The sequence below is a fragment of the Kordia sp. E genome (genome assembly GCF_056033805.1).
The window spans coordinates 461,372-519,042 of record NZ_JBRASR010000006.1 but is presented as its reverse complement, the minus strand read 5'-3'; the positions used below and the strand labels follow the sequence as shown (position 1 = coordinate 519,042).

The 57,671-nt window shown below is 31.7% G+C and carries 58 protein-coding genes and 1 tRNA gene (1 of these 59 cut by a window edge); 33 read left to right on the top strand and 26 right to left on the bottom strand.

The window, feature by feature from the left end:
• A protein-coding gene (gene gldI, locus ACUUYC_RS24315) for a gliding motility-associated peptidyl-prolyl isomerase GldI (protein ID WP_474270245.1) crosses the window boundary here: on the bottom strand, nucleotides 1-536 show its 5' portion. It extends 28 nt beyond the left edge of the window; 536 of the gene's 564 nt are visible here — the first part of the coding sequence; its start codon is at nucleotides 534-536; its stop codon lies off the left edge, out of view.
• A gap of 3 nt (nucleotides 537-539) precedes the next feature.
• Complete coding sequence (locus ACUUYC_RS24310) at nucleotides 540-1,553, bottom strand: DHH family phosphoesterase (protein WP_474270242.1); 1,014 nt, start codon at nucleotides 1,551-1,553, stop codon at nucleotides 540-542.
• A gap of 187 nt (nucleotides 1,554-1,740) precedes the next feature.
• On the opposite strand from ACUUYC_RS24310, the gene ACUUYC_RS24305 reads away from it, so the two are divergent.
• Nucleotides 1,741-2,160, top strand: coding sequence for a nucleoside-diphosphate kinase (locus ACUUYC_RS24305; protein WP_430412525.1), 420 nt, complete (start codon nucleotides 1,741-1,743; stop codon nucleotides 2,158-2,160).
• Nucleotides 2,161-2,337: 177 nt separating this feature from the next.
• Here the strand turns inward: ACUUYC_RS24305 and ACUUYC_RS24300 are convergent, their stop codons facing one another.
• Nucleotides 2,338-2,634 (bottom strand): DciA family protein, encoded by a 297-nt coding sequence (locus ACUUYC_RS24300; RefSeq protein ID WP_474270239.1) that lies wholly within the window; start codon nucleotides 2,632-2,634, stop codon nucleotides 2,338-2,340.
• Between the two features lie 6 nt (nucleotides 2,635-2,640).
• Nucleotides 2,641-3,720, bottom strand: a complete 1,080-nt coding sequence (gene recF / locus ACUUYC_RS24295) for a DNA replication/repair protein RecF (protein WP_474270236.1) — start codon at nucleotides 3,718-3,720, stop codon at nucleotides 2,641-2,643.
• Between the two features lie 111 nt (nucleotides 3,721-3,831).
• On the opposite strand from recF, the gene ACUUYC_RS24290 reads away from it, so the two are divergent.
• Both ACUUYC_RS24290 and ribH read left to right on the top strand, forming a co-directional pair.
• Entirely contained in the window at nucleotides 3,832-4,644 is an 813-nt protein-coding gene (locus tag ACUUYC_RS24290; RefSeq protein WP_474270234.1) for a tetratricopeptide repeat protein, read from the top strand.
• Nucleotides 4,645-4,649: 5 nt separating this feature from the next.
• A complete protein-coding gene (gene ribH / locus ACUUYC_RS24285; protein WP_474270232.1) occupies nucleotides 4,650-5,135 on the top strand; it encodes a 6,7-dimethyl-8-ribityllumazine synthase in 486 nt (161 codons plus the stop codon).
• Nucleotides 5,136-5,227: 92 nt separating this feature from the next.
• Here ribH and ACUUYC_RS24280 read toward each other — a convergent pair whose 3' ends face one another.
• Genes ACUUYC_RS24280 through ACUUYC_RS24270 form a run of 3 tightly spaced genes read right to left on the bottom strand, consistent with a single transcriptional unit; the run spans nucleotide 5,228 to nucleotide 7,459 of the window.
• Entirely contained in the window at nucleotides 5,228-5,788 is a 561-nt protein-coding gene (locus ACUUYC_RS24280; RefSeq protein ID WP_474270230.1) for an RsmD family RNA methyltransferase, read from the bottom strand.
• Complete coding sequence (locus ACUUYC_RS24275) at nucleotides 5,788-6,624, bottom strand: DUF3822 family protein (protein WP_474270229.1); 837 nt, start codon at nucleotides 6,622-6,624, stop codon at nucleotides 5,788-5,790. Before ACUUYC_RS24275 ends, ACUUYC_RS24280 begins: the two co-directional genes overlap by 1 nt.
• Nucleotides 6,602-7,459, bottom strand: a complete 858-nt coding sequence (locus ACUUYC_RS24270; RefSeq protein ID WP_474270226.1) for a hypothetical protein — start codon at nucleotides 7,457-7,459, stop codon at nucleotides 6,602-6,604. Before ACUUYC_RS24270 ends, ACUUYC_RS24275 begins: the two co-directional genes overlap by 23 nt.
• A 190-nt stretch (nucleotides 7,460-7,649) precedes the next feature.
• On the opposite strand from ACUUYC_RS24270, the gene ACUUYC_RS24265 reads away from it, so the two are divergent.
• The 6 genes from ACUUYC_RS24265 (at nucleotide 7,650) to ACUUYC_RS24240 (ending at nucleotide 13,250) form a co-directional block, all read left to right on the top strand.
• On the top strand, nucleotides 7,650-9,074 hold the full coding sequence (locus ACUUYC_RS24265) for an ATP-dependent DNA helicase (protein ID WP_474270224.1): 1,425 nt from the start codon (nucleotides 7,650-7,652) through the stop codon (nucleotides 9,072-9,074).
• A 62-nt stretch (nucleotides 9,075-9,136) separates the two neighbouring features.
• Nucleotides 9,137-10,003, top strand: coding sequence for a hypothetical protein (locus ACUUYC_RS24260; protein WP_474270221.1), 867 nt, complete (start codon nucleotides 9,137-9,139; stop codon nucleotides 10,001-10,003).
• A gap of 92 nt (nucleotides 10,004-10,095) precedes the next feature.
• Nucleotides 10,096-10,809: a 3-deoxy-manno-octulosonate cytidylyltransferase gene (gene kdsB, locus ACUUYC_RS24255; RefSeq protein WP_474270570.1), complete on the top strand. Its 714-nt coding sequence runs from the start codon at nucleotides 10,096-10,098 to the stop codon at nucleotides 10,807-10,809.
• On the top strand, nucleotides 10,800-11,498 hold the full coding sequence (locus ACUUYC_RS24250) for an HAD family hydrolase (protein ID WP_474270219.1): 699 nt from the start codon (nucleotides 10,800-10,802) through the stop codon (nucleotides 11,496-11,498). The genes kdsB and ACUUYC_RS24250 overlap by 10 nt, the downstream gene beginning before the upstream one ends.
• Nucleotides 11,498-12,121, top strand: coding sequence for a CatA-like O-acetyltransferase (locus ACUUYC_RS24245; protein ID WP_474270217.1), 624 nt, complete (start codon nucleotides 11,498-11,500; stop codon nucleotides 12,119-12,121). Before ACUUYC_RS24250 ends, ACUUYC_RS24245 begins: the two co-directional genes overlap by 1 nt.
• Nucleotides 12,122-12,167: 46 nt before the next feature.
• The gene (locus ACUUYC_RS24240; protein ID WP_474270214.1) at nucleotides 12,168-13,250 is read left to right on the top strand and encodes an iron-containing alcohol dehydrogenase family protein; all 1,083 of its coding nucleotides are present in this window, start codon (nucleotides 12,168-12,170) and stop codon (nucleotides 13,248-13,250) included.
• A gap of 131 nt (nucleotides 13,251-13,381) precedes the next feature.
• Here the strand turns inward: ACUUYC_RS24240 and ACUUYC_RS24235 are convergent, their stop codons facing one another.
• Nucleotides 13,382-14,605, bottom strand: coding sequence for a porin family protein (locus tag ACUUYC_RS24235; protein ID WP_474270211.1), 1,224 nt, complete (start codon nucleotides 14,603-14,605; stop codon nucleotides 13,382-13,384).
• Nucleotides 14,606-15,026: 421 nt separating this feature from the next.
• On the opposite strand from ACUUYC_RS24235, the gene ACUUYC_RS24230 reads away from it, so the two are divergent.
• The 4 genes from ACUUYC_RS24230 to ACUUYC_RS24215 all read left to right on the top strand — a co-directional run bounded on the left by ACUUYC_RS24230 (nucleotide 15,027) and on the right by ACUUYC_RS24215 (nucleotide 17,762).
• Entirely contained in the window at nucleotides 15,027-15,584 is a 558-nt protein-coding gene (locus ACUUYC_RS24230) for a 1-acyl-sn-glycerol-3-phosphate acyltransferase (RefSeq protein ID WP_474270209.1), read from the top strand.
• A 17-nt stretch (nucleotides 15,585-15,601) separates the two neighbouring features.
• Nucleotides 15,602-16,456, top strand: coding sequence for an AraC family transcriptional regulator (locus ACUUYC_RS24225; protein WP_474270207.1), 855 nt, complete (start codon nucleotides 15,602-15,604; stop codon nucleotides 16,454-16,456).
• A 106-nt stretch (nucleotides 16,457-16,562) separates the two neighbouring features.
• Nucleotides 16,563-16,898, top strand: coding sequence for a nuclear transport factor 2 family protein (locus ACUUYC_RS24220; protein WP_474270204.1), 336 nt, complete (start codon nucleotides 16,563-16,565; stop codon nucleotides 16,896-16,898).
• An 18-nt stretch (nucleotides 16,899-16,916) separates the two neighbouring features.
• Nucleotides 16,917-17,762 carry an enoyl-CoA hydratase/isomerase family protein gene (locus ACUUYC_RS24215; RefSeq protein WP_474270201.1) on the top strand — a complete coding sequence of 282 codons (846 nt, stop codon included), beginning with the start codon at nucleotides 16,917-16,919 and terminating at the stop codon, nucleotides 17,760-17,762.
• A 78-nt stretch (nucleotides 17,763-17,840) separates the two neighbouring features.
• Here the strand turns inward: ACUUYC_RS24215 and gwsS are convergent, their stop codons facing one another.
• The 10 genes from gwsS to udk form a co-directional block, all read right to left on the bottom strand.
• On the bottom strand, nucleotides 17,841-18,959 hold the full coding sequence (gene gwsS, locus ACUUYC_RS24210) for a grasp-with-spasm system SPASM domain peptide maturase (protein WP_474270198.1): 1,119 nt from the start codon (nucleotides 18,957-18,959) through the stop codon (nucleotides 17,841-17,843).
• Nucleotides 18,947-19,162: a hypothetical protein gene (locus tag ACUUYC_RS24205; protein WP_474270195.1), complete on the bottom strand. Its 216-nt coding sequence runs from the start codon at nucleotides 19,160-19,162 to the stop codon at nucleotides 18,947-18,949. Before ACUUYC_RS24205 ends, gwsS begins: the two co-directional genes overlap by 13 nt.
• Entirely contained in the window at nucleotides 19,159-20,118 is a 960-nt protein-coding gene (gene gwsG / locus ACUUYC_RS24200; protein ID WP_474270193.1) for a grasp-with-spasm system ATP-grasp peptide maturase, read from the bottom strand. Before gwsG ends, ACUUYC_RS24205 begins: the two co-directional genes overlap by 4 nt.
• 55 nt (nucleotides 20,119-20,173) lie before the next feature.
• Entirely contained in the window at nucleotides 20,174-20,404 is a 231-nt protein-coding gene (locus tag ACUUYC_RS24195; protein ID WP_474270191.1) for a hypothetical protein, read from the bottom strand.
• 325 nt (nucleotides 20,405-20,729) lie between these two features.
• A complete protein-coding gene (locus tag ACUUYC_RS24190) occupies nucleotides 20,730-21,335 on the bottom strand; it encodes a carboxymuconolactone decarboxylase family protein (RefSeq protein ID WP_474270189.1) in 606 nt (201 codons plus the stop codon).
• Nucleotides 21,336-21,339: 4 nt separating this feature from the next.
• On the bottom strand, nucleotides 21,340-21,843 hold the full coding sequence (locus tag ACUUYC_RS24185) for a hypothetical protein (RefSeq protein ID WP_474270187.1): 504 nt from the start codon (nucleotides 21,841-21,843) through the stop codon (nucleotides 21,340-21,342).
• Nucleotides 21,844-21,903: 60 nt separating this feature from the next.
• Nucleotides 21,904-24,033 (bottom strand): methylmalonyl-CoA mutase, encoded by a 2,130-nt coding sequence (scpA, locus tag ACUUYC_RS24180; RefSeq protein ID WP_474270185.1) that lies wholly within the window; start codon nucleotides 24,031-24,033, stop codon nucleotides 21,904-21,906.
• A gap of 21 nt (nucleotides 24,034-24,054) precedes the next feature.
• Nucleotides 24,055-25,413, bottom strand: coding sequence for a methylmalonyl-CoA mutase subunit beta (locus tag ACUUYC_RS24175; RefSeq protein ID WP_474270183.1), 1,359 nt, complete (start codon nucleotides 25,411-25,413; stop codon nucleotides 24,055-24,057).
• Nucleotides 25,406-25,714, bottom strand: coding sequence for an FtsB family cell division protein (locus tag ACUUYC_RS24170; protein WP_474270180.1), 309 nt, complete (start codon nucleotides 25,712-25,714; stop codon nucleotides 25,406-25,408). The genes ACUUYC_RS24175 and ACUUYC_RS24170 overlap by 8 nt, the downstream gene beginning before the upstream one ends.
• A gap of 49 nt (nucleotides 25,715-25,763) precedes the next feature.
• Nucleotides 25,764-26,372 carry a uridine kinase gene (gene udk, locus ACUUYC_RS24165; protein WP_474270178.1) on the bottom strand — a complete coding sequence of 203 codons (609 nt, stop codon included), beginning with the start codon at nucleotides 26,370-26,372 and terminating at the stop codon, nucleotides 25,764-25,766.
• A 314-nt stretch (nucleotides 26,373-26,686) separates the two neighbouring features.
• Here udk and ACUUYC_RS24160 point away from each other — a divergent pair.
• Nucleotides 26,687-26,761: transfer RNA gene (locus ACUUYC_RS24160), tRNA-Pro, on the top strand.
• A 280-nt stretch (nucleotides 26,762-27,041) separates the two neighbouring features.
• Here the strand turns inward: ACUUYC_RS24160 and ACUUYC_RS24155 are convergent.
• The gene (locus ACUUYC_RS24155) at nucleotides 27,042-29,201 is read right to left on the bottom strand and encodes an RICIN domain-containing protein (protein ID WP_474270175.1); all 2,160 of its coding nucleotides are present in this window, start codon (nucleotides 29,199-29,201) and stop codon (nucleotides 27,042-27,044) included.
• Nucleotides 29,202-29,369: 168 nt separating this feature from the next.
• On the opposite strand from ACUUYC_RS24155, the gene ACUUYC_RS24150 reads away from it, so the two are divergent.
• Genes ACUUYC_RS24150 through ACUUYC_RS24130 form a run of 5 tightly spaced genes read left to right on the top strand, consistent with a single transcriptional unit; the run spans nucleotide 29,370 to nucleotide 33,386 of the window.
• Complete coding sequence (locus ACUUYC_RS24150; protein ID WP_474270172.1) at nucleotides 29,370-30,314, top strand: polymorphic toxin type 23 domain-containing protein; 945 nt, start codon at nucleotides 29,370-29,372, stop codon at nucleotides 30,312-30,314.
• Between the two features lie 4 nt (nucleotides 30,315-30,318).
• Complete coding sequence (locus ACUUYC_RS24145; protein ID WP_474270169.1) at nucleotides 30,319-31,122, top strand: hypothetical protein; 804 nt, start codon at nucleotides 30,319-30,321, stop codon at nucleotides 31,120-31,122.
• A gap of 45 nt (nucleotides 31,123-31,167) precedes the next feature.
• On the top strand, nucleotides 31,168-32,088 hold the full coding sequence (locus ACUUYC_RS24140) for a hypothetical protein (protein ID WP_474270167.1): 921 nt from the start codon (nucleotides 31,168-31,170) through the stop codon (nucleotides 32,086-32,088).
• A gap of 9 nt (nucleotides 32,089-32,097) precedes the next feature.
• Complete coding sequence (locus ACUUYC_RS24135) at nucleotides 32,098-32,571, top strand: DUF1905 domain-containing protein (protein WP_474270165.1); 474 nt, start codon at nucleotides 32,098-32,100, stop codon at nucleotides 32,569-32,571.
• 32 nt (nucleotides 32,572-32,603) lie between these two features.
• Nucleotides 32,604-33,386 carry a hypothetical protein gene (locus ACUUYC_RS24130; protein ID WP_474270162.1) on the top strand — a complete coding sequence of 261 codons (783 nt, stop codon included), beginning with the start codon at nucleotides 32,604-32,606 and terminating at the stop codon, nucleotides 33,384-33,386.
• On the opposite strand, the gene ACUUYC_RS24125 is transcribed toward ACUUYC_RS24130, so the two are convergent.
• Both ACUUYC_RS24125 and ACUUYC_RS24120 read right to left on the bottom strand, forming a co-directional pair.
• A complete protein-coding gene (locus ACUUYC_RS24125; RefSeq protein ID WP_474270159.1) occupies nucleotides 33,383-33,964 on the bottom strand; it encodes a TetR/AcrR family transcriptional regulator in 582 nt (193 codons plus the stop codon). The genes ACUUYC_RS24130 and ACUUYC_RS24125 overlap by 4 nt on opposite strands.
• 219 nt (nucleotides 33,965-34,183) lie before the next feature.
• Entirely contained in the window at nucleotides 34,184-34,939 is a 756-nt protein-coding gene (locus ACUUYC_RS24120) for an SDR family NAD(P)-dependent oxidoreductase (protein WP_474270156.1), read from the bottom strand.
• 165 nt (nucleotides 34,940-35,104) lie between these two features.
• Between ACUUYC_RS24120 and ACUUYC_RS24115 the strand changes: the two genes are divergently transcribed.
• From ACUUYC_RS24115 to ACUUYC_RS24100, 4 genes are all read left to right on the top strand, one after another.
• Nucleotides 35,105-35,611 carry a hypothetical protein gene (locus ACUUYC_RS24115; protein ID WP_474270154.1) on the top strand — a complete coding sequence of 169 codons (507 nt, stop codon included), beginning with the start codon at nucleotides 35,105-35,107 and terminating at the stop codon, nucleotides 35,609-35,611.
• A gap of 25 nt (nucleotides 35,612-35,636) precedes the next feature.
• Nucleotides 35,637-36,134 carry a cation diffusion facilitator family transporter gene (locus tag ACUUYC_RS24110; RefSeq protein WP_474270151.1) on the top strand — a complete coding sequence of 166 codons (498 nt, stop codon included), beginning with the start codon at nucleotides 35,637-35,639 and terminating at the stop codon, nucleotides 36,132-36,134.
• Between the two features lie 6 nt (nucleotides 36,135-36,140).
• Nucleotides 36,141-36,653: a MepB family protein gene (locus ACUUYC_RS24105; RefSeq protein WP_474270149.1), complete on the top strand. Its 513-nt coding sequence runs from the start codon at nucleotides 36,141-36,143 to the stop codon at nucleotides 36,651-36,653.
• A gap of 76 nt (nucleotides 36,654-36,729) precedes the next feature.
• Nucleotides 36,730-37,806: a DUF418 domain-containing protein gene (locus ACUUYC_RS24100; protein ID WP_474270146.1), complete on the top strand. Its 1,077-nt coding sequence runs from the start codon at nucleotides 36,730-36,732 to the stop codon at nucleotides 37,804-37,806.
• 67 nt (nucleotides 37,807-37,873) lie between these two features.
• Here the strand turns inward: ACUUYC_RS24100 and ACUUYC_RS24095 are convergent, their stop codons facing one another.
• The 5 genes from ACUUYC_RS24095 to ACUUYC_RS24075 form a co-directional block, all read right to left on the bottom strand.
• Nucleotides 37,874-40,090, bottom strand: coding sequence for a nitric-oxide reductase large subunit (locus ACUUYC_RS24095; RefSeq protein WP_474270144.1), 2,217 nt, complete (start codon nucleotides 40,088-40,090; stop codon nucleotides 37,874-37,876).
• A gap of 2 nt (nucleotides 40,091-40,092) precedes the next feature.
• The gene (ric, locus tag ACUUYC_RS24090) at nucleotides 40,093-40,818 is read right to left on the bottom strand and encodes an iron-sulfur cluster repair di-iron protein (protein WP_474270143.1); all 726 of its coding nucleotides are present in this window, start codon (nucleotides 40,816-40,818) and stop codon (nucleotides 40,093-40,095) included.
• Nucleotides 40,819-40,893: 75 nt separating this feature from the next.
• Entirely contained in the window at nucleotides 40,894-41,331 is a 438-nt protein-coding gene (locus ACUUYC_RS24085; RefSeq protein ID WP_474270142.1) for an RrF2 family transcriptional regulator, read from the bottom strand.
• 94 nt (nucleotides 41,332-41,425) lie between these two features.
• Nucleotides 41,426-42,763, bottom strand: a complete 1,338-nt coding sequence (locus tag ACUUYC_RS24080; RefSeq protein WP_474270141.1) for a sensor histidine kinase — start codon at nucleotides 42,761-42,763, stop codon at nucleotides 41,426-41,428.
• The gene (locus ACUUYC_RS24075; protein ID WP_474270139.1) at nucleotides 42,764-44,134 is read right to left on the bottom strand and encodes a sigma-54-dependent transcriptional regulator; all 1,371 of its coding nucleotides are present in this window, start codon (nucleotides 44,132-44,134) and stop codon (nucleotides 42,764-42,766) included.
• Between the two features lie 165 nt (nucleotides 44,135-44,299).
• Here ACUUYC_RS24075 and ACUUYC_RS24070 point away from each other — a divergent pair, with 165 nt between their 5' ends.
• From ACUUYC_RS24070 to trxB, 10 genes are all read left to right on the top strand, one after another.
• The gene (locus ACUUYC_RS24070; protein ID WP_474270138.1) at nucleotides 44,300-45,544 is read left to right on the top strand and encodes an efflux RND transporter periplasmic adaptor subunit; all 1,245 of its coding nucleotides are present in this window, start codon (nucleotides 44,300-44,302) and stop codon (nucleotides 45,542-45,544) included.
• A 245-nt stretch (nucleotides 45,545-45,789) separates the two neighbouring features.
• Nucleotides 45,790-46,491 carry an ABC transporter ATP-binding protein gene (locus ACUUYC_RS24065; RefSeq protein WP_474270135.1) on the top strand — a complete coding sequence of 234 codons (702 nt, stop codon included), beginning with the start codon at nucleotides 45,790-45,792 and terminating at the stop codon, nucleotides 46,489-46,491.
• Nucleotides 46,492-46,528: 37 nt separating this feature from the next.
• Entirely contained in the window at nucleotides 46,529-48,943 is a 2,415-nt protein-coding gene (locus ACUUYC_RS24060) for an ABC transporter permease (protein WP_474270133.1), read from the top strand.
• A gap of 1 nt (nucleotide 48,944) precedes the next feature.
• Complete coding sequence (locus ACUUYC_RS24055; RefSeq protein WP_474270130.1) at nucleotides 48,945-51,338, top strand: ABC transporter permease; 2,394 nt, start codon at nucleotides 48,945-48,947, stop codon at nucleotides 51,336-51,338.
• A 1-nt stretch (nucleotide 51,339) separates the two neighbouring features.
• Nucleotides 51,340-53,757, top strand: a complete 2,418-nt coding sequence (locus ACUUYC_RS24050; protein WP_474270127.1) for an ABC transporter permease — start codon at nucleotides 51,340-51,342, stop codon at nucleotides 53,755-53,757.
• 391 nt (nucleotides 53,758-54,148) lie between these two features.
• Nucleotides 54,149-54,958 carry a hypothetical protein gene (locus tag ACUUYC_RS24045; RefSeq protein WP_474270125.1) on the top strand — a complete coding sequence of 270 codons (810 nt, stop codon included), beginning with the start codon at nucleotides 54,149-54,151 and terminating at the stop codon, nucleotides 54,956-54,958.
• 18 nt (nucleotides 54,959-54,976) lie between these two features.
• The gene (locus tag ACUUYC_RS24040; protein WP_474270122.1) at nucleotides 54,977-55,579 is read left to right on the top strand and encodes a hypothetical protein; all 603 of its coding nucleotides are present in this window, start codon (nucleotides 54,977-54,979) and stop codon (nucleotides 55,577-55,579) included.
• Between the two features lie 12 nt (nucleotides 55,580-55,591).
• Nucleotides 55,592-55,861: a hypothetical protein gene (locus tag ACUUYC_RS24035; RefSeq protein ID WP_474270120.1), complete on the top strand. Its 270-nt coding sequence runs from the start codon at nucleotides 55,592-55,594 to the stop codon at nucleotides 55,859-55,861.
• Nucleotides 55,862-56,055: 194 nt separating this feature from the next.
• Nucleotides 56,056-56,442 carry a hypothetical protein gene (locus ACUUYC_RS24030; protein WP_474270118.1) on the top strand — a complete coding sequence of 129 codons (387 nt, stop codon included), beginning with the start codon at nucleotides 56,056-56,058 and terminating at the stop codon, nucleotides 56,440-56,442.
• 208 nt (nucleotides 56,443-56,650) lie between these two features.
• The gene (gene trxB, locus ACUUYC_RS24025) at nucleotides 56,651-57,622 is read left to right on the top strand and encodes a thioredoxin-disulfide reductase (protein ID WP_474270116.1); all 972 of its coding nucleotides are present in this window, start codon (nucleotides 56,651-56,653) and stop codon (nucleotides 57,620-57,622) included.
• The last annotated feature ends 49 nt before the right edge of the window (nucleotides 57,623-57,671 follow it).

The following is a 57,671-nucleotide window of genomic DNA, read 5'->3' as shown; positions in this document are numbered from 1 at the left end:
TCTTTTTTTATGTTAAGTAAGGTAATTGTAGATTGAATAGGAATATTAGTTCCAACTTTTTTATTATCTCCATGATAACCATAAGCCACGTGCGATGGAAATAGAAAGGTAACTGTTTCACCTTTTTTCATCAATTGTAGGCCGTAGCGCAATCCTGAAATAACTTGTTGTTTATTTACGACATATTCTTGTGTGCCTATTTCTTGTTTTGTGTAAATGGTGTCACCTGCAATTTTTGCTACATTATATTCATAAACGAGTGTATCTCCTTTGCGTGGCGTGTATGTTTCTTTTGGAGATGTATTTTCATAGAAATACCAAAATCCGTTTTTGGAAGCTGTGTACGTATGTGTTGTATCTTTTTGAATAAAATCTTGAATCATTGCTTCTTCTTGCGCAATCAATGCTTTGTTTCGTTCAACAGATTCCTTTAAAAATGTACCCGATCTAACATTTACAGGTTTGCGTGCTTCTTGTTGCGCACAGGAAACTATGGTGCTAAAAACAATACTTAAAAGAATGATTTTTTTATACATAGTTTAACTTAATTCGTTTTTGTAAGCGGTTATAATTTCGGTGAAATTTTTAACAGTATTTTCCATAGAATCATCACTTCTTCCACCAGCAGCATTGGTATGTCCGCCACCATTAAAATGTGTTCTAGCAAACTCATTTACTGAAAAATCTCCTTTAGAACGTAATGACATTTTTATATAGGGTTCTTGTAAGTTTTCAATAAAAATTGCAGCAAATTTAATACCTTTTAATGATAAACCATAATTTACAAAACCTTCTGTATCACCTTTTCTAAAATCGTGCTGTAAAAGTTCTAACTTAGATAACGTAATATATACTGTGTTATATGCTTCCAAAACCACTAAGTTTTTCAAAGCGCAACCTAGTAATTGTAATTTACTTGGACTATTTGTATCATAAATTGCATTGTGAATTTCATTGTTCTTAGCGCCTTTATCCATTAAGCTAGCAATAACACGATGTGTAGTACTTGTTGTTGCAGAAAATCGAAAAGAACCTGTGTCTGTCATAATTCCTGAGTATAAACAAGATGCCATTTCAGCTGTAATTTCATTTTCATCTCCAAGGAAATTGATAAAGTTGTAAACCATTTCGCAAGTAGAACTCATGCGTGTGTCAGAATACATATATTTTGCATAATCGGCTGGTTGCTGATGATGATCTATCATAATAAAAGTAGCTTCACTTTTGGCGACAACAGCTTGCATTTCTCCAATTCTGCTCAAATCGTTAAAATCTAACGTAAAGATAACATTCGCATCTTCTATATATTTTTTTGCTTCTTCTTTTTTTGCGTCGAATTTTAAAATTTCTGCTTCGCCAGGCATCCATTTTAAAAAATCAGGATAATCGTTTGGAGCAATGATAATTGCTTCCTGTCCTTTGTTTTTCAGGTAATGCCAGAGTGCTAGAGTAGAACCAATAGCGTCACTATCTGGGTTTTTATGCGGAATTATAACAATATTCTTAGGTGTTTGAAGTACGGTTTTTATGGCTTGTATATCAACTTCGTTCATGCGCTTAGGTTCTCTTATGTATATCTAAAAAACTATAAAAATGGAGCAGAAATACACTCTTCCTTTTTCATAGGTGGCTAATATACTAAAATAGAGTTGCAAATAAATTGTATTTGTGTACTTTTGCACCGAAAATCAGCATTGATTTTTCAAAACATGAACTTATAAATTATTTACACATACTATAATGGCTGGAAAAAGAACTTTTACCATGATTAAGCCTGATGCTGTTGAAAACGGACACATCGGAGCTATTTTAGAAAAAATTACTGCTTCAGGATTCAAAATTGTTGCATTAAAATTAACACAATTAAGCAAGCGTGATGCAGAAGCATTTTATGCAGTTCACAACGAAAGACCTTTCTTTGGTGAATTAGTAGAATTCATGACAAGAGGACCAATTGTTGCTGCAATCTTAGAAAAAGATAATGCAGTGAGTGATTTTAGAACCTTAATCGGAGCTACAAATCCTGCAGAAGCAGCAGAAGGAACAATCAGAAACTTATATGCAACTTCTATTGGAGAAAATGCAGTTCACGGTTCTGATAGTGATGAAAATGCAGCTATTGAAGGTGCTTTTCACTTTTCAGGAAGAGAGATTTTCTAAGGAAAACTTATACTATATAGAGAAGCTTCAATCGTTTGGTTGAGGCTTTTTTGTTTTTCAGCATAATAAGCTCTGTCTTGAGTTTCAAACTCACAACAGTTTTAAAATAGTTTATTTTCTAAATGGATTTTGCCTACGCAGGAATGACTGTCCAACAATCTAAAAGCGTTAGCGTTTCTATCGTAAAACGATATGTTTTATCAATTCTTTTCCTAAATTTTCATTTAGCATTTTAATCATCTTATCTTTTCCATAGCTCAATTCTTCTCGTAATACCGCAGACGATAGAGAAACATAGAGTGTGTCATTTTTAAGAATGACATTCGTAGTATAATTGTTTACACCATTTCCCATTAATTTAGCCCAAGCATCACGTGCATCAATTTTATCCAAACCATCTTCCAATCGGTTTTCACTAACAAAATCTTTCAATACTTCGCTAATAGTTCTATGTTCGGTGTGTCTTTTCTTCAAAATAAATTATAATTTAAAAATCTCATACGATTGATGAATTTCTTTTACAATCGCTTCAGTTCTTGTTGCATGCGTGTCACTAATAAATAATTGACCAAAGTCTTCATGGTTTACCAATGAAATAATTTGTGCAACACGTTGTTCATCTAACTTATCAAAAATATCGTCTAAGAGTAGGATAGGCGTTACATTGGCTAATTGCTTAATAAAATCAAATTGTGCTAATTTTAAGGCTATTAGAAATGATTTTTGCTGTCCTTGACTTCCAAACTTCTTGATCGGATAGGTTGCTATTGAAAATGTCAGGTCATCTTTGTGAATTCCAACACCAGTATATTGCAATACTTTGTCTTTGATCAGGTTCTCTTCTAGCAAAGATCGAAAATCTTTTTCATGTAATTGACTCTTGTATTCAATATTAACAGTTTCTTTTTCGTTTGAAATCGCGTTATAGCGCGACATAAAAATTGGAACAAATGCTTCTAAGAACTTTTTGCGTTCTGCATAAATTTTAATTCCTAAATTGTGCAATTGATCGTTGTAAATGCTAAGTGTGTCGCCATCAAACGTACTATTTAATGCAAAATATTTTAATAAAGAGTTTCGTTGCGAAAGTACTTTGTTATAATTGATAAGGTTTTGTAAATACTGCTTGTTTGATTGCGAAATAACGCTGTCAATGAATTTTCTACGTGTATCGCTTCCTTCTGTAATTAAATCACGATCTGCAGGCGAAATGATCACTAATGGGATAAACCCAATATGTTCTGAAAGTTTATCGTATGGTTTTCCGTTTCGCTTTACAATTTTCTTTTGTCCTTTTTTTAGTGAACAAATAATTTGTTCTTCACGTTCTCCTTTTTCATAGGAACCATCAACGACAAAAAAGTCCTCTCCATGTTTAATATTTTGTGTTGCAACAGGATTAAAATAGCTTTTACCGAACGATAAATGGTAAATAGCATCTAAAACGTTGGTTTTTCCAACGCCGTTATTCCCGACAAGACAATTTATTTTTGGATTAAAATCAAAAGAACTCGTGTCAAAATTCTTATAATTTACAAGTGATAATTTCTTTAGAAACATGAAAAAAGGAGCATCATTACAATAAAAATGCAAATTATTGAAAAATATCAAATAAATAAGCTTTTAATTCTATATAAAAATTTTATTTTTGCGCACATTAATATACAATATATGGCAACTTACAAGAAAAGAGGATATAAAGTAAAGACTAAAGTAGACAAGGAGAAAGATGTTTCTGCTGAAGATTTAGAAAGTACAACAGCAGAAGTTTTTAATACTTTAGACGAAACTGCGTCCAAAACAGAAGAATGGGTAGCAGGAAATCAGAAATATATCTTTATTGGTATTGGTGCAATTGCAGTTGTTCTTTTAGGGTATTTAATTTATAGTAAAGCATTTGCTGCTCCACAAGAGCAAGAAGCTGCAAACGAAGTGTTTCAAGCAAACTCTTATTTTAATGAAGCTTTAAGTGTAAATCTTAATGACCAAGTGGTAAACGGATTGGCACAAAGAGATTCATTATTCAATTTAGCGCTACAAGGTGGAGAAGGAAAGTTTGGATATTTAAACATTATCAAAAATTATCCTGGAACAAATGCAGCGAACTTAGCAAACTATAGTTCAGGTATTGCATATTTGAATTTAAACAATTACGAAAAGGCAATTGAGCACTTATCGGAATTTAAATCTTCAGATATTGTTATTGGAGCTAAAGCAAAAGGAGCTTTAGGAGATGCATTTGCACAATTAGATCAGCAAAAAGAAGCATTAGAGTATTACGAGAAAGCATTTAAGCATAGTGATAACGAAGCAACGACTCCAATTTACTTATTTAAAGCAGGAATTACGGCTTTAGATTTAGGAGAAGCTGGAAAAGCATTGCAATATTTTAACAGAATTGAAAGTGATTATGCTAACTTTAAAAATACACCTGACGGAAAAATGTTAGAAGTATACATAGGAAAAGCAGAAGCCTTGAACTAAAAAATATGGCGACAGTAAATAAAAATTTATCTACATACGATAAAGCTACAATCCCAAATGCGAAAGATTTTCGATTTGGGATTGTTGTTTCTGAGTGGAACGAGAATATTACGGAAGGACTTTGTGAAGGTGCAATAACTACTTTAATAGAGAATAGTGTTGCAGAAGACAATATAATTCGTTGGAATGTACCAGGAAGCTATGAATTGGTGTATGGAGCAAAACACATGCAAAAAACACAAAAAGTAGATGCTATTATAGCAATTGGAAGTGTGATTCAAGGTGAAACAAAGCATTTTGACTTTGTATGTAGTGCCACAGCACAAGGAATTAAGGATTTAAATGTGAATTCGGATATTCCAGTAATCTTCTGTGTATTGACAGATAACACGTTGCAACAAGCAATTGATCGTTCTGGAGGAATTCATGGAAACAAAGGAACTGAAGCTGCAGTAGCCGCTATTAAAATGGCTGCATTACGAAAGTTTTAGACTTAATAAGTTCAATAAAATAAAAAACCGTTGTAGAACATTCTATAACGGTTTTTTGTATTTATAAGGTCACATCGAGCACAGTCGAGATGCTATTCTTCTTCATTTGTAGTTTCAGGAAGTTGAAAAAAGCTAAATACCGAACTTCCATAGCCTTTTGAAAAGCTAAAATAAGGCGCATGATCGAGTTTTGTTTCTTTCGCGTGTTCTACGATTAAAAAACCATCTTTTAAGAGTAAACCTCTTTCAAACACGATTGAAGCAATACGTTCAAACTGTTCTAGTGTAAACGCATATGGAGGATCTGCAAATATAATATCTGATTGTAAGTGTGTACGTTCTAAAAACTTATATACATCACTTTTAATTGCAGTAATATCCATCTCTAATAGGGCAGCAGTCTTTTTTATATAACTTACGCAACCATAATCACCATCAACGGCTGTAACAACTTCTGAGCCACGTGAAGCAAACTCGTAACTTATATTTCCTGTTCCCGAAAACAAATCTAATACGCTTAATTCATGGAAATAAAAATGATTATTCAAGATGTTAAATAATGATTCTTTAGCCATATCTGTAGTAGGTCGTACAGGTAATTTCTTTGGAGCTGTTAATCGTCGTCCTTTATGTTTTCCAGAAATAATTCGCATTAGAAATTTGTTAGTAGTGTGAAATCTTTGTGAGGCTTGGGTTTCTGAACATGTTCGTGAAACGTAAACGGATATTTTTTATTTACAAATGAAACATTACGAACATATGTATATGTAATTGTATATAAAGTATCTTCTTTTGAAACTTCACCTAAGAAATAAAGTTGTAGTTCGTTGGTGTTTAATTCAAGTTGTTCGATGGTGAATAATAAATAATAAATGTAATCTTCAGGAGTTACGTATTCAAAAGAATTGTAGAATAATAACTTCTTATTCTTGATGACAATAATTTCAAATTGATCTTTCTGAATATGGACAAATACCGTAGCTTCTTGACTATTTTCTGATAGTTGAAAAATGTTTTCTAACAAAATAGTTGCAAAATGTTTGTATGTAAACACGCCATACTTGTCAAAAAACAGATTATTGATGTTTACATACGGAATATACACGTTTACCATGTCATTACTTGTCACAACATCAAATGTAATATAGTCGTTTGATAAAATTTTGTTGTTGTATTTCAGATAATCTGATAAGTTTTTGTCTGAAAATAAAGGTTTAGGGACAAATGTAGATAACGTATTTATATGACTTATGATTACTTCTTGAAAAGGCTGATCAAACAAGTCTTTATGTGTATTTAACACATTAATAATCGCAACTTCTAACTGTAAAGGATTTGTAACCGTTTCAAATTGAAAATGTTGTAAAGAGGTAATTTCATTTTCAATTGCATCTAGGATACAAAAAGAAAGTCCATTCAGAGAAATCTGAATGGACAACTTTTGAAAATCTGATTGATTTATATCTTTATCTTTTTGTTTCAATTTCATAACTCGTTGGCCAGTTTCCGCTATCACTAACTTTATCAAGTGATCCTACGAAAATTTGATTTCCATCAACTTCATCCACAGAAATAATTCTATTTTCTTGTTTTAATAAATCTTTATCCTGATCGAATAAAATAACATCTTTTAATACAGAAACTTTAAAAACAGGTGCGTTATAACCACTTATTTCTATAGTTTTAGTTTCCATTTTAAATAATTCCTTATCATTCTGAGCGTACGGTACAAACTTCATTTTCTTGTAACGATCAGTTCCTTGGAATAAAGAATCTAATACAGGCTCAAAGCTTAACGTATCTATAATGACAACTTCTTTCAGTTTGTCAATTTTATAAATTTTATCAAATTCTATATAACTAGAATCTCTTTTTTCAACGATAGCAAATTGAGCAGACTCAACAAACTTTTCTAAAGTAGCAAAGTCTTTTGCATACGTACCAGTAATTGTTTTGTGAGCTAACTGTGAATCTCTAATATCTTTTAAGTTATTAATAACAGCTTTGTATCTCTCTACTTTTTGTTGCTTGAACTCAACTGGAGCCATGATTGAATTGTAAATCTTATACCCAAAGAAAATAGATGCTAACATAAACCCTAAAGCAAATATTGGGCGTAATTTTCTTGGAACTAATTTCTCAATAACGAATAAAAGGCCAATGGCAATAACAATAGCTAAAATAACAATCAAAGGTGTTTTAATCGTGTCGAAAAAACCTCCTCTAACTGCTTCCGCTTCTTGAGCTATTGATAATGCAGGAAGTAGTAAAAAGACAGTTACTAATGATAAGACTAAATTGAATTTTTGTTTTACGTGTTTCATCTCTATTAAGAATAGTTTTGTTATAAGAACATCAATATACGCAAATCTACAATTTTTTTTTAATCGTAAAAGTATTTCACCAAAAAAAGCATATTTATGTTTATAAAAAATGAATTGAAGCGTAATCATTCAATTTACTTTTCTATTTTCGTTCTCTGATCTTGAAAAAAGAGCAGGTAATTTTACAATTATGGATGCAACTACATTTTATAAATTACTGAAAAGTAAATTTCCACATGAAGTAACTTTTAAGCAAGATGTAGTTTTACACAAACTATCTGAGTTTATTTTTGGAACAGACAAAGATGCATTGTTCTTATTAAAAGGATATGCAGGTACAGGAAAAACAACTACAATTGGTACGCTTGTAACACATTTATGGCATACCAAAAAAAAAGCAGTTTTGTTAGCTCCAACAGGTCGTGCAGCAAAAGTAATTAGTAATTACTCTAAGAAGCAAGCACATACAATTCATAGAAAAATATACTTCCCCAAAAAAGATAAAGGTGGTGGTGTAAGCTTTGTATTGCAACCAAACAAGCATCGTGATACACTTTTTATAGTGGATGAAGCTTCAATGATTCCAGATTCTCCAAGTGACTCTAAGCTCTTTGAAAATGGTTCTTTGTTAGATGATTTAATGATGTATGTGTATGCTGGTCATAATTGTAAACTGATTTTAATTGGAGATACAGCGCAGTTGCCACCTGTAAAACTTGATATAAGTCCTGCCTTGGATGAAAGTACGCTGGAGTTAAATTATGATAAAAATGTGACGCTTATTGAATTGGATGAAGTTGTTCGACAAGATGCTGACTCTGGAATACTCGTAAATGCAACTAATATTCGTGAACAATTGAATGAACAGTTTTACGCAGAATTCAAATTTCAACTCTCTAACTTTCCAGATATAGTCCGATTAATCGACGGTTACGAAATTCAAGATGCTATCAGTGATGCATATTCCGATGATGGAAAAGAAGAAATGGCAATCATTGTCCGATCTAACAAAAGAGCTAACATTTACAATCAACAAATTAGAAATCGGATCTTATTTAATGAAAATGAATTGTCAGCTGGCGATTATTTAATGGTTGTTAAAAACAATTATTTTTGGCTGCCTGCAACTTCTGAAGCCGGGTTTATTGCTAATGGCGATATTATAGAAGTTTTAGAAATTTTTGCAATCAAAGAATTATATGGTTTTCGTTTTGCAGAAGTAAACATACGAATGGTCGATTATCCAAATCAAAAACCACTTGAAACGGTATTAATGCTAGATACAATTCATGCAGAAACACCAGCATTACCCTATGAAGATGGAAACAGGCTCTACCAGGAAGTCATGAACGATTACGAAAGTGAAACCTCTAAGTACAAGAAATTTTTAAAAGTAAAAGGGAATAAATATTTCAATGCATTACAAGTAAAATTTAGTTACGCCATTACCTGTCATAAATCACAAGGTGGACAATGGAAAACTGTTTTCATAGAACAGCCATACTTACCCAATGGTGTTGGAAAAGAATATATGCGTTGGTTATATACAGCAATGACAAGAGCGCAAGAAAAACTATATCTCATAGGATTTTCGGATGACTTCTTCATTTCTTAAAAAATGCTAAAAATATTTTTCCTATTTTTAAAAAAATTAACCATAAATAATAATTGTATCGCATGAATAATTTGTACTACAAGCCTTCGGGCAAGTTTAACCCTATTAGTTTTTTATACCTTTTATTAGCTATTTGTATTGCCGCGCCTTTACTCGGATTTATATATTCGTATGCTATCTTGTTTATTCCAATAATCTATCTAAACTTTTTATGTTTGGCAGGAATTGCGCTTGGTCTTGGATTCGTAGCAAGTTTTGTAGTAGACTTGGGTAAAGTTCGAAACAAAATGCTCGCTTTACTATTTGGTATTTTAATTGGAATTGCAGGATATTATTGTAGTTGGATTGTATGGATAGGATATCATTTTGAAATTTCATACATGGAAATAATTCAAAACTTTGATGTTTTACTTCGTGGAATTGAATTTGCTAATGCAGAAGGAACTTGGGGATTTAGAAGTGGAGGAAATGTTAATGGAACCATGTTAACTGTTGTATGGATAATTGAATTAGTAGCAATAATTATTGTGCCAATATATCTTGGATATACCAGAGCAGGTGAGCCTTTTATTGAAAATGATGACAATTGGGCAGAAGCTACAGCAATAGGACCATTTGAATTAGTGCTAGATCAGGCAAAAATGAAACAGCAACTAGAAGCAAAAAAATATGAAGAACTACTAGCAATAACACCAGCAGAAAATGCAGGACAAGGTTCGCATACAATTTTAAGCCTGTATCATGGGCAAAATAGAAATCAATCAAAAGAATTTTATCTAAGCATCAATAATATGATTGAAAAATTGGATAAAGATGGAAACCTTGATTTTGATGAAAAAATAATTATCAACTTTATCAGTATTAGCAAAGAAGCTGGACAGCAATTACTTGCTAAAATTGTTGCTGATAGCGCAGTTGTAGAAAATTAAAATAATATCAGATACGTTATAAATACACTACAAATTGTATTTAAAATTGTATTTTTGAGTTTATAAAACGAGCACATTTGAAAATAATAGCAATGATTCCGGCACGATATGCAGCTTCACGCTTTCCAGCAAAGTTGATGCAAGATTTGCACGGAAAAACCGTAATTACCAGAACATATGAAGCTACTGTAGCTACTGAACTTTTTGAAGAAGTGTATGTAGTAACTGATAGTGATGTTATTCGTGAAGAAATAGCACGAAATGGTGGAAATGTAATTATGAGTAAAAAAGAACACCAATCTGGAAGTGATCGTATAGCTGAAGCCGTGCAAAATGTTGAAGCAGATATTGTAATCAATGTGCAAGGTGATGAACCATTTACGGAAAAAGAAAGTCTTGAAAAAGTGATCAATGTGTTTTATGATGATCCAAACAAAGAAATTGATTTAGCTTCCTTAATGGTGCAAATCAAAGATTGGGACGAAATAAAAAATCCAAATACGGTGAAAGTTATTGTTGATCAGCGCGATTTTGCGTTGTACTTTTCTCGTTCACCAATTCCATATCCAAGAGATGAAAATGCAGGTGCTAAGTACTTTAAGCATAAAGGAATTTATGCGTTTCGTAAGCAAGCATTGCTAGATTTTTATGAATTGCCAATGAAAACATTGGAAGCTACTGAAAAGATAGAATGCATTCGCTATTTGGAATTTGGTAAAAAAATAAAAATGGTTGAAACATCAGTTGAAGGTGTCGAAATTGATACACCAGAAGATTTAGAACGCGCAAAGAAAGAATGGAAATAAGTTACAATAACATAAAAGTGATCGCTTTTGACGCTGATGATACACTTTGGGTGAATGAAACCTATTTTAGAGATGTAGAGCACAAGTTTGCACAATTACTTTCTGCATACGAAACTGAAAATACCATTGATCAAGAATTATTCAAGATGGAAATGAAAAACCTTTCTACATACGGATATGGAATCAAAGGTTTTATGTTATCTATGGTAGAAAGTGCTATTGAACTATCCAACGGAAAAATTTCAAACAAAGTCATTTCTGAAATCATTCAACTTGGAAAAGAAATGATTTCTATGCCTGTAGAATTGTTAGATGGAATAGAAGATGTGTTAGAAGAATTAAGCAAAAAATACAGATTACTAGTCTTAACCAAAGGCGATTTACTTGATCAGGAACGAAAGCTTGAAAAATCTGGCTTGACCAAATATTTTCATCATGTAGAAGTGATGAGTGATAAAAAAGAAAAAAATTACAAAGATTTACTCGATCATTTAGAAATAAATGTCAATGAATTTTTAATGATTGGAAACTCACTAAAATCTGATGTGTTACCAATTGTAAACATAGGAGGAAAGGCGATTCATGTGCCATTTCATACAACTTGGCAACACGAAACGGTTTCTCCAAATGAAGAATCTAATGGATATCATGTCGTAAAAGACATCACTCAGGTGTTAAATTATTTGTAGTGAAGAAGCTAAATGTAGATACATGGAATCGTAAACAACACTTTGAATTTTTTAATACATTCAAAGATCCGTTTTTTGCCGTTGCAGCGCCAATGGACGTTACCCAAGCATATGACTTTGCAAAAGCGACTGATAATAGTTTTTTTGCAGTCTATTTGCACGATTGTATGAAAGCAATTAATGAAATAGAAGCGTTTAAATATCGTATTGAAAATAAAAATGAAGTAGTCATTCATGACAATATTCATGCGTCAGCAACAATTATGCGACCAGACAAAACTTTTGGGTTTTCGTTTATTGAATATGATGCAGACTTTGAATTATTTAAACAAAATATAGAAGCGGAAAAAGATCGAATTATCAATTCAACGGATCTGTTTCCACCAAAAAATACAGAAGATTGTGTGTTTTGCTCGGCATTGCCTTGGACACACTTTACAGGACATAAAGAACCGTTTCATGGAAAACAAGAGTCGGTTCCAAGAATAGCTTTCAGTAAAATGGTCGCTAAAAATGATAAAAAAATAATGACGGTTTCAGTATCGGTAAATCACGCATTGATGGACGGCTATCATGTTGGACAGTTTACCGAAAAATTTCAAGAATATTTATTGAAACACTAAATAACCTAACGTAATATTTATATTTACACTATTAAACCAACTAACTATGGAGTATAAAAACTTTCCAATGGTTCCCAGAGTGATCTTCGGAAGAGGAAGTTTTAACCAGATACAAGAAATTTTGACACCAAAACGCGTCAATACAAAAGCGCCGTTTATCTTTTTGGTGGATGATGTTTTTGAAAACAATCCTTGGCTAATTGATAGAATTCCGCTTCGATTTTTAGATCAAATTGTATTTGTATCAGCAGAAGAAGAACCAAAAACTTCACAAGTTGATGCTTTAGTCGCTGAACTAAAAGGACGTTTTACTGAAAACCCATCAGGAATTATTGGAATTGGAGGAGGAACATTACTTGATATGGCAAAAGCAGTCGCAATAATGTTGACAAATGAAGGAAGTGCAGCCGATTATCAAGGTTGGGATTTAGTCAGTAATGAAGCTGTATATCATGTTGGAATTCCAACGATTTCAGGAACTGGCGCAGAAGTTTCAAGAACAACGGTATTAACTGGTCCAGAAAAGAAATTAGGAATCAATTCAGATTTCACACCTTTTGATCAAGTAGTATTAGATCCAGAATTAACACGTGGCGTTCCACAAAATCAATGGTTTTACACAGGAATGGATTGTTATATTCATTGTATAGAATCGTTAACAGGAACGTACTTAAATGCGTTTAGCCAAAGTTATGGGGAAAAAGCATTGGAGTTGTGTAGAAACGTTTTCTTAGAGAAAAATGTACGTGATGAAGATTCTGAAGATAAGTTAATGATGGCTTCTTGGCATGGCGGAATGAGTATTGCTTATTCACAAGTTGGTGTAGCGCATGCAATGAGTTACGGACTTGCTTATTTACTAGGAACAAAACATGGAATAGGAAATTGTATTGTGTTCAATCATTTAGAAGAATTTTATCCGCAAGGAGTTTCTGAATTCAAAAAAATGGTTCGTAAACATGATATTGAAATTCCAACTGGAGTTTGTAAAGACTTAACAGATAAAGAATTTGACATCATGATTGATATTGCGTTGATGTTAGTTCCACTTTGGGAAAATGCTTTGGGTAAAAACTGGCAAGAAATCATTACACGAGAGAAGTTGAAAAACATGTATATGAAAATGTAATTTCTATAAATGTACCTTCACTAACTTTTTTATAAAGTATAGATTTGAAAAAAATGGTATGTTTTAATATATAAAAAAAGGTTTTAGAAATCGATGCGATTCTAAAACCTTTTTTCATTGAAAATTTTAACTTAGAATAATGTATATCCAAATACTAATGCGACACTATTATAATCGGATAGTTGGAAAAACCCGTTTGGTGGCAACATTTCTCTAGTTGTATTGTATCTAAACTCAACACTATATTTGTTGTTATATTTATAGCCAAATCCAAAGACATAATTACCTCTTGGTTCTAACGTTATGTCAAGAAAATCAGTTCTTTCCGCTTCTAAATCTTTTTTAAATACAATATTGAATTTGTAAGAAGCGCTTATAAATAACTTTGAAGTATCGTTCAAGAAAAAATAATGACGAACTCCTATTGGTATTTCAATAGCACTATAATCTATCATTACATTCGTTGTTCTTGTCTCAGAAGTAGTTTGCGAGTATATGACTTCTTTTTCAGATTTGTATGAAATATAGGTTGGTTCGGCTACAAGTGCCCATTTATTCTTATTAAAATTTAGAACAACTTCTGCTTCAAGTCCAAGTTGTAATCCTGTATTTTGACCAAAATCAATATTATATCGAGAATTAAAAGTGCTCCCAAGTTCAAATGAAGAAAAATTAATTCCTGGTTTTATGGATAAATTGAAATTATTTTTATTGTCTTTAGCAGAAAGGTTTGTAAAAGATTCACCATTGCATGTATTATAAGTAGCAAACAATTTTACTAATTTCCCTTTTGTGTACGTCGTATTTTTTATTTTATTCGTTGTAATTGCATCACATTTTAAATGATCCCATAACTGCTTTTTAAATTCTACATTTTCACCAATCTTATTTTCAGGTGTCATATACTTTTTATGGATAAGTTGTTGAATTTTTCCATTGTTAATACGGAAAAAGTATTTTCTCAAATTACCATTAACATATGAATATAAAGAAGCTTTTCCTTCCATTAGCACTTTTAAAAATAGTTGTTTTTCTTGCCATTTTGGTTCTTTTGATTCTCCTAATTCGTGAAGATTTTGAATCGAAACATCTATAAAAACTGCATGACGTTCATATTTTGATGCATTGTATATTTCAAAAACTTTTACATTATTAATCTTGGTTGATTTCTTTTCTGAAGTCTCTGTTAGTTTATATTGAAATTCACTCGGATTATTTTTCCAGTCGTCATTCTTAATATAACAATCAATTTTTTCACCTGCATTCGTGATAAAATATCCCTTTTCATAGGAAATTTGACCAAAAGAATAGAAGCTCGTAAGTAAAGTTAAAATCAGTAGTAATTGTTTTTTCATGTAGTAAAATGTTAATGTATTAATTAGAGTTGTATATAAATAGAAATGTTTTTCAAATAATTAGTAGTGATGTTTATCGTAACGTAACATGAAATTTAGTTTTTTTAACATGTTAAGTTTGAATGTATAAAACTTACAGCAGATTAATTCATGAAAGAGTTGTTTACATAGAATTCTATGTGCTGATTCAGTGTATATTTTACAGTCCAAAAATACGAATGTATGTGATATGGTGTTACCGAACTATACTATAATTCCGTGAATCATCATTAACTAAACACTTTTTCAATGTAATTGTTATAGCCAAAAAGGCAGTTTACTGATTATGAAAGTTATTATTGTAATTAATAGTTCAATTCTTGAAACTTCACTAAATTAGCTTTGCTATTAAAAAATAGATACAACTAAAATTTTTCCCCAAATGATGCATGCAATTTATAAGTTTATCTACTTCAAGTTAATGAAGTGGAAAATAAAAGGAGCTTTTAATCCCGAAGTGAAAAAATGTATTGTTGCAGTAGTTTCACATACAAGTTGGCACGATTTCTATATCGGTTTAATGATTCGTGGTATCACGAAAATGCAAATCAATTATGTAGGGAAAAAAGAATTGTTCAAATTCCCTTTTGGTTGGTATTTTCGTTGGACAGGTGGCGCACCAGTTGATAGAACTCCTGGACAAAATAAGGTGCAAGCCATAGCTAAAGTGTTTGAGGGAAAAGAAGAATTTCGTTTAGCATTGGCTCCTGAAGGAACGCGAAAACGTGTTGATGAACTTCGTACAGGATTTTATTACATTGCAAAAGAAGCAAATTTGCCAATTACGTTAGTTGCGTTTGATTTTGGTAAAAAAGAAGTCAAAATAGACGAACCGTTTTATCCAACGGACAATATGGAAGCCGATTTTGAATACATTCATGAATTTTTTAAAGGTGTTGTTGGAAAAGTTCCTGAAAAAAGCTTTCGCTACAATCAATAATCAACCATAAAGTAAAAATGCCAAGAACCATTTTTGAAAATATTGTAATCGAAAAGTTTGAAGAAACAATGTTTTTGGCTTTTTGTAAATACATGCCGATACGTTTTTTTGAAATCTTATTTATAGAAAAAGGTGCTGGAACATTAATTATAAATAATCATAAGGTAAATTATAATGAGAATCAGATATTCATATTAGTGCCTAACGACAAATATAATTTTGAAATTGAAAAGCCAACATCGGTTTCTGCTATAAAATTTCTATACAGTTTTTTTAATAATTCTTCACTAGATGAAAATCATATACAACGAAAACAATGGTTCAAGAAAATAGAAACCATATTACATAGTAGTAATCGCACATCACATATAACGCTAGAGTCAAAAACAGATGAAAGTAGTCTTTATGCATTATTTACGGTACTTTGTAATGAATATAATGATGAATGTTTAAAGAATGAAGCTATTTTAAAATCAACATTACATTCCATACTTCATATAATTTCCAGAAATGTAAGTTTTATTTCTTCAAAAATTTCTGATTCAAAAATCCAAGATATTATAAATTATATCCATTATCATATTCATGAACCTAAAAAATTATTAAAGAAAGAAATAGCAAATCAATTCCATATTTCAGAAAACTATATTAGCGAGTTTTTTAAACGCGAAACGGGAATTGGTTTAAAAAAATATATTCTTACTTATAAAATAAAATTAGCTGAAACTCGATTGAAATACACAGATTCTACAGTTACAGAAATAGCGCAAGAACTTGGATTTACAGACAGTAGTCATTTAGATAAAACTTTTTTGAGCTACAAAGGAATTACTGCAGGTGCATATAAAATAAGCCTAAAAGATTCTATCTAAATTCTTAATCCTCTTTTTTTACTAAATCCTCTTTTTTTCTTACAAGGTATGACCCAAACCTCTAGGGTAAATTTGCATTATAATTTTTTACTAAAACAAATTTATAATGAAAAAAGCACAAGAGGTTTTTATCAGTCATATGAAAGCTGTTGATACGCTAAATCCATCTCAAGTAGTCAAAGATTACTCAGATGATGCTTTATTTATTACGCCCGACCATACGTATAAAGGACGAACTGAAATCTTAAATTTTTACAAGGAGTTTCTACCCAACTTTAAAGATTTTGACTTTATAACGATCAAGCAAGAAACGCATGGCAATGTTGTCTATTTCGTTTGGCATGGAAAAAACAAACATTTAGATGTGTTGCTGGCAACAGATACATATATCATCGAAAATGGTAAAATAAAGCAGCACACATTCGCAGCAATTAATAATTAATTTTTTAAATATACGATAATGGATTACAAAAATTTTCAAACATTCAAAGCAGTACAAAAAGATGCAGTTCTAATAGTAACAATTAATTTCGGACCAGTAAATGTTCAAGGACAAGAAATGTTGGCAGACTTGAGCAGTCTTTGCTTACGTTTAGAGCGAGATAGAAGTGTAAAAGTAGTCGTTTTTGAATCATCCAATCCTGGGTATTGGGTATGTCATTATGATACAAATCTGTTAAGAGATATGTCTACAGAAGCTGTACCTAGAAACGAAGTTAAATTACTTGACTTGCAATCTGTATTGGAAAGGTTGAGTAATGTTCCACAGGCTACTATTGCAAAAATAGAAGGTTTTGCACGTGGAGGCGGACATGAAATGGCTTTAGCCTTAGACATGCGTTTTGCGGTCAGAGGAAAAGCTAAATTTATGCAAATGGAAGTCGGTATGGGAATTTTACCTTGTGGAGGTGGAGCTTCTCGTATGGCAAGACAAGTTGGACTAGGTAAAGCTTTAGAGATTATTTTAGGAGCAAAAGATTGGGATGCCGATGAAGCGGAAAAGTTTGGTACAATTAACAAAGCACTTAATGCAGATGAAATAGGACCATATGTAGCAGCTTTAGCTGATCGTATTTCAAAATTCCCAGCCGAATCTATCGAAGCTTGTAAGCGTGCGGTTTATGCTTCTATTGATTTGCCAATAGCAGAAGCTTTGAAGGAAGAAGCGTATCAACTTTTTCAGGCAACAAGTAAAACTCCAGCAATCAAACGATTTACAATCGCTGATGAAAATGGCGCACAATTTGATCATGAAAATCAGAAAAACTGGGAGAATATGTTAATTGATTTACAAGAAATCAACTAAGAGTAACAAATAAATTTAGTGAATAGTAAAAACGGGTGTTCTTTTATAAAAAGAGTATTCGTTTTTTACCTAATATAATTACGAAACAGCTCGTTTTATATTAGAGAATTCATAGTGCACAATTGCTTTCTGTTTTAAAGGGTTTTCTTCCCAATCTGACCATTCATTTGTATACGGATCATATCCACATTTTAAAGGCTTCGCATATAAATTTTCTGGATCTTCTACATATGCGCGACAATCTGTACATACATATCTAAATTCACAATCTTGACAGGTTAGGATAAAGTCTTTTTTTAAATCCCATACAGAAATAAAATCTTCATTAGTAATAATGTCATTCAAATTTGTGTCTGCTGCATTTCCGTAAGAAGCCTGCATTGACGGACAATTTTTTAAGTTTCCATCTCCATCAACAGAAACTTTCCGATTCAGACAGCTATTGTGAAAATGCGCTTCCATGTAATGGCTCTTTACAGCATTGAAATATTGTTTTTGAATCAATCCGCAACATGTTTCATCAGTTAATTTTTGTGTTGTATGATAAATAGAGGAAAGCTTTTTTATCACATCATATTCCTCATTTTTAGTCGCAGTATGTACAATTAAGTTAGAGATTTTTGTATGCTGTTGCAAAAGAGTAATCAATGTGTTTAAAGGAATTTCAGCACTATCTTTTACGTAAATTTCTAAATGTTCAATACAAGTACGTTTCACACAATTTGCTAAGTATTCCAGTTGCTCAAAGTTTAATGGAATATACGAGCGAATTTGTACAGCTTCACATTGTAAATCGTTCAATTGTGAAATAATATGTTCAAAATATGTTTTCGTGAGTTCAAAATCTTTAATATCAATAATACTATTGGTAATTGTTGATGGATTCTTCCAATCGACTTTAATTTCAGGAAAATTATGACGTATTTTTTTATTTGCTAAAAAACCATACTCATTGTCCAAAATATAAGAAACATAACTTTCTACGACTTCCTTATTTTCAGCTCCATATAGCTTAAATAATGTTTTAATAGAATACAGTTTTGCATTCTCTATAAAGTCTAGCATATCATTCGGAATCAAATCAAATTTTCCACGTTGACTATCGGTGAGTAATGTTCTGTTGTGCCCTTTTGTAATTAAGCATGCTGCAAAAACGAGCAAATATTGATCGTTATTCTGTGAATTTAGTGAAAACATCGTGAAATTGGTTTATGGTATTTGGTGTCAACTGGATGTGAATCTGTTTGATAATCGGGTAATTCTATAATCTTTAAATGGCCAGAGTTTTCAGTGAGTTTGCTTTGTCCTTTCAATTCTGATAGAAAAAAAACGGCTTCAAACAATTCGGGTGTTTCTTGCATTTGTTGTTGCAAGGCTTCTATAATTTGTTCGTCTTTCATGATGCTAAATGTTTAGCAATTGCTTCATCTAAAAAGTAATTGCAAGGTTTTGAAGTCATATCATATTGTCCTATTGGGTTGATTTCAAGGAAACTGTATTCGTCTTCGGTAGTATAGATAATATCGAGTGAAGCAGAATTCAATTCATAGGTTTCTAGTAGTTTTCGAAGTTTTGTTTCAAGTGAACTCGGCAGTTGATACGGAACGCATCTGTTGGGCGATTTCATGTTATAATTTCTAAAATCTACTTTCGTTTTATCATCATTCTGTGAAAATATTGCCATCGAATAGAAACGATCAACTAAAAAGTACGTGCGAATTTCAAATACTTTTTCTACCAAGTTTTGAAACAAACTCATATTGAAAGCATCTGGCAATTGTGTTAAAGTCTCTAGCGTAATTTTTTTAGTCATCAAATCGGCAAAAACTTCTCCTTTTACATTCGGATCTAAATTATTGACAGCTTTTGTGATGACTTCTTTATGTTGTAAAACAAAATCTTTCAATACAGTTTTCGAATTGGTAATGAGTGTATCTGGTGTTGTAATAGCTAAGTCCTTGCAAGTAGCTAATACAGCTAATTTGTTGATATTTGATGAAGTTTGATATCGATTCAGAGACTTTTTTGCCAAAGCAGATTCAATAGTATTTACGACATCGCGTTCAGCTTCTTTATTAAAATAATTCAAATAACGATGAAACGTTTTATCAGTTACGCTATGAAGATTTTTTCTTTGGAATGTATCCCATCTTCCTCTACGATACCAATACTTTGATACTTCTGAGAGCGATACTTGGTTTTCATCATGCGTGAATTCAATCGTGTCGTTATATAGTTTTAAATCTTTTAAAAACGTAGTATTATTAAGTCGTAAAAAAGGCGTGTCATAATGTTTCAACCACTTTATAACTTGTGTAGTTGAATAATCTTCTGAGTTAGATTTAATCAAAATCATAGTGAAAAGTTTACAAAAAGGGAGAACTGTGTATTCTCCCTTTATGAATGTTTAGTTATAGCATTGAATGATCGTCATTGATAGGTTCTACTCTGTGATCAAAACGAATATCACTATGATGATCTGCCATCGCTGGATGCGGTGGACAGCTAGTTAGGTATGTTTTACTTGTTCTGTATGAAGAAGAAGCACCATCTGATAAGTCAGTTGCTCCAACAATACTTCCTGCATTTTTTAATTCTTTTGCTTTGAATTTACCATTTTTTAAACTTTCTAGTTTTTTCATTTTAATTGGTTTATAATTATAGCTTACTCTAGTTTTTTAAGGTTTTCAGCATTCCCTTATCCATGCTGCGCAGCATAACATCTTCTACAATTGTAGCAAGATTGTAACTTGTGGAGTGTAAAATACTGAGATTAAGCTATATGATAAATACTACAAATTGTAGTATTTATCATGATTTAACGCTAAAAATAAATCAATAAATGAGTGTCTTTACTTTTGATAAAGTAAAGATATTTCATGCAGTAGAAGGCTGCAAACTAAATGATTGTAGTGTGTTGTTTTGTGCTATTTTGAAAAAAAGTGCTAGTATAAATTTAAAAAATGATTAACGATGATCCCAAGAAGATTCGTCGTTTTTATTACTAGGTGATAGGCCTAAAACTTCTCCTTTGATGTTTACACCTAAACCTAAAACCGTGCGATTAGCGTAATTAAAATAAGCAACCACTTGATTCACTTCTAAAATTTCGCCATCGTCATAACCAAAATCATGAAGTGTATCAATATCATCGCGAGTCAAATCTGCAGCAGCGAACGTTAACTTCTTAGCATACTGAACTAAAGACATTTCTTTTTCAGATAAGATTTTATCTAAAGAATTGTTTTCAATATGTTTTTTGATGTCATCAGCTTTTTCATCATCACAAAGAAAACGTTTCATTCCAGCAAAATGATGTTCGTAACAATAATCACATTTATTGATGAAACTTGTGTAGGTTCCTAACAATTCTAAAAACCAGTTTGGAAATGTATTATTTGTATGATGTAGTGTGTTTTTATATAAACTCATATGTCCCGTAAGTGTATGCGGACGAAGACTATGAATACCTAAAACATTATCAATTTGATTGTTTGGGCCTTTAATTTTGTTGTAAATGGATTTGAGTTTTCCTGTAGCTTTTTCAAACGGAATAATGTGTATCCAACTCATATATTTATATTTTTTGTTTTGGTAGTTTTTGTTCTTTAGGTTTTTCTTTTTCTTGTCCAATAGCGCCTGGAAACGATAAATTTGTACTTGAATAGATAGTGCCAAAGGTATAATTTGCATTATACACTTGCGCAACTGCATCTATAACTTGAGTTTCTGAAAGTTCTTTTAGTGGATGAATAAATACAGACCAAAGTACTTCATCAGAAATTGCATATTTTACATCTAAAGCTGTGTGAAAGTTTGCTGTTAAGCAGTTCTTTAACATTTTTTCATCTACGTTTGAAACTTCTGTAATAGGAGAAATAATACGCATTCTATTATTTTTCTCATCTGTCAAACAAATAAAAAGTTTATCATTCACCGCAAAACGCCAGTTTCCAGCTTGACCTTGAATGGTATCTGATTGCTTAGTTAAAATTTCACCTAACTTAGTATTATTCATGTCTTGCGCAGACAGAATACTAACACTTACCATAAAAATTAGAAGTACAACAATATTTTTCATCCGATTGATTTTTTATATGATGAATCAGTCGAAAAAAACACAGAAAACAAACAAGTTTTTTTATTCGTCAATCAAAATCTCTAACAATTGAATTGCGGCTTCACTAATTTTTGTTCCAGGACCAAATACAGCAACAGCTCCTGCGTCAAACAAAAACTGATAATCTTGATGTGGAATTACACCACCAACAATCACCATAATATCTTCACGCCCATACTTTTTCAATTCAGCAATTACTTGCGGAACTAACGTTTTATGTCCAGCAGCTAAGGAAGAAACACCTAAGATGTGTACATCATTTTCCATAGCTTGTTTTGCAGCTTCCGCTGGTGTTTGAAACAAAGGTCCAATATCTACATCAAAACCAACATCGGCATATCCTGTAGCAACAACTTTTGCGCCACGATCATGTCCGTCTTGTCCCATCTTTGCAATCATAATTCGTGGTTGACGACCTTCTAGTTCGGCAAATTTGACTGCCAATTCTTTTGCTTTTTTGAACGAACTATCGTCTTTTATTTCTTTGCTATACACACCTGAAAACGATTTTATTTGTGCTTTGTATCTTCCGAAAACAGCTTCCATTGCATCTGAGATTTCACCTAATGTTGCTCTTTTTCTTGCTGCATCAACAGCTAAAGCGAGTAGGTTATCATCACTAGATTTTGCGGCTGCTGTCAGTTTTGCTAGCGCTTCCGTAACTTCTGAAGCGTTTCTGTTTTTCTTCAATTCGTCCAAACGTGCTAATTGTGCGTTTCGAACTGTTTGATTGTCTACTTCTAAAATATGTAAAGGATCTTCTTTTTCAAGTCTAAATTTATTGACACCAACAATTACATCTTGTCCAGAATCAATTCGTGCTTGTTTTCTAGCGGCAGCTTCTTCAATACGCATCTTTGGAATTCCGGCTTCAATCGCTTTGGTCATTCCGCCCAATTCTTCTACTTCTTCGATGAGTTTCATCGCTTTGTGCGCAATTTCATGTGTCAGTTTTTCAACATAATAGCTTCCTGCCCACGGATCAACCGTTTTGGTAATTTTAGTTTCTTCTTGTAAATATATTTGTGTGTTTCGAGCAATTCGTGCAGAGAAGTCTGTTGGCAATGCAATGGCTTCATCCAACGCGTTTGTGTGTAAACTTTGTGTGCCACCAAATGCAGCAGCAGCAGCTTCAATACAGGTACGAGCTACATTGTTAAAAGGATCTTGTTCAGTAAGGCTCCAACCACTTGTTTGACAATGTGTACGCAATGATAATGATTTTTGATTTTTAGGGTTGAATTGCTTCACAAGTTTTGCCCACAACATTCTGGCAGCTCTCATTTTTGCAATTTCCATAAAATGATTCATTCCAATTGCCCAGAAAAATGATAGGCGAGGAGCAAAGGTATCAATGTCCATTCCCGCGGCTAATCCTTTTCGGATATACTCTAAACCGTCAGCTAATGTGTATGCAAGTTCAATATCGCAAGTTGCGCCTGCTTCCTGCATGTGATAACCAGAAATACTGATACTATTAAATTTCGGCATGTGTTCCGATGTATATTCAAAAATATCGGAAATGATTTTCATTGATGGCGATGGTGGATAAATGTAAGTATTACGCACCATAAATTCCTTTAGAATATCATTTTGAATCGTTCCACCTAAAAATTTAGGATCTACACCTTGTTCTTCAGCGGCAACAATGTAAAACGCCATTATTGGTAAAACGGCACCATTCATTGTCATGGAAACCGACATTTTATCTAATGGAATTTGATCGAATAGAATTTTCATATCTTCTACTGAATCTATGGCAACTCCTGCTTTTCCAACATCTCCAACTACACGTTCATGATCACTATCATATCCACGATGTGTTGCCAAATCAAACGCAACTGATAATCCTTTTTGTCCTGCAGCTAAGTTTCTTCTGTAAAATGCATTACTTTCTTCTGCTGTAGAAAAACCTGCATATTGACGAATAGTCCAAGGTCTACGAACATACATAGTAGAATATGGTCCACGAAGATTTGGTGCAAGTCCAGCAACAAAATCTAAATGTTCCACAGTTTTCATATCATCTTTTGTATACGATGATTTTACTTCAATATCTTCTGCGGTTGTAAACGAAGATTGCGAAGTTTCGTTTTCAAACGTTTTCGTAGTATTAGTAAGTGTTATATGTTGAAGATTTTTTCTAGTCATGCTCATAATTTGTTTTGAAAATTACTCTTGCTTTAAGCGTTCTTTTTCTAATTTAGTTGCTAAACGTCTTAAGCTAATTGGAATAACTAATACTTTGTGTACTTCATTTTTTGCGAAAGGCTCAATTTCCAAATCATGTTTCATACGATCTTCAGGATTTGGGTATTTGTTTGTACCTAACAATACTTCTTTACCTTCATCGAACAATGTTTGTTCTTTTGCGGCACTTTCTTTTATTTTTCGGAAGATGGTTCCTTCTTTCAATTGCTTTAAGAATCCGCCAGTAGCTTCAATTTCTTTGAATAATGCTAACGCTTTTTCTGCTAATTGATTTGTGATACTTTCTATATAATACGAACCTTCTGTCGGATTGTTAGTTTTGTCAAAATAACTTTCATCTTTTAAGATTCGAAGCTGATTTCGAGAAATACGATCACCAAATTCATTTGCTTCATGATATAAAGCATCATATGGTAAATTGTATATGAAATCGGCGCCACCTAAAACTGCACTCATACATTCTGTCGTAGTTCGTAACATGTTTACATTGTAATCATACAACGTTTTGTTACGTTTTGAAGGAGAAGCAATAATGACACATTCCTGATTAAGGTTATATTCTTTTGCTAATACACTCCATAATTGACGCAATGCTCTTAGTTTGGAAATTTCAAAGAAATAGTGTGATCCAACAGTAACATTGAATGTTATTTTGTTTGTAATTTTTGAACCAAAATGGTTTAAGTATTCATTTACATGAGAAAGCGCATACGCGAGTTGTTGCACCATTGTTGCGCCTGCATTTTGATATGTATCTAGATGAACCGTCAACGTACTTTGGAATGCTTCAAGCTGTATGATTGTTTCTAGTTGTTCATGATCTTTTTCAAGATTTTCGAACCAATTTCCTGTTGAAGTTAATTGTCCTATGATATCAGCTCCAATGGTAATATTGGCAGTATGTTCTTTCGCGAAAGCGGAAATAGTAGCTATATAATCTGAAGACAAAAATTCCATTTCTATATGAATAGGAATATTTTGAACGTTCACATCAGCTAGAAGAGTTTCTATAGAAATTTCTTGGTTAGAAATGATTAACACTAAACTTTCTGCGCCACGTGATAAGATATCTTTTATATTCTGATTTGATTTAGTAGCATTTGTAACACGGATACGTTGTGCAACTTTCCATTGTGTAGTTTGTGTTGCAATTGGTTGTACGTTAAGCGTTTCACTGTGGTAAAAAGGCGTAATGTCAATTCCTTCGTGCGTTGCCGTAATTAGTGTCTGATTGTAATCAGCACCTTTTAAGTCTACTTGTATTTTTTGTTTCCATTGTGCAGCAGAAACAGTGTCAAATCCTTCAAATAAGTTACTCATTGTCTTCTAAATTTAGGCTATCTGCGTACTCTATAATGTAAATTTCTTCTTTTTCTTTTTTCATGAAATAGCGTTCACGTGCAAATTTTTCTAATTCATCAATACTAGAGAATTTTTTAATGCTCATACGATCTTTTCTAATTTCACGTCGAAGATTTTCTTTTTGCTTTTCTAAAAGTTCAATTTGTCTGTTGAGTTCTCTATGTGTAGAAAACCATGAGTTTGCATCTAAAAATAACATCCATACAATAAAGATGGCTGAGATAATGATGTATATATTTTTGAACTTGTTTAGATTCATCTTTTGTAGAATTTCGCTACGGTGCTAATACTATGTAAATGTACTAAAATTAGGCTAATCGTTCGCTAATTATTGTTCTAACAATATCAACAGCAACCGTATTATAGCGATTATTTGGAATAATGATATCCGCAAATTCTTTTGTTGGCTCAATAAACTGTTCGTGCATTGGCTTTAATGTCGATTGATATCTACTTAAAACTTCGTTAATATCGCGTCCACGTTGTGTAATATCACGCTTAATTCTACGGATAAGACGTTCATCAGAATCGGCATGTACAAATATTTTAATGTCGAACATTTTGCGAAGTTCCGCATTGGTCAAAATTAAAATACCTTCAACAATAATTACTTTTCGAGGAAGTGTATGAATTGTATCACCAGTTCGATTGTGTTTTACAAACGAATATACAGGTTGATCAATTGGATTTCCTTTCTTTAATTCGGTTAAATGTTCACAGATTAAATCGAAATCAATAGATCGTGGATGATCGAAATTGATTTTTGTACGTTGTTCATAATTTAAGTGTGATGTATCTTGATAGTAAGAATCTTGTGAAATGATTCCAACTTCGTTTTCGGGTAATTGTTTAATGATTTCGTTAACTACGGTAGTTTTTCCACTTCCTGTTCCGCCGCCAATACCAATAATGAGCATATGTTATTCAGTTTTTAGTCGTGGACAAAATTAAGCAAATTATTTAGTAATGTTAGATAAAAGAGTCTAGATCGCTTCGGTATAGAGAATTTATTGAAATTTAGCTTTTTAGAACCTACTTTTTATGAGGTCATGACTTGAAAATTATAAAGAATTTATGACTCTCATGGCTTTTGACCATATATGATTTGAAATTATTTTAAAAATAAATAGTTTTTACTTTTCTGTTACTGGAAAAGTCTTATATTTGCAATCCAATTTTTAGGGCATAGTCTTTATTTTTTAACGAATAAAAGCTATAGCAAAACACTTTTCGGGGTGTAGCGTAGCCCGGTTATCGCGCCGCGTTTGGGACGCGGAGGTCGCAGGTTCGAATCCTGCCACCCCGACAAAAAGAAAGTCTTGCTTTATGCAGGACTTTTTTTATACAATACATTTGAGCTTGCTCAAAGATGTATTGTATAAAAAAGGACTAATGTGCGTAGCACATCAAGACTTTTCATTTGCAACGAAACCTTATTCAGGATCACGAAGTAATCCTTACTTTTTATTTTAAGCTCGCTTAAGAATGTATTGCATAAGAAAAGGATTCAAAGCGCGAAGCGATTCAAGATTTTCATTTGCAATGAACTGACATTTAAGACTACACAGTAATCTTCTTCACAAATTTTAATTCAACCTAAAATACTGAACTTTTTTGTTCGATAAAGGTTTAAACTCAATGAATTCACGTGGAATACCACTCGAGCGTTGTACAAACTCAATGGCTTTGTTATCGTCAATGCTTACAAATGTATATTGTCCATTTCCTCTAGATATAATTCTCCATTCGAAACCATATTCTTTAATGATAGAAGCATCTTTGTGACGATCAACTTCTCGTTCTCCAAGATCATCTGCTAAGTAATGCCATTTAGCATACTTACTTGTTGCTTTTTTTACCTTAATTAAATAAGTGCCGCGTAGTGTTTTTTCAAAACTAAATAATGTGCTTTTGTTGTTATTGTTACAAAACCCTAACTCATTATATCCAGTCGCGTCAGAAGTCCATGTATATCCCAAACAAACTTTTTTATTATTTATTACAGACGACATTTTAAAGGTTCTGTTTTCTAGAGGATCGTTTTTGATAGGTATTAAAGGTTGTAAATCAAAATACCAACGTCCGTTCAGTGATGTTTTCTCTTTCCAAGACGACAAGAAAAAGTCATTGCTTTTAGTGTTATAAAATAATGTGTCGGAAAACATATCTGGATTTTGTTGTGTGCCAAGATTGATAATTCGGTAATGTCCATCAGTTTGCTGTATTATTTTCCATAGCTGTAACTTGTCATTAGTATTAGATGCTGCAAGTTTTAAATCTCCTTTGCTATTTCCAGTTGCTGCCAATGACCATAGTTTACCTTGAATGATTACTTGTAATTGATATGTGTTGTTTGCAACCTTTTTTACATTCCAATTTTCGAAAGTAGCTTGCATGAGAAACTTTTTTTCAGAAATATTATAACCTAGCGATGTAGTTCTGTTATTTACTTTATTTTTTAAAGCTACTGTTTGATGATTTCTATAGGCTTTCTCAAAATTGATTTTACTTTGACTGGCAAAATCTACATTTGACGTTGGATTTATTTTCGGTTGTTTTACGTTAAATTTTTGAGTCTTTGACCATTTGCCATTCGCATCATTTATAATGGCTCTTACTTTCCAGTTCCAGCCTACAAGTTCTGTTGAATTTATATGTTTTGTTTGAACTAATTTGTATTCAGATTTTGGAGCTGTCTTTCGAATTGATTTCCCTGCATTTGTTGGGTGCGATATTATAATTTCATACTGTTGTGCGTTTGGAACAGCTGTCCAATCAAAACTCCATGTGTAGGATACACTATTATTTTTAACTCCATTTGGCAAATTGGTATTTGCAATTGGTTGTAATAATTTAGGAATAGAATTAGTTGTTGGAGTTTTCTTAAAATACAATGTATTCGGTTTGCTCCATTTGCCCCAAGTATTTCCGTTTTTAGCACGAACCCACCATCCCCAAGCATCTTTAGCTAATGTTTCATTAATTGGAGATGAGAGTTTTAGTTGATAATTTGAATTGTTAGTTCGTGTATTTAGTAATTTATCTTTTTTGTTTTTATGTTCTACTAGTATTTGATATTCGTTTGCATTTGCGACAGTTTTCCAGTCAAATTGAATAATAGCGCCTGTCTTGTTTTCAATTGTTTGCCCAGAAATAGGAGTTATTAATTCTACTTTCGCAAGTTTTGAAGTAGGTTTAGGTTTTGAATTTTGAGGAATAAATGTAAACATCGCATTGGCAAGTCCGTCAACACTTTTTTGTGTAATGGTACTTCCAATAAGAAAACTTGGAGCTGCAACAAGTGATTTATTACTGTGTTTTGCTATGATATAATAATGTCCTTTACCTGTGGAGATAGCTAATTTAAACTTTTGATTTTCCACATTTGCTTGATCCCAAACTTGTAATACTGCATTGTTTTCTTGACTTCCACCGCGAATGTCAAATAATTTGTTGTGTTGTTTGGAGCGAATTACATAAAATCCATTTCCAATTTCTTCAAATTTAAAAAGCTGATTACTTTGATTGGTTCGTTTTGCCAAAACTACACCAATACCATTACTTTGATACGGTTGTTGTACTTGTAAGACACGGTTTTTTTCATAACTTTCAATAACATACCATTGTCCTTCAGTAACAGGTTTTTGTGCATACAATTGTAATGTAATTAAAAAAATAAATAATGTGAAATAATACTGTTTTAGTGCGTGGGGAAATGAGATCATCGGGAAAATTTTAGTTTTCATTGTTGTAAATATAAGGTTATATATTTTCAAAAACACTGCCAAATTTTTGACTTTCAATACTTTTTAAGCTTTATAAATTTTTAAAGCATTTTGTTTATTGCTGTTTTTGTAAGAAAATAGGCGGCTTATTATTTGTATATTTAGTACAGTAAATTCTAAACTTTAGTCATGAAACATTTACAAATTTGTCTTACTATTTGTTTTACACTTTTATATAATTATACGAGTCATGCTCAGAATGATTTTTCAAATTCTGACTCGGATTTTACCTATGGGGTTGCAACGAAGATGCAAATTGAATTCAGTAATAAAGGCGCTGTAGCTTATAAACTGAGTTTAACTGGAGGAATAGGGTATGACATAGAAAATGCAGTTTTACCAGCGATTCATACAGGTGTTCTTCTTTTTAATAGTAATAGTGTAGGAGCCGATCAAAGTCAAAAATGGTATCGATTGCAGGCACATTTTTTTGTCAATGGAATTGCTACTGTTCGATTAGATAAAAGAGATTTTAGCTATTTTGAAAGAAATGTTCCGTTGTATCACTTTGCTGACTTTACATCTAATCCGCTTCAAAACCCTTATAAAACGTCATTGAGTTATGGAGCAAATTGGGTTTTTGTACAACATGGAAAAGATCAGCGTGTAGGTTTTTTTAATTTGAATATAATGGGTATTGGACAACTCAGTTATTATAATGATGGAGGACCAATTTTGGAATATGCAGGAGATAAAAGAGACCGTTATTATACTGGCGGAATTACATTAAGTTATCATGGAAACGTAAATGATTTGATAGATCTTGTTGAACTGAGTTATCATAAATATACTGGATATCAAAAATATGCTTTTGACGTAGCTGATCATTTACAAATTGATTTTTTAAACTATGCAGATACCAAACAATTTGCGTTCAATCAACAACGATGGCGACTCAACTTTTCTAATTTGAAAAATGGTTTTGGAGGAAGTTTTGCATTATATAACAAAGCAAACTTAGACTTACAAGATTTTTTACACTTTGTTACAAATGTTCCTTACCATCCTGATTATTACCAAGGTTACCGTATGATGTTTGGTATTAGACATGAATACAATCACACAAAATTTTAGAAAGATGAAAAAACTATTATTTTTAATCGTCCTATTATATGCATTTACATCTTGTCGATCAGGTTTAGACTTGGTCAATCAGGCATACATAGATAAACGTTTGAAGGTTGAAAAAACTTTTCCTATTACTGAATTTGAAGTATATGTTTTTAGCATTTGTGAAGATTATAAAGTGAAAAAGAAAGATTCTCTTGCGAAACGTTTCTGTGATTGTCCTGAAAACTTTTTTGATCAACCAGAAACAAAAGATATTAGAAAGGTAGAGGAAATTTATTTACTAAAGCACAAAACATCAGATGTAGTATTCTATTTGACTACATTTTCACATAAATATATTCAAAAGAGAAAAGGGTTTTTAAATGATAGTACTATTTATAAAAACAAAATCATTTTAGAAGAAATAGAATCTATTTATATAGGAAATATAGATACTGTAGTTCATAAAATTTCTTTTGAGGGGAATAAAAAATTGAAAGATGTAACTTTTTATTTTGAAGCTAATGAATTTCCTGAGAAGATGATTGTGACTAAAGGAAATATGACAACTTCAGAGAATAATTATAGTATTGCAGAAACTATTCCATTGGATGATGTGTTTAGGAATGATGTTACGTATGTTAAATCAAATTATACGATTGATTATTATAAAAAATACGACTACGAGAAACCGCCACGGCATGTTTCAGAAATAAAGATAGTTTCTAAAAAGGGAAAAACAGAAGTCGTTTTTAGTTTTGATAATTACGATTGGTATTATAAAATGGCCTCCAAACGCATACGATTTTATCCTAAAAATAATCTTCCTTAAATTTTAAAAAGTAATATCTTAGTAATTCTAAAAACAAACGCTCTAATGAAACTAAAACTTTTCTTATTTGCATGTTCAATAGTTCTTTTTATTGCATGTGGAAATGAATCTAAAAAAACAGAAACGGTAAACGAAGATGCAGAAACAGTTGATCAAACTATTGAAGAGTTTGTTGATGAAGCTCAAAAAAATACTGAGAAAAAGCTGCTTACTGTTGATGATAAAATAGAAATGATTAAGTCTAACTTTTTAATGATTGAAAACCAGCTTTCTTCTTTTGAAAAAAAAGAAAAAGAGGAATATGTAGGTGGAGGTGTTACAAAAAGAGAAGGTTATTTTAAAGCTGGAGTTCCACAAAAAATAAAATTAGGAAATCATGGAGAACATGGTGCTGAAGTATATACTTTCTACTTGCATGACAACAAATTATTTTTTGTATTAGAGGAAGAATTTAGTGAAGTTTCTATGCGTGGACCGTTTACAAAGAAAGATAAACGCTATTATATTCATGATGGTCAATTGATTCGTGTATTAGAAAAAGAAAAAACAGTTAAGTCAGGAAAAATAGATACGTCTACTGCTCAAAATGTAGATGTAACCGATCAGTGGAAATCAAAAACGGATGTCGTTTCAGAATTTGAAAAATTACTTCGCGGAGCAAGCACATCTTTAATTGAAGTAAAAACAGTTGGTTTGGATAATGGACGCTGGATTAGCAACGATGACCCAAAATCTGGAGTGGAAATAAAAGATGGGAAATTCATCATGTTTTATAAAGGAGCAGAAACAACAACAGACGATGTATATGATTATAAATTATCTGAACATGAAGGTGTTGAGTACCTTACATTGATAGATAAAGCTGGTGATGAGCTCAAATATTCAATTTTAGAATATACAGATGAAATTTTTGTAATGAGTTATCTAGCGCGCGGAAATAAACTATCATACAAGAAAGAGAAGTAAGTTGAAGTTATGATTTTCAAAGGAGAACAAACGATAAAAAAAAGTGGAAGCTATTATCACTTGGAAGTTGCCGCAGATATTGTAAATCAATTTGAAAAAAAGCGAGCTACACGTTTAATTTGCACCATTGATGATAAAGTAACTTTACAATGCGGATTGAATCATTTAGGGAATGGAAATTTCTATATCATGCTTGCCAAACGATATATTAAACAAATTGGCAAAGAGGTAGGGGAAACCATTTCATATCAATTAGAAGAAGATCCGAATCCGCTTGGTGTGGAAATTCCAGCAGTATTAGAAGCATTTTTAGCTCAGGATGAAGACGGGAAAGCAATTTTCAACAAACTTACAGATGGAAGAAAACGGACGTTGATCTTTAGTGTTTTGCGCATTAAGAATGTAGATAAACAAGTAGAAACTATCATGAAGTTTTTACAAACGGAACATGAAAAGATGCGCCAAAAGAAGCGTAATTGGTAACAATTTAGTATTTATGAATACTTATTTTATATATGACAGAATTTACAGAACGTTACAAACGATTATCCGATAGCGAACTTTTAGCAATATTGGCTAATGCTTCAAGTTATCAGTCAATTGCAGTAGAAACCGCAAAACAAGAATTGGATTCTCGTAAACTCACGGAGGATCAAATAAAAGACATAGAGGCTAAAAATAGTTTAGTAAAAGAACAAAAAGAAGCACAACTCCAAAAGCGTAAAGAAGAAAACGAAACATTTAAAAATGATTTCCTTGCTTTATTTACAACTGTAAATCCTTTTGCAAAACAGCTTGAATTATACGAAAAACAAATTCGTTTTATGTGTTGGTTTTTTGCAGCCATTGCTGTGTACATACTAGTTTCAAATTACACATTAATGGGATTCTATTTTGAAGATCTTTTTAAAGGAAAAATTGGAATTGATTTAGTAATTTATTTTGTTGATATTCTATCAATTGTTTTAGGAACAATCTTATTCTGGAAGCGTAAAACACTTGGCTGGATTTTGATTACATTTTATATTACTACTGGATTTGCAGGGCTGATTTTTTCATTTATTCATCATATAACTTCGCCTGCACAGCAGTATTATAGCATTATTGACAATGCAATGATGCCGACAAATGTTATTGGAGTATATATAATTGGGGCAATCTTTTTCGGAACAAATCTCTATGTATTACTCAAAGAAAAAGTAAAACATGTTTTTAAAATTGATAATACCATTGCAGTATTAACAATCGTTTTAACCATCGCAATTCAAGGAGCACTTTGGATTACGTTGTTTCTCTAATCTAATAACGTTAATACAGTATCTACAGAAGCTACTAATTCTTCTTCATTTGAATCTGTTTTGGAAACAATTTTTAATCCATTTAAAAAAGTGTGTAGGAGTGATGCAATATTTTTAATATTTTTATTTGCTGAAATTTCTCCTGAGTTTACGCCAGATTGTAAAAAATTTTCAAAAACACCTTCCATAAAAACTTTGTTTTCTTGAATTACAGTGAGCATTTCTTCGTCATTAGGTACTAACTCAGTTGTTACATTAATAACAAAACAACCTTTACGTTCTATATCACAAGCGGCTTCAGAAATTCCATGTTGAAAAAGTCTTCGAAAACCTTCTTTTACATTTTCTTGACTTTCTAAAAATGCTAATAACTGTTTTCTATTTACTGTACGATAATGAGTGAAAGCTTTATCAAACAATTCTTTTTTTCCGCCATACGTATCATAAATACTCGCACGATTGATTCCTAAGTAATTCACTAAATCCTGCATGGAAGTTGCGTGAAAACCATTGCGCCAAAAAAGACACATTGCCTTATTTAGTGTTTCCTCTTCATTAAATTTTTTAACTCTTGGCATAAAATTAATAGTAGGGACAGCAAAAAGCTATCCCTACAAAAATACATATATTCTATGAATGATTTATTATGAACTTTAGACAGATCAAATAAATAATAAATTTCTTTTGTTTCTTTTCTTTGGGAAAGCAAAGAGAAAGAAATAAGAAACTAAATAATGGTAAATTAAATAAAGTGAATTTATCAAGAATTATAAAGTTTCTGATAATAAAAGTTATTCTTAACTCAACAACGGATTTACATTCATTCCACCATCAACATTGTATTCACTTCCTGTAATAAAAGAAGCTTCATCTGAAGCTAAAAATGCTACTAAGTTTGCTACATCTTCTGGTTGCCCAAATCGTTTTAGTGGAACACGTTGTTGCATTGCTTGTGCTAAACCATTCAATTGTTCTTCTGGCATGCCCGTTTTTCCAAAAATTGGAGTCTCTGTAGGTCCAGGGTTTACAGCATTTACACGTATTTTTCTAGGTGCTAATTCTGTAGCAGCAGTTCGTGTATATGAATTTAAAGCTGCTTTTGTTGCTGCATATATCGCGGTATTTGGCATTCCTGTATATGCATTAATTGAAGATAAATTAATGATAGATGCGCCATCATTCAAAATTGGTAAAAACTTTTCTGTGGTAAATACGGCACCTTTAAAGTTAATTCCAAACTGTGTTTCGTACACTTCTTCCGTAATTTGACCAACTGGAGCTGGTATAAAAACTCCTGCGTTTACAAAAAGCACATCTACATTTCCGTGCGATTCTTTTACTTCATTTACTAAACTATCTATCGCATCAAGCGATGTAACATCAGCTACAATTCCTCTAACACCTAATGCTGAAGCAGCTTTTGCTACACGTTCTTCAGATCTACCAGTAATGATGACATTAGCGCCTTGTGCTTTTAACTTTGCAGCAGAAGCATAACCAATTCCACTATTTCCACCTGTAACTACTGCTGTTTTTCCTTGTAATGAACTCATTTTATATAAATTTTTTATGATTAATTTTATTTTAGAACGATCGTTCCGAATGCAAATATATAAATAACAGAATGATCATTCCAAATAAAAAAGAAATTATTTTTTTAAGTATCTTTAAACTGATAAATTAAATGTTTGATAATTGAATATGTAGTAACTATATAAATGACAAAACATCAAGAAGTACTCACACCAAATATCTTTTTGAAAAAATTAAAGCAGGTACACACTTTTTTGTTTATAACGGTAGTGTTTTTTTTGCTATTTAGTATTTGGTCAATGCAATTAATTTTTGAAGTGTTAACAATACCTAAAGATCTTGTACTAATTATTGTGGCAATAATATTGACAGTTAGTCTTATTGTAGAAAAAATGATTTTTAATATACGTTTGAAGCGTATTAGAAGTAGTAATTTATTAAAAGAAAAAATTTTAAAATATTACAAAATAACAGCAGATAGTTATCTGATTCAATCGTTGATAATTGTTTTTTCAATTTTGATCGCTTTCATAATAAATGCTTCTATTTATCTAGCATTTCCAATTTTATTGTTGATTTATTATTATAAATTACGAACATCAAAAAAGAAAATTATTTCAGATTTAAATTTAAAAGGTGAGTCCTTAAGTCAATTTAATAGATTTGATATAGCACTGCCTGAAAATATATAAATATTCATTTAAAAGTTTTTGAACCATGAATCAAGCTACACAAGAATTCACACCAAATAAGTTTGTACAAACACTTACTATAATTTACATGGCACTGCTAAGTGGTTTGTTATTTTTTATTGCGATTGTATTTTTTCAGTTTGATGGAGGAATGACTCCAACATTTGATACGAGTGATACGTTATTATTAATATATCCAGTAGTTGCTATTGGTGCAATTTTGTTAAGTCAAGTCATTTACAAAAAATTGCTAGCTACTGCCAAGAATAAACCAGGTTTAAAGTCAAAGTTGCAAAGCTATCAAACTGCTTCTATTGTAAAGTTTGCGCTTATAGAAGGACCTGCATTCTTGGGAATTGTATTGTCTATGACGACTGGAAATACTGCGTTTATTGCTATTGCAGGAGTTTTAGTGATTTTTTTATTACTTCAAAAACCATCACGAACGAGAGTTGAAAGTGAATTGGATTTACGCGGAGATGATAGAAATAAGTTCAATCGTTTTGATGAGGTAATCGATTAAGAATTTATGAATACTACTTCTTATAAACTACCATTTCATGTTGCAAAAGCAAAAGAACTCATCTATGATGTATGCAATTTTGAATTTTTAAATTTTCACGAAAGTGATGAAAGTGCCGAATATGAAGCGTGTACTTTTCAGTTAGAAACACTTAAAATTATTTCTAGGACGGCAAAAATTACACCTAAAAAAGTTGGGCAATTTGTTACTATTTGGAAACGAAATTCTGAAGGAATCACAACTCCTTTTCATGAATTAGATACATTCGATTTTATTGTTATTAATGTTCAAAAAGACATGCAATTTGGTCAATTTGTATTTCCTAAGTCAATATTAATTCAAAAACGAATTGTTGCAACAGTAACAAAAGACGGAAAGCGCGGCATTCGTGTATATCCAGCTTGGGACAAACCTACAAGTACGCAAGCAATTAAAACACAAGCTTGGCAATTACAGTATTTTCTTCCAATTACAGCGTCAATCAGTCCTGTAGATAGCATAAAGAAATTATATTTTTAAAGAATTCTATAAATTCATGCAACTCTTTCATTCTTTTCTTGTCAGTATGATATAGAATTGATCAAAAAAAGCGAGTATGAAAAATAGAATCATAGGAATTGACGTTGCGCGAGCATTTGCAATTATTGGAATGATTCTGGTCAATTTTAAAATGATTTTTGGACAAGAAGGCGATAGTTGGCTACTAAATTTTACAGCATTGTTTGAAGGAAAAGCTGCTGCGTTATTTGTGATTTTGGCTGGAGTCGGAATTGCATTTATGACGAATACAGCTGTCAAGAATGCTGATGAAGTTAAGTTGCGTCAAGCGCGCATAAAAATTTTCAAAAGAGCACTTTTATTGTTCATTATTGGACTTTCATACATCTTGATTTGGCCAGCAGATATTCTACATTTTTATGGAATATATATGTTGTTAACATTATTCTTTTTAAAAGGAAAAACACATCATATTATCCTTGGCATTCTTGCTTGTTTATTACTATATCCAGCTTTTATGTTTTGGATTGATTATGATACAGGTTGGAATTTTAATGATTTTTCTTATTTAGATTTTTGGACGATTAACGGTTTTATAAGAAACCTATTTTACAATGGGTTTCATCCTGTAATTCCTTGGACTGCCTTTATGTTATTGGGTTTATGGTTTGGAAGACAAGATTTAACCAATGAAAAATTTATTAAAAGGACATTTGTTATAAGTTTATTAGTTGTCATAGGAATGCAAATATTTTCAAAAGTTTTAATCGTTTTTCTTTCAGGAGGAAACGAAACAGTAATTACGGAATTGGCGCCGGTTTTTGGCACAAGCCCTATGCCGCCGTTGCCAATATATATTTTTTCATCAAGTAGTGTTGCCCTGTGTATTATTTGTGTTTGTATTTGGTTTGCTAAGAGAATGCAACATAGTTTAGTTATTATGGTACTCAAAAACACAGGGCAATTAGCATTAACGTTCTATGTAGCACATATTATTATTGGAATTGGTATTGTAGAATTGTTGTCAACAACTATATTAGGTACGTTTTCTATCGAATTTTCAGTGATGTATGCTATTGTATTTAGTATATTTTGTATGGCATTTGCAACAGTTTGGACACGCTATAAAAAGCAAGGTCCGTTGGAATGGATTTTACGAAAATTGACAGATTGAATAAAAATAAAAAACACTGTTCATCTTTTAAAACGAACAGTGTTTTTACTTTTAAAAATAACTTCTATTATTTCTTTTTCATGCAATTCAAGGTTTCTTTCACAACAAACCAAGAGAAGCAAACAATTCCAATTGAGAATACAACATCGCCAATAATTCGTAACCATTTTAAAGTTTGAACCGTTGGACTGTATAATAGTTCAGCATCTCTAGCATATGAATATCCTTCATGAATAGATGTATATGCTTGTATAATTCCGATTGGTAACAAACTTAAAACAACCATCAATGTTAATCCAATATTCAAAAACCAAAAGGCATTTTTAATTAATTTTTCATTCCATAAGTCAGTTGAGTAAAAACGTAAACAAATTAAAATGAAGCCCATTCCAAGCATTCCGTATACGCCAAATAATGCTGTATGTGCGTGAACTGCTGTTGTATTTAACCCTTGAATATAATACAATGCAATTGGCGGATTGATTAAGAATCCAAATACACCTGCGCCAACCATATTCCAGAAAGCAACAGCAATAAAGAAGAATATTGGCCATTTGTAACGTTGAATCCATTCGTTTTCTTTCAGTAGATTCCAGTTTTCTCTAATCTCAAATCCCATCAATGTAAGTGGCACAACTTCCAAAGCACTAAATGTAGCTCCTAAGGCAATCGCTTGTACAGGCGTTCCTGAATAGTATAAATGGTGTAATGTTCCTATAATTCCTCCAGTTAAAAAGATACTTGCAGATGCAATTGACGTTTTTCCAGCTGTTTTCATTGAAATAACTTTCATACGTGAAAATATATACGCAATAATTACTGTTGCAAATACTTCAAAGAATCCTTCTACCCATAAGTGGACAAGCCACCAACGCCAATAATTAATTACTGGAAGTGAACTGTTTTCTCCATACATTAATCCTGAAAAGAAAAACATTCCAATCGCAATCACAGCAATTAATAGAATGATCAATAAATGTTTTGAATCATCTTTTTTACGAATTCCATACAATACATGTCTTCCAACCATTAGTACCCACAAAACAAGTCCAATACCAAGGAATATTTGCCAAAAACGACCTAAATCCATGTATTCGTATCCTTGATGACCAAAGAAGAAATTGGTTGTTAAATCTAAAAATTGGTGGACTCCTAACCATTCTCCAAGCATGGAACCTAATACAATAATAAGTAGCGCAACAAACAAGAAATTAATTCCAAAAACTTGATATTTCATTTCTTTATTACTAATCATTGGTGCTAAAAATAAACCAGTAGCTAGCCAAGTTGCAGCAATCCAGAAGACAGCTAACTGCGTATGCCAAGTTCGTGTAATAGAATAGGGAAGTACTTCAGACAAATTAAATCCAAAAAATGCTTGTCCTTCAACGGTATAATGCACGGTAATAATTCCCAGAACGACTTGTAAAACGATCAATAATGTAATTACTAAGAAGTATTTTAATACCGCTTTTTGCGATCTAAATAATGTTAAGTTGAGTAAAGGATCTGTTTTGATTTTTGTGACTGCTTCTCCTTTTTCATGATTTCGAATGTAATAATAGGTCAAGAAACCAATAAACAGCAGCAACAATACAACTGAGAAACCTGACCAAATTTGTGAATCTGGCGTAATGGTATTATTAATCAGCGGTTCATGTGGCCAGTTAGAAGTATAGGTATACTCTTTATCTGGTCTGTTAGTACTTGCTGCCCAAGAAGTCCAAAATAGAAATGCATTCAGTTTGCGTAACTTTTCTTTGTCTGTAAGCGCTCCTTTCGGAATTGCGTATTGTTCATGTCCTTCTGAAAAAATAGTGCTATAATATGCCGTATTCTTAGCAATCGCTAATTGTCGTTCTTTTGATAATGTGATTGTGTTGGTTGTTGGATTGAAAGTGTTTGTCTTTACATCTTTCACCAATCGAGCTTTAATAGCGGCTTGCTTTTCTTCATCTAAATCATCATAAGTAGAATTAAAATCTTTCTGTGCCCAATAATCCAATAAAAAAATAGCTTCTTTATGAATCCAATCGGCTGACCAATCGGGCGCCACATAGCTTCCATGTCCCCAAATAGAACCAACTTCCATTCCTCCAATTGATTCCCAAATATTTTGTCCTTCTTGTATATCTGCTTTTGTAAATATAACTTCTTGACTGCCTTTTACGGAGACCAAATCAGGAATTGGCGGTTGTGTTTGATATACTTCTGTTCCTACCCAAATTAAGGCGATAAACGATAGGACAACTACGGATATAAATCCGATCCAAATTCTTTTCATTACTAATTGTTATTTAATTGTTGTTCAGTTTCTAAGGCTCTTTTGAAGAGAATATTATTTTCTAAATGAATGTGTTTGTGTAAATCTTCTTCGAAATCTTTCAGTAATGCAAAGGCAACCTTATATGAGTTACAGGCATCATTTGGTGGTGTGTAATTATTGGAAAGTGTTGCTATTTTTCTGAAACGTTCGCCTTCATCATCATGTTCTTCGTGCATCATACTGATAGGATTTTCTATAGTTCCAAATGGAGGAGTTGCGAGTTCAGCTTGATTTTTCTTTGCAACAGCAATTTTTTTGATAAAAGGAAAAAGAATAATTTCCTCCTTTTTCATATGCTTTGTTAAATCGCCAGCACTTTCGTTGAATAAAGTTCTAATTTCTAATAATTCAGGATGTTGATCACCATGAACTTTACAAATTTTATTTAGATACAACTGAATTTCTGGAATTTGCTTTTCAATATATAAATGATGATTTTGATAAATATAATCGGTCATGAAATCGAGTTCCCAATTTTGATAATCATCTTGTCTAGAAGTTTTACTTTCAACCATTAGAACCTCTGACAATAGTTTTTCCCAATCCAATTTTTTTTCGGCAGAAACTTCTGTAATCGTTCTATTTCCATTACAGCAAAAGTCAATATTATGTTGTTTAAATACGTTTGCTGTTTTATAATTATCAGCAACAATATCACTTACGAGAGTATTTTTGTTAATATCCATTTGTGTTATTTTTAGTGGATTAAATATTTATAAAATATAAAAGGATCTTTTTATCCTTTATTGTTTTAAATTTTTTTATGTCTTCAACCAAAAGATGTTCTTTTTAGTATCGGTAAATAAAATATCGTGCAATGTATTTTCTTCTAACATCTTCTTTAAGTTGTTTCTAATTTCAATAAATTTAAAGTGAAGTGGGCAAGGAGATTTATCATCACATTGTTTTAGTCCTAAACCACAACCTGTATAAATTTTGTCTCCATCCAAAAGGTTTACAATTTCACTTAATGTAATTTCTTTTAAGCGATGTTCTTCAATCATAAAACCGCCATACGGACCTTTGATAGAAGTTACGATGTGATTTCGTGTAAGTATTTGTAAAATTTTAGCGGTGAATGCTTCAGGAGAATTTATAGCACTTGCAATGGTTTTCAGTCCAACTTTAGTTTGTAAAGTGGATCGTTCTGCTATAAAAATAACAGCTCTTAAACCATATTCGCAAGATTTTGAAAACATACTCATGATATTATATGTGCAAAGATAGAAGTATTTTTCATAAAAGATAAAATTATCCGTTATAAAATTTTAAATTTAGTTTTTGAAAGAATTTTTATTCCTCAATCGTATGTTCAAAACTTAGCGTGAATGTTGTCAAACCATTTTCAGATTTAAAGAAAATATTTCCATCATGTGCTTCTACAATACTTTTTGTGAGTGTTAAACCAATTCCAGAACCATCTTTTCTCGTCGTAAAGTATGGAATGAAAATATTGTTTTTAATCTTTTTAGAAATCCCAATTCCGTTATCGGAAACGGTGAAATGTACACGGGCTTGGTCGGTTGTTAAATTAATTGTAATTGCTGGGTTTTCAGCTTCTTTCAACGCGTACATGCAATTGGAAATCAGGTTGATAATTACTTGCTCCAATTGTTGCTTGTCAGCAGAAATTAATACGTTTTCTTCTCGTTGAAAATTTAAACTGATACCATTTTCTTTGAATTCCTGCGCGAATAAATCCAACGTGTTTTTGATAGTTTCTGTAAAATTGACCTCTTTTCGATCAGGCAATGGCAATTCAGATAATTGACGATATGTATTGACAAAATTATTTAGGTGTAATGAACGCTTTTTGATAATTTTCAAACCTTGTGATAACTCTTCTAGCGTATCTTCGTCTGGCTCATCTTGTAATAAGGAATCTAAGTTTTCAGCCAAACTCGTAATTGGTGTAATCGTATTGATAATTTCATGTGACATCACAGTCATCAATTTATACCACGATTCTTTTTCTTTCTTATCAATTAATTGTTGAATCGTTTCCATCGTTACAATCAAATATTCAAATTCGTTTGTATGTGTCACCGAAGTTTTCAAGAAAAAAGATTCCAATTGATCATTTACCGTTAAGGAAATTGTATGTTTTACACGTTTCCATTTTTTGGAATCAATAATAGCAACCAATGGTGTAATTTTCTCCTTTAACAAGGTCCATTTATAAAATTTCGGAATCTTAAAAAAGTCTACAAATGCTTTATTTAATTGGAAAACTTCAATCTGTTCATTGCTATCCTTTCTAAGAATCAAAACACCAATCGTTAAGCTTTCAATGATGTTTGTAAAGATTAATTGTTCGGAAGTATGTTGCTGACTTTTTATTCTATATTTTGCTTGTAAAGCTGCTGTTTTTGCATGTAAACTATTCGAGCGTTTGTCAACAGAAATCATATTAGAGAAATCATCATGTAACAAACAATCAACAGTTTTTTCTACATCAACAAAGAGTTTTCGTAAATAATCAAAACATAAAAAAACTTGAAACAGTAATAATAAGGTAAACCCGAAACCATTAATTATATATCCTTTTTGAAAGAAATAAAAGATTAAAATCGCGTTAAGCGAAATCAAAAAAATGCGAATGCAGAGTTGTATATATACTTTTTTTCCCATTTACAATTGGTGTTTTTCTAAACGTCTGTACAAAGCAGCTCTTGTCAATCCTAAATCTTTGGCAGCTTTAGAGATATTTCCATGATGTTTGTCCAATGCTTGTTGAATGAGCATTTTTTCAGTTTCCTCTAAATTAAGTGTTACTGCTGTATTTGTGGTAACTTTTCGTGAAGAAAAATGTAAATCTTCAGCTTCAATACTTGTATTATCAGTAATAATTACTGCGCGTTCAATAATATGTTCTAGTTCGCGAATGTTTCCTGGCCAATTGTAATTTTTCAATGCTGTGAACGCAGTTGTTGAAATTGAAGTTAATTGTTTTCGGTAGCGCTGATTCAGTTTTTTGAGAAAGTGCGTTGCCAAAACTTCGATGTCTTCTGTACGATCTCGTAATGGAGGCAATTGTAATTCTATGGTATTAATTCTGAATAATAAATCTTGTCGAAATGTTTGTTCGTTTACCATTTCATGAATCGACGCGTTAGTAGCACAAATAATTCTTGCATCAATGATACGCTCGTTTCCTTCACCCAAACGTGTTACTTTTCTATTCTGAATTACCGTTAATAATTTTGATTGCAGATGCAAAGGCAAGTTTCCTATTTCATCTAAAAAAATTGTTCCGCCTGAAGCCAATTCAAAACGTCCTAATGTATCTTTTTGTGCATCAGTAAATGCTCCTTTTGCATACCCGAATAATTCACTTTCAAATAAATTTTCGTTTAATGCGCCTAAATCTACATGAATAAACGGATGATTTTTACGATTTGATTGCAAATGAATTTCTTTGGCAAACACGTATTTCCCTGTTCCGTTTTCTCCTAAGATTAACACATTTGCATCCGTAGGAGCAACTTTTTGAACCAAGTTGATTGCTTTTTTCATCGCAACCGAAGTTCCTATAATATGTTCAGTTTGCTGATGAAAATCTTTATCGAGTTGTTCTTGTACGGTTTCTAATTGTGTTGTTTTTCGTTTTGATCGTGCTAATTCAACACCAGCATTTACAATACTATATAACTTTTCTGTATTCCAAGGTTTCAAGATGAAATCTGTTGCGCCTAGCTTTATAGCTTCTACCGCTAAATGTACATTTCCGAAAGCCGTCATGAGAATTACGGTAGTTTCGGGACTGATTTTTTTAATATGTTGCAACCAATACAAACCTTCTTTTCCGTCTTCAAATCCAATACGATAATTCATATCGAGCAAAACCACATCAAACGTTTGTTCGGTAATATGATTCCCAATCTTTTTAGGATTATTGGTTGTGACAATTTCGGTAAAATATTTCTTCAAACTGATGCGTGCAGAAAATAAAATATCGTCATCATCATCTACAATTAATATAGAAGCTTCTTTTTTTCTCATAGTACATAGGTAGTAAGATGTTTGATAATGAACAAAAAAATGTTCGATAATGAACACTCTTAAAATCAAGTTATTTTGTAAAATACTGACAATGAGTATTTTAGATATTTATTAATTCATGGCACAACAATGGCATTCTACTTATCAGACAAAATAATTATAACGATGGACAAGCAAATTCAACCAAAAAATAAAAAAACAAAGCGCATGCTACTATGGGGAATTCCAATCGTGCTTTTAGTGAGTGTTATTTTAATGAATGCAACACGTAAGAAGCAAGTAAACTTAGGCAAAGACACTGTATCAATCAAAGAAGTTGTGAAAGGTGATTTTGAAGATGTATTATTATTTAATAGTACAGTTGAACCAAAAACCTCAGTAGTTATCAATGTGATTCAAGGTGGATCGGTTTCTGAAATTTTTGTAGAAAGCGGTCAAACGGTGAAAAAAGGAACACCTTTATTACGTGTGTACAATCCGAATGCTGAGTTGAATTATTTGACACAAGAAACAGCAATTGTAGAACAGATTAATAATTTGAGAAATATTCGTGTTTCAATTAAAAATCAACAATTAAATTTAGACGAACAATTATTAAGTATTGATAATGCTTATAAAAATGCAGAACGCAAATATGCTGTAGACGAACGTTTGTATGAAAAAGATGTGATTGCTAAAAATGATTATGAAAATTCTGAGCAAGAATATAAATTCCAGAAAGAACGTAACGAAGTTATTAAGCAAAAAGTTTCTTCAGAAAAAACCGATAGAAATGTACAATTGGCACGAATTAATGCTTCTGTTCAAAAGATGGAAGAAAGCTTAGAATTGCTACGTAAAAATAAAGAAAACTTTGTCTTAAAAGCACCTGTTGACGGTTTGTTGTCATCATTCAATCCTACATTAGGTCAAAATTATAATCAAGGAGAAAACGTTGGAAAGTTAGATGTGTTAGACGGTTATAAATTAACAGCTAAAGTTGACGAATATTATATTTCAAAATTACGTGAAGAAGTTAAGGGAACTGTAACTATAGACAATCAGAAATTACCAATTCGATTATCAAAAATTTATCCTGAAATTTTAAAAGGAGGTTTTCAAGTAGAGTTACAGTTTGAAACTGATTCTATTCCATCAGCAGTAAGACGCGGAATGTCATTGAAAAGTAAAATGTTTCTATCAAACAATAGCAAAGCCTTATTATTACCAAAGGGGTTATTCTATCAAAGTACCAATGGAAAATGGGTTTTTGTCTTAAACTCTGATAACAAAGCCGTAAAACGAACTGTAAAGATTGGACGTGAAAATCCTTTCTACTATGAAGTATTGGAAGGTTTGAAAGCAGGAGATCGCGTAATTACTTCAAGTTATGATGATTATAAAGAAATGGAAGAAATAAACTTAAACTAATTCAGCATGATTGTATTTGTATTTATCCTTGTAGAAAAGCTTGTCACATTATTTTAAATAATTTCTCTACACAAAATTCTTTTAGAATTTCATTAGAAGAAACGAATCAACAAAAAACGAATAACATAAAATCAGTTAATCAATTACTTCTCGATACAATTTTCTATTGAAAATCACTCGAAGTGACGAATTAACAAACAACAAAAACATATCAAATCAACAAACGAACAAAAAATAAAAAGAACATGATTACATTAACAGATTTAACGAAAGTTTACAGAACAGAAGAAGTTGAAACAACAGCAATTCACAAATTGAATTTAACCGTAAAGCAAGGTGAATTTGTTTCTATAATGGGAACTTCAGGTTGTGGAAAATCTACCTTATTAAACATCATCGGATTATTAGATGCTCCAAATAACGGAAGCTATTCTTTTGATGGAACAGAAGTTGCAAAATTTACAGAAAAACAACGTGCCTCCTTACGTAAGGCAAACATTGGATTCGTTTTTCAAAACTTCAACCTTATTGATGAACTTTCAGTATATGAAAACATTGAATTACCATTAATTTATAACAATGTAAAATCGAGCGAGCGCAAACAACGTGTTACAGAGATTATGGAACGTGTTGGAATTGCGCACAGAGCAAAACATTTTCCATTACAACTTTCTGGAGGACAACAACAACGTGTTGCCGTTGCAAGAGCTTTGGTAACGAATCCAAAGTTGATTTTAGCGGATGAGCCAACAGGGAATTTGGATAGTAAAAATGGTAATGAAGTCATGGAGTTATTAACAGAATTACATGCTTCGGGTTCTACAATTATTATGGTAACGCATTCGTCGTATGACGCAAAATTTTCTAGTAGAATTATCATGATGAAAGATGGCGAAATCATTTCTGAGAAAACAAACACACGTGACATTGATGTGTTAGTCGAGTAACAAAAGTTTAGCATTCATCAATCAAAAAACGACAATTATGTTACAGACTTGGATAAAATTATTTTTTAGAAATAGTAAAAAAAATTGGCTCAATTTGGTAGTCAATATCTCAGGATTAACGCTCGGATTTGCAGGCTTACTCATTGTATTATTATATTTCAATGACGAACTAAGTTACAACGACTGGAATCCTGATAAAGACGAAATATACAGAGTTGCTAATAAATCTCGCAGAAATGGAGTTTGGTTTTCGAGCACATCAGCAGAAGCAATCCTTTTTAAAAGTGACATTCCCGAAGTAGAAGAAACTGTATTAGTGTCTCCATTTTACAGGAGTCGTGTACTACTAGACGGACAAAAGAAAGTGTACACGGAGAAAATGACGCAGACGGAACCGAACTTTTTTGACTTTTTTCCATTTACAATTTTAGAAGGAAGCATTGCAAAATTTGCTGAAAACAGAAAGCATATTGCACTTTCAAAAACACTTGCAACTAAATTTTACGGAAAGCGAAATCCAATAGGAGAAATCGTAAAAATTGATGGTAATGATCTTATAATTACCTGTGTATATGAAGTTCCTGGGAACAGTCATTACGATCCAGAATTACTAATGCAGTTTAGTACACCTTTTGAATTGCATTGGGGAAATTTTCAAAACGAATTGTTCTGTAAATTAACAAAAGGCTCTGATATTGATGTAGTTCGACAGAAAATGAACAATGTTATTATTGATAAAAACATAAAGCCACAATTGGCTGAAAATAATATGACTTTAGCCGAAGTTAAAGAGAAGTATGGCATTATGGAAGTATTGTTGGAACAATTGAGCACAATTCGCTTACACCACAAAGCTAATTATGCTGGTCCAAGCGGAAAAGGAAATTATCAATTATTGTTGGTATTGTTGGGCTTGTCAATTTTATTGATTGTGATTTCATGTGTGAATTTTATCAATTTATCTACAGCTTCAGCGAGTCAGCGGGCAAAAGAAGTTGGTGTAAAGAAAACACTTGGTTTGTCTAAAAAACAACTCATCTTTCAGTATATATTTGAAATTTTACTACAAGGATTAGTAGCATTATTATTTGGGTTGATTTTGGTAGAATTCTTATTGCCATATTTCAATCAATTTATGGACAAAAACATTACAATCTTACATGGTGAAATTTTGTTGAAATTGATAGGAATTGCCATCATAACTTCAATTGTTATTGGAAGTATTCCTGCATTATATCTGGCAAATTTCAAAACGATTGAAGTATTAAAAGGAAACTTTTCAAGAAGTAAAAAAGGTGTCATTGCCCGAAACATTATGTTAGGTTTACAATTTTTAATCTCAGGATTTTTCTTGATTGGCGTATTGGTGATTTATAATCAAATGGCATTCATGATTCATAAAGATTTAGGGTTTTCAAAAGAGCAAACATTAGTTGTAGATGTATTTAATATCGGTGATGAGTATAAAAAGTACGAGTTGCTAAAAAATACAATGGCTTCTCATGAAAATATTTCAACAATTTCAACCAGTATGTTTGTGCCAGGTGATGGAAATGTAAATGGAACGAGTCTTAGATATAAAGATGAATCTTTCAATACGGCATCAAATACAATTGATCATAATTATATAGATTTTGCAAAACTAAACCTATTAAAAGGTAGAGCATTCTCAGAAGGATTTGCTTCTGATACTGTAACGAGTATTATTATAAATGAAACTGCAGCAAAGCGTTTAGGGATTTATAACGATCCAATTGGTAAAAATGTTCGTGTTGGTTGGCAATCTGATGAAGATACACGACAATTAGAAATTGTCGGAATGATTCAGGATTATCATTTTGATGGTTTTGATGTAAAAATAGATCCAATGTTTTTAATTCATTGGAAAACATTTCCAATGTCGAAAGCTTGGGTGAATGCGATACAGTTTAAAGTAAAATCTGAAAATATCTCTAAGACAATTGCTGATATTGAAGAATTCTGGAAAGAAAATATAGATGATAAATATCCATTCAAGTATAAGTTTTTAGATGAGCGGTTTGCAAAAACTTATGAAAAGTATCAAAAACAACAAACGATGTTTTTAATTCTATCAACCATTGTAATTATCATTTCATTACTAGGATTATTTGCCTTAGCTACTTTAACTATTCAACAACGATTAAAAGAAGTTGCTATTCGTAAAACACTTGGCGCATCCGTAAAAGAAATCATTTTCCAATTGGTAAAAAGTTTCTTGAAAATTACGCTAGTAGCGCTCGTATTCTTACTACCAATATCATATTACTTAATGCAAAATTGGCTCGATAACTTTGTCTATCGTATCGACATGCCAATTTGGCCATACATTGTAACGCCAGTTGTATTGTTGTTATTAGTGTTTGTAGTAGTAGGAATAAAGGCATTAAACGCCACAAAAATTGATTTAATCAAATACTTAAAATTCGAATAAAATGGTAAAGACTTGGCTAAAATTATTCTTTCGAAATAGTAAAAAGAACTGGTTAAACACCATTATAAATATTAGTGGTTTAACGCTTGGTTTGGTAGGATTGATCATTGTATTATTATACTATACTGACGAAAAAAGTTATGATCAATGGAACCCTGAAAAAGATGCTGTGTATAAAGTTGCTCACAAATGGGGCGATGGACAAATATATGATGATGCTACAGATCCTGAAGGAGAAGCTGTAAAAGAAATTGTTCCTGAAGTGTTGGATTATTGCGCAATACATTCTGGGTATAACAGTCAAATATTACGCTACAAAGATAAATCTGTTTACGAAACAAAAATTGGTAGAGCGAATGCAAACTTTTTTGAATTTTTCCCACATGAAATTATAAAAGGAGATGCAAAAACTATTTTGGCAACAAAAACAGCAATTGCACTTTCTACAACATTAGAAAAACAATTATTTGGCGAAAATGAATCTATAGGAAAAACCATTAGATATGGGAAAAGAGAATATATGGTCACTGGTGTATACAAACTGTCAAAGCCTTCTGTATATATGCCAAATGCGATATTGCAAAAACCAATTACTACAAATACAAATTGGGGAGCATATAGTTCATTTACATTTTACAAGCTCCAAAAAGAAGCTGATATAGCCGCTGTAGAGAAAAAAATACACGCTTTATATGTTGATAATTATTATAAAGAAGAAGCTGCCGAACAAGGAATTTCGGTAGACGAATATGTGTCCATGCAAGGTTCTATTCCAATCTTAGAAAACTTAGTTGATTTACGTTTACACGGAAAAGGTGACGATGGCATGATAGAAGGAAAAGGAAACTATTTGTTGTTAATGATCATGTTGAGTTTGTCAATTTTAATTATCGTAATTTCTAGTATAAATTTCATCAATTTATCCATTGCTTCGGCAAGTCAACGTGCTAAAGAAGTTGGCGTCAAAAAAACACTTGGAGTTTCTAAAATAGGATTGCAATTACAATTCATTTTAGAGATTATAGTACAAGGAATCATCTCTGTATTTTTAGCGTTGATTGTTGTAGAATTATTGTTACCAATATTCAATACCTTTATTAATAAAGATTTATCGTTACAAAGTTTTGAAATCATTCTACAAGTAGGATTGTTGGCAATTGCAATTTCAATAATTATCGGTTTCATTACCGCATTATATATTTCTAACTTTAAAACAATTAGTGTATTAAAAGGAAACTTTTCAAGAAGTGGACACATGATTTTTGTGCGAAATCTGATGTTAGGATTACAATTCGTTATTTCTGGGTTTTTCTTTATTGGCGGTTTAATTGTGTTTGCGCAAGTAAGTTATATGAGTTCGAAAGATTTAGGGTTTTCGGGAGAAGAAATTTTAGTGGTAGAATTTAATGATACACAAAAGAGTAGAACTAAGCAATATAAGTTGATCAAAAGTGTTTTTGGAAGCAACTCGAATATTGAAGGCATTTCGTCTACATTTTTAATACCTGGAGATGACAATGATATTTCGTTAGATGTAACCTATAAGGACATGGTGGTTGATACTAAATTTATTCCGCTCGATTTTGGTCATTTGGAAATGATCAACACAAAAATTGCAAAAGGAAGATACTTATCAGAAGACTTTGCTTCGGATACTATTAACAGTTTAGTTTTCAATGAAACGGCTGTAAAACGCTTAGGAATTCAAGATCCGATTAATAAAATAGTAGAAGCAAATGATAAAAAATTTAAAATTGTTGGCGTCGTAAAAGATTATCACATCGAAGGGTTAGATAAGGAAATCCGTCCAATGTTTTATACTTATTTTACAGGTTTTCGTTGGGTAAGAGGCGCAATGAGTACGGTTCAATTCAAAGTGAAACCTGGAAGAAAACAAGAAGCATTAGCAGAAATTGAACGTTTTTGGACAACTGAATTAGAACCTGGTTTTCCGTTTTCATTCTACTACTTAGATCAACACTTTAATAAAACACATGACATTTATAAAAAGCAACAAACCTTGTTTTTCATTCTGACATTAGTAGTCATTTTTATAGCATTACTTGGGTTATTTGCATTAGCAACCTTAACTATTCAGCAACGATTAAAAGAAGTTGCTATTCGTAAAACATTAGGAGCTTCTGTAAAACAAATCATTATTCAATTGGTAAAAAGCTTTATCAAAATTACAGGAATTGCAGTTGTCGTGCTTATTCCGATAGCATATTACTTAATGCAAAACTGGTTAAATAATTTTGCATATAGAATTGAAATGCCAATATGGCCATTTATTATTGCGCCAATCGTATTAATACTATTAGTTTTTATAGTAGTTGGAATAAAAGCATTGAATGCAACAAAAGTAGATTTAATCAAATACTTAAAATTCGAATAATATGATAAAGACTTGGTTAAAATTATTTTTTCGAAATAGTAAAAAGAATTGGCTCAACTTACTAGTCAATATCTCAGGATTAACACTTGGTTTTGCGGGCTTATTAGTTGTGTTATTGTATTTCAATGATGAATTAAGTTATAATAGACTTAATCCTGAAAGAAACGAAATATTCAGGGTAATACATAAAATGTCTGATGGCGAAATTTGGTCAACAAGTACGAATGTAGAAGGGACAAAGTATAAAGAGGATATTCCAGAAATTAAAGATTATTATTTAAGCAATAGTTGGTATGATAATACATTGGCTAAAGTAAATGGTAAGCAGATATACACTAAAGGTATACTAGAAGGAACACCAAATTTCTTTGATTTTTTTCCTTTCAAAATTATTGAAGGAAATACAACTACATTTAAACAAGCAAGAAATACTATTGCACTTTCACAGAAACAAGCCAACATCTTTTTTGGGAATGAATCTGTCATTGGGAAATCTATAAATTTATCAAATAGAATATTTACAGTCACCACAGTTTATAAAATTGAAGGAAAACATTACTTCATGCCTGAAATGGTTATCCAGTATGAAAAACAATTTTCAGCTGGTCATTGGGGTAATTTTTCGAAAACGTTATTTGTAAAGACAATTGAAAATCCAGAAATCGTGGATTTAGAAGAAAAGGCTACGGCGGTTTGGTATCAAAATGAAGTATTGCCTTCATCGAAAAAAGAAGGAATCACTCCAGAAGAATTTCTAGAGAAGTATGGTACGACTCCCGTTTTTGAATCTCTTACAGACATTCGGTTAGAAACCATTTCTGATGATGCTGGCCCAGAAGGCAGTGGAAATTACCAATTGATACTTATCATGTTATCACTATCAATTTTGTTAATTATAATTTCTTGTGTAAATTTTATAAACCTGTCAATAGCTTCAGCAACACAAAGAGCAAAAGAAGTTGGCGTGAAGAAAACATTTGGTTTGTCTAAAGGAGCTTTAATTAGGCAATACACATTAGAAATAGTATTTCAAAGCTTTATCGCATTTATTCTTTCATTGTTACTAGTGGAATTTATTCTGCCATATTTTAATGATTTTATGAATAAAGAAATTTCAATCTTAGAGATAGATTTATTGATTAAAGTTGGATTATTGGCTATTCTAATTTCATTATTTATTGGAAGTATTCATGCAATATATTTATCTAACTTTAAATCGGTAGAAGTCTTAAAAGGTAACATTTCAAGAAGTAAAAAGGGTGTTTTTGCCAGAAACACAATGCTAGGATTTCAATTTTTGATTTCAGGTTTTTTCCTTACGGGATCTATCATTATTAATATGCAAGTTGGGTACATGGTAGCGAAAGATTTAGGTTTTAAAGGAGATCAAGTGGTGATGGTTTCCATGAATAAACGCAATGATCGATATAAAAATTATTTGCTAGCAAAAAATGAACTGATAAAGCATCCAAATATTGAAACGATTACTAGTAACTCTTTCATTATTGGAGGCGGAAGTTCAAACTCAACGAACTTTAATTACAAAGATATTTCTGTTCAAACAAACGCAAATTCAATAGACTATAATTACTTAGATGTGATGAATATAAAGCTTGTAAAAGGAAGAGTATTGCGAGAAGAAATAGCATCAGATACAACAAAAAATATATTAATCAATGAGACTTTAGCCAAAGCTTTACATATTTATGATGATCCAATCGGGAAAAAATTAAGCGCGGGTTTTCAAGGTGATAATAACGATGGCAAAAATTTAGAAGTAGTTGGTATGGTAAAAGATTATCATGTTACAGGTTTAGATGGTAAAATACCGCCAACAGTATTTATGCATTGGAACAGTTTTGATTGGATGAAACAAAATTTTTGGACAATTCAATTCAAAATAAAACCAAATAATGTTGAACAAACATTAGGTTTTATTGAAGATTATTGGAAAGAAAATATAGAGCAAGGATATCCTTTTAACCCAATATTTGTTAATAAACGTTTTGCAAGAACGTATAAAAAATATCAAAAACAACAAACGCTATTTTTTATACTGACAAGTATTGTAATTATCATTTCATTACTTGGTTTGTTTGCGTTGGCTACACTAACCATTCAGCAACGCTTAAAGGAAGTTGCCATACGGAAAACATTAGGAGCATCTATCAAAGAAATTATGTATGAACTCGTAAAGAGTTTTTTAAAAATTACAATCATCGCTTCTGTTATTTTAATTCCAATAGCCTATTATTTTATGCAAAACTGGCTTGACAATTTTGTGTATCGTATCGATATGCCAATTTGGCCATACATTGCAACACCAATTGTATTAGTATTACTTGTGTTTATTGTTGTTGGTGCAAAAGCATACTATGCTACAAAAGTGGATTTGATCCAATATTTAAAGTTTGAATAATAAAAAGTTTATACACAATATATATTCATAAGACATGAAGTTCGTCTAGTTTTATAAAATGATGTAGAAAAACTGAACCTTGGTTTGTTTTTTCTACATCTATATGATGTATTAGAATAGAATCAAATTAGTTTAGTATTTGAGTTGCAACAGCACATTAGTACCATTAAAGAAGCAATTAATATTCTTATAATTTTCAAATAAAATATAGAATTAGTAGTATCTATTTATAAAGACGGCGAAAAGAGAAGAATGGTTCCTGAAAATCTTTTTTTATAGATAAATTATCAAACTACGTATAAACCCTTGATTTTAAAATGCGTATTTGTGCTACTTTCAAATACGCGTTTTATATTGTAAGTTTGGTAAAACTGACTAAAAACCATATATAATGTCAACTTCAGACCCTACACCTAAGACGCCAAAACAAAACGAGGCGCAACCAAAAACGCCAACGCCAAAAGCAAGAATACCAAAAACACCAGCTCCGCAAGGAGTTCATAAAGGTGTTTCTGATGAACTCATGACAAAAATCAAGGAGGAATTGGAAAGCATGCTTTCGTTTGCAATGAGCAATGGAAGAGTGATAAACACGGAACTAAATCCTTTGATTGAAAGTAACAACTTAGATGATTTGATCAATGCGCATAATATTTTATCAAAAAATATTGCACCAGCGACGCCAAAATCAATCAAATATTTAAGAATATTAAACTCTCATGATAATGAAAAATCATTATTTAGTAAACTTCCCATCATTCGAAATTTAATTATACTAGCCATAGTCTTCTTAATCCTTTTTATAGGTACTTCTTTATCAGATCAAGTGAATAATGAATCGTTAGCAAAAGGCGTCTTGGATAATGATGGAAAATCTTTATTACTTAATATTCTATTCTTATGTGCTACATCAGGTTTAGGAGTTGTCTTTTACTTACTAAAAAGTGTGAGTGAAGGAATTCAAAAAGGGACATTAATGCCTGAACAATCTATTTATTATGTAGGATTGATTGTATTAGGAATTATGTCAGGATTAATTTTATCAGAAGTTGTATCGACATATAATACTGGAAAAAGCCTGACTGTTTTCAATAATTGTGTACTAGCGCTCGTTGGAGGGTTTTCTTCAGATGCTATTTTTACAGTTTTACAAGGAATTATCAATAAAATAAAAGCTGTTTTTACTTCAGACAACGACTAAATTTTTAAACAAAATATCATGAAACTAATTATAAAAAGTATTCTAACAATAGGAATCTTTATTGGAGTTGTGTCTTGTGCTTCCATTCCAGCATCTACAGCAACATTATCACAAGAAGTTATTGCTGAAGCAGGCGCAATGCATAAACTAAATTTAGCATTGGTACAGCAATTATTTGATGAACGAAAAAATAAAGTAGACGATTTTATCAACAACCAATACATTCCAGCATTTTCTAAGAATTTTGAAGCAAAAATTCCAGCAGGGACTGATGTTGCAAGTGAATTACCAAATATTTTAAAAAGTGTGATGCCTGTCATCAGTAGAAAACGAGATTCGCTACATAGCTTACTAGATGCACAACAAAATGAAATAGTTGCTTCACTAAATACAAGTTATGCTTCTTATCAACAAGCAAGTAGTACATTACAAAACCTGATAAGTTCAGCAGTAAAACTAAAAGCATCTGAAACAAATGCCATAGCACAAGTGCAAAAACTTGCAAATACAAATATTGACGTCAGTAAAATAGAAAGTCATTTAGACAGTTTATTAATCAAAACTGGAAATGGATTTGATAAATTACTAAACGTAAAATCAGCAATAAACGGTAACAACTAAAACAAAGAATTTATGAGTGATATAGATTGGGATAGCCTAGCAAATCAGGCAGCAACACAGACAGATGCACAATTTAATACAACAATTGCAAGTTTGACACGAATGAATATTACTGAGATTGACACCTTTATAAAAGAAAGTAGTATTTCTAATGCAAATGCAATCAAAGTATTACAAGAAATTAATAATGCAACAGCTTCAAACAATGCAAAAGCAGACGCCATAGCTAATATAGATAATGGTGTAGGTTTCCTAGTAAGCCTAGCAAATAAAATTGTTTAAAACATAAAATAATTTGAAATAAAGAAAGCAATAACATATGTATATGTTGTTGCTTTTTTCTTTTATAAAAAATCTATGAGAATTTTCTGTTCAGTTTGTATTTATTAAATTAGATGTTTAAAAATGTAACAAATCATATGCAAATACGTTTTTATTCATCAAAGAATGAGTTTGTAAAACATAATAGATATAAAATGAAAAATAGAGGAATGTTTTTACTGTTATTTCTAGTTAGTATATCAATTTATGCACAATCAACAGATTCATTACTAACTAAAAAAGAGATATTTAAAAGTTTGGATTTAGTAGAAATACAAGCTAATAATGATGCTTTTGATTTTTACAATGTAGATTTGTTGAAAAATAAATTGCTGTTTTCTTCTTATAATGAAACAACAAAATTGAATGATTCCTATTTGATAAATAACGAAGAATATGTGTATTCTAAATCAAATATGCTATTAGATAACAATTTTAGAAACCTAAAAATAGATTCTTATAATCCATACGGGGTTTCTAATGTTAAATCAGCACTGGTCTTAGGTGTTGTGGGAGAGTTTTTAAATAAAATTCAAAAATAGACTTACCTTTTTTTACGCTATTTATATGTAAACTTACCTATAAAAACTAGAGTAATATTCTTTTATAATTTTTCACTATTGAGGATTCTTTTAGGTGAGTAAAAAAGATATCAAACAGTTAGCAGAGATTTGTTAATAAATTTTATGTAAGGAATTCAGATAAAAAGCTACTTTTGTTAAAAAGCGTTTAATAATTAGAATAAATAATATGTCAGATACTCAACAAGCATTAGATTGCTTAATCATAGGAAGTGGACCTGCAGGATATACTGCAGCTATTTACGCAGCAAGAGCCGATATGAATCCTGTAATGTACACAGGAATGGAACCAGGAGGACAGTTAACAACAACAACAGAAGTTGATAACTTTCCAGGATATCCACAAGGAACTGATGGAACTGCTATGATGGAAGATTTGAAAAATCAAGCAACTCGTTTTGGTACGGATGTTCGTTTTGGATATGCAACTCGTGTAGATTTTTCAACAGAAGTTGGCGGAATTCACAAAGTATATATTGATGATGGAAATGGAGAACAAGAATTCTTAGCAAAAACAGTTGTTATTTCAACTGGAGCTTCTGCAAAATATTTAGGATTAGAAAGTGAAGAACGTTTAAAAGGTGGTGGCGTTTCTGCGTGTGCTACATGTGACGGATTCTTCTACAAAGGACAAGATGTAATTGTTGTTGGTGGAGGAGATACTGCTGCCGAAGAAGCTACATACTTAGCAAAACTTTGTAAAAAAGTGACGATGTTAGTTCGTAAAGATGAAATGAGAGCTAGTAAAGCAATGCAACATCGTGTAAACAATACCGAAAATTTGGATGTACTTTACAATAGTGAACTAGATGAGGTATTAGGAAATATGGTTGTTGAAGGTGTAAGAGTTGTAAACAATCAAACGCAAAAGAAACACGAAATTGAAGTAACTGGAGTTTTTATTGCTATTGGACATAAACCAAATACAGACATGTTTAAAGAAATTTTAGACATGGATGAAACAGGGTATTTAATCACAGGAGCAAAATCTACAAAAACAAACATTCCAGGAGTTTTTGCTGCCGGAGATGTACAGGATAAAGAATACAGACAAGCAATTACTGCCGCTGGAACTGGATGTATGGCAGCATTGGATGCAGAACGTTACTTATCTTCTGTAGAAGATATGGTTGAAGCATAAACAATAAAAAATAGTAGCATATAAAAAAGCGCGTTGAATATACATTCAG

Coding starts and splice junctions, on each gene's coding strand:
- ACUUYC_RS24035 (WP_474270120.1), top strand. CDS start 55,592: ATGAGTGATATAGATTGGGATAGCCTAGCAAATCAGGCAGCAACACAG.
- ACUUYC_RS24230 (WP_474270209.1), top strand. CDS start 15,027: ATGATGCATGCAATTTATAAGTTTATCTACTTCAAGTTAATGAAGTGG.
- ACUUYC_RS24260 (WP_474270221.1), top strand. CDS start 9,137: ATGAATAATTTGTACTACAAGCCTTCGGGCAAGTTTAACCCTATTAGT.
- udk (WP_474270178.1), bottom strand. CDS start 26,372: ATGCTCATTATTGGTATTGGCGGCGGAACAGGAAGTGGAAAAACTACC.
- trxB (WP_474270116.1), top strand. CDS start 56,651: ATGTCAGATACTCAACAAGCATTAGATTGCTTAATCATAGGAAGTGGA.
- ACUUYC_RS24170 (WP_474270180.1), bottom strand. CDS start 25,714: ATGAATCTAAACAAGTTCAAAAATATATACATCATTATCTCAGCCATC.
- ACUUYC_RS24075 (WP_474270139.1), bottom strand. CDS start 44,134: ATGAGAAAAAAAGAAGCTTCTATATTAATTGTAGATGATGATGACGAT.
- ACUUYC_RS24270 (WP_474270226.1), bottom strand. CDS start 7,459: ATGAAACACGTAAAACAAAAATTCAATTTAGTCTTATCATTAGTAACT.
- recF (WP_474270236.1), bottom strand. CDS start 3,720: ATGTTTCTAAAGAAATTATCACTTGTAAATTATAAGAATTTTGACACG.
- ACUUYC_RS24235 (WP_474270211.1), bottom strand. CDS start 14,605: ATGAAAAAACAATTACTACTGATTTTAACTTTACTTACGAGCTTCTAT.
- ACUUYC_RS24070 (WP_474270138.1), top strand. CDS start 44,300: ATGGACAAGCAAATTCAACCAAAAAATAAAAAAACAAAGCGCATGCTA.
- ACUUYC_RS24185 (WP_474270187.1), bottom strand. CDS start 21,843: ATGAAAAATATTGTTGTACTTCTAATTTTTATGGTAAGTGTTAGTATT.
- ACUUYC_RS24080 (WP_474270141.1), bottom strand. CDS start 42,763: ATGGGAAAAAAAGTATATATACAACTCTGCATTCGCATTTTTTTGATT.
- ACUUYC_RS24085 (WP_474270142.1), bottom strand. CDS start 41,331: ATGTTTTCAAAATCTTGCGAATATGGTTTAAGAGCTGTTATTTTTATA.
- ACUUYC_RS24030 (WP_474270118.1), top strand. CDS start 56,056: ATGAAAAATAGAGGAATGTTTTTACTGTTATTTCTAGTTAGTATATCA.
- ribH (WP_474270232.1), top strand. CDS start 4,650: ATGGCGACAGTAAATAAAAATTTATCTACATACGATAAAGCTACAATC.
- ACUUYC_RS24135 (WP_474270165.1), top strand. CDS start 32,098: ATGATTTTCAAAGGAGAACAAACGATAAAAAAAAGTGGAAGCTATTAT.
- ACUUYC_RS24145 (WP_474270169.1), top strand. CDS start 30,319: ATGAAAAAACTATTATTTTTAATCGTCCTATTATATGCATTTACATCT.
- ACUUYC_RS24115 (WP_474270154.1), top strand. CDS start 35,105: ATGACAAAACATCAAGAAGTACTCACACCAAATATCTTTTTGAAAAAA.
- ACUUYC_RS24225 (WP_474270207.1), top strand. CDS start 15,602: ATGCCAAGAACCATTTTTGAAAATATTGTAATCGAAAAGTTTGAAGAA.
- ACUUYC_RS24060 (WP_474270133.1), top strand. CDS start 46,529: ATGTTACAGACTTGGATAAAATTATTTTTTAGAAATAGTAAAAAAAAT.
- ACUUYC_RS24120 (WP_474270156.1), bottom strand. CDS start 34,939: ATGAGTTCATTACAAGGAAAAACAGCAGTAGTTACAGGTGGAAATAGT.
- gwsS (WP_474270198.1), bottom strand. CDS start 18,959: ATGTTTTCACTAAATTCACAGAATAACGATCAATATTTGCTCGTTTTT.
- ACUUYC_RS24095 (WP_474270144.1), bottom strand. CDS start 40,090: ATGAAAAGAATTTGGATCGGATTTATATCCGTAGTTGTCCTATCGTTT.
- ACUUYC_RS24065 (WP_474270135.1), top strand. CDS start 45,790: ATGATTACATTAACAGATTTAACGAAAGTTTACAGAACAGAAGAAGTT.
- ACUUYC_RS24140 (WP_474270167.1), top strand. CDS start 31,168: ATGAAACTAAAACTTTTCTTATTTGCATGTTCAATAGTTCTTTTTATT.
- ACUUYC_RS24305 (WP_430412525.1), top strand. CDS start 1,741: ATGGCTGGAAAAAGAACTTTTACCATGATTAAGCCTGATGCTGTTGAA.
- ACUUYC_RS24265 (WP_474270224.1), top strand. CDS start 7,650: ATGGATGCAACTACATTTTATAAATTACTGAAAAGTAAATTTCCACAT.
- ACUUYC_RS24215 (WP_474270201.1), top strand. CDS start 16,917: ATGGATTACAAAAATTTTCAAACATTCAAAGCAGTACAAAAAGATGCA.
- ACUUYC_RS24155 (WP_474270175.1), bottom strand. CDS start 29,201: ATGAAAACTAAAATTTTCCCGATGATCTCATTTCCCCACGCACTAAAA.
- ACUUYC_RS24040 (WP_474270122.1), top strand. CDS start 54,977: ATGAAACTAATTATAAAAAGTATTCTAACAATAGGAATCTTTATTGGA.
- ACUUYC_RS24050 (WP_474270127.1), top strand. CDS start 51,340: ATGATAAAGACTTGGTTAAAATTATTTTTTCGAAATAGTAAAAAGAAT.
- ACUUYC_RS24290 (WP_474270234.1), top strand. CDS start 3,832: ATGGCAACTTACAAGAAAAGAGGATATAAAGTAAAGACTAAAGTAGAC.
- ACUUYC_RS24205 (WP_474270195.1), bottom strand. CDS start 19,162: ATGAAAGACGAACAAATTATAGAAGCCTTGCAACAACAAATGCAAGAA.
- ACUUYC_RS24250 (WP_474270219.1), top strand. CDS start 10,800: ATGGAAATAAGTTACAATAACATAAAAGTGATCGCTTTTGACGCTGAT.
- ACUUYC_RS24130 (WP_474270162.1), top strand. CDS start 32,604: ATGACAGAATTTACAGAACGTTACAAACGATTATCCGATAGCGAACTT.
- ACUUYC_RS24240 (WP_474270214.1), top strand. CDS start 12,168: ATGGAGTATAAAAACTTTCCAATGGTTCCCAGAGTGATCTTCGGAAGA.
- ACUUYC_RS24100 (WP_474270146.1), top strand. CDS start 36,730: ATGAAAAATAGAATCATAGGAATTGACGTTGCGCGAGCATTTGCAATT.
- ACUUYC_RS24280 (WP_474270230.1), bottom strand. CDS start 5,788: ATGCGAATTATTTCTGGAAAACATAAAGGACGACGATTAACAGCTCCA.
- ACUUYC_RS24190 (WP_474270189.1), bottom strand. CDS start 21,335: ATGAGTTGGATACACATTATTCCGTTTGAAAAAGCTACAGGAAAACTC.
- ACUUYC_RS24110 (WP_474270151.1), top strand. CDS start 35,637: ATGAATCAAGCTACACAAGAATTCACACCAAATAAGTTTGTACAAACA.
- ACUUYC_RS24105 (WP_474270149.1), top strand. CDS start 36,141: ATGAATACTACTTCTTATAAACTACCATTTCATGTTGCAAAAGCAAAA.
- ACUUYC_RS24220 (WP_474270204.1), top strand. CDS start 16,563: ATGAAAAAAGCACAAGAGGTTTTTATCAGTCATATGAAAGCTGTTGAT.
- ACUUYC_RS24150 (WP_474270172.1), top strand. CDS start 29,370: ATGAAACATTTACAAATTTGTCTTACTATTTGTTTTACACTTTTATAT.
- ACUUYC_RS24125 (WP_474270159.1), bottom strand. CDS start 33,964: ATGCCAAGAGTTAAAAAATTTAATGAAGAGGAAACACTAAATAAGGCA.
- gwsG (WP_474270193.1), bottom strand. CDS start 20,118: ATGATTTTGATTAAATCTAACTCAGAAGATTATTCAACTACACAAGTT.
- ACUUYC_RS24045 (WP_474270125.1), top strand. CDS start 54,149: ATGTCAACTTCAGACCCTACACCTAAGACGCCAAAACAAAACGAGGCG.
- ACUUYC_RS24275 (WP_474270229.1), bottom strand. CDS start 6,624: ATGAAATTGAAACAAAAAGATAAAGATATAAATCAATCAGATTTTCAA.
- ACUUYC_RS24195 (WP_474270191.1), bottom strand. CDS start 20,404: ATGAAAAAACTAGAAAGTTTAAAAAATGGTAAATTCAAAGCAAAAGAA.
- kdsB (WP_474270570.1), top strand. CDS start 10,096: ATGATTCCGGCACGATATGCAGCTTCACGCTTTCCAGCAAAGTTGATG.
- scpA (WP_474270185.1), bottom strand. CDS start 24,033: ATGACTAGAAAAAATCTTCAACATATAACACTTACTAATACTACGAAA.
- ACUUYC_RS24175 (WP_474270183.1), bottom strand. CDS start 25,413: ATGAGTAACTTATTTGAAGGATTTGACACTGTTTCTGCTGCACAATGG.
- ric (WP_474270143.1), bottom strand. CDS start 40,818: ATGGATATTAACAAAAATACTCTCGTAAGTGATATTGTTGCTGATAAT.
- ACUUYC_RS24055 (WP_474270130.1), top strand. CDS start 48,945: ATGGTAAAGACTTGGCTAAAATTATTCTTTCGAAATAGTAAAAAGAAC.
- ACUUYC_RS24310 (WP_474270242.1), bottom strand. CDS start 1,553: ATGAACGAAGTTGATATACAAGCCATAAAAACCGTACTTCAAACACCT.